Genomic DNA, 57671 nt, shown 5'->3' with positions numbered 1-57671 from the left:
TGCTCGTCCGGGCAGTCGGTGACGAGCAGCGGGGTGGCGATCGTTCCGGCGACCGCGGTCAGGTCGAACCGCCGTACCTGATCGAGAGTGGCTGCGAAACCGGAGGTCCCGTACGGGCGGGCCCGGAAGTTCCAGGTCCGTAGCCCGGCGGCGCCTCCCGCCGCGGCGAGCCCTGCCGCCATCTGCCGCTCGAAGGTCGCGATGTCGCCGGCCAGGTACATGTCCACCAGTGGTGCGGGGATGTTCGCCAGCCAGGTCCGCCCGACGTCCACCACCCCGCCGTCGACCACCGCCGCGACGAACCGGTGCTCGGTGGCCAACGCCTGCGGCAGCCAGTAGCCGCCTTGGCTGATCGCGGAGGCGCACAATCGATCCGGATCGACATCCGTTCGCTCCACGAGGACGTCGATCACCGACGTCAGGACCGGGCCCCAGTCCGGGTCGAACGGGATGCCCCGCTCGAACAGCATGGACTGCTGGCCGGGACCGTCGAAGAGCAGCACGTTGTACCCGCGCTCGAGCGCTCCCTCCGCACCCTCGGCCCACAGCCCGCTCAGTGATCCGTCGCTGCCGTTCACCATGACCAGTGTCCGGCGGCGCTCCCTGGTCGCGTCCGGGCGGAAGAACCAACCGGGCATGGTCGTTGTCCCGTAGGGGATGTCGATCCGCTCGACCGGCCACCGGGTGGTCGCGACGAACCCGTCCCAGGCGGCGCGGTGCTCCCGGAAGGTCGGCAGCAGCAGGGAGTCGTCACCGCCGAGCCCGTCGATCGCGGACACGGCCGTCGCGAAGTAGGTGGCGGCGCGCAGGTTCGCCCTGGCCGCGGACACCCGGTGCCCGCCGGCCTCGCTCGTCAGTGCGACCTCGCGGATGCGACGACCCAGAGCCACCCAGGCGTCGAACCAGGCGCGGTGGTCGTCCTCCGTTACCGCGGCAATGGTGGCGAGCACCTCGCCGGCGTCGGCGCAGCCGCGGGAAGCCTTGCCGAGCAGCGAGCGGACGGTGTAGTCGCGGTCGTCGGCGAAGAAGCCGGTGTCGTAGACGCGGTGGGCATCGCTGCAGGACGGTGCGATGGTGGGCATGACTCACTCTCTTGTCGTGACAGGGCATCCGGAGGCACGTCGCCGGCCGGGACCGACGGCCTGCCCGATCAACCGGGCCACCGGGCCGCCGTGGTGTCACCACCGTAGGAACCGGCACCATGGGCAACATCCGCCAACTGACGTAGATCCGTCCACCGACCCACACCGGGCCGCCGTTGCCGCCCGGCGGACGGAATCTACGTACTTCGGCGGATGTTGTGGCGCGCGGTCGCCGGCAGAGTTCTCCCTGTCAGCAACCCCCACTCCCCGAAGGAAGCTCCTCCCATGACCACCACCGTCGCCCCGATCCAGTCCGGCCCGAAGTCGAAGGTCCACGCCCTGATCGGTGGCCTGCTGCCCTTCATCGGGCTCATCCTGTTCGTCGGTGCCACCGTCAAGCAGCTGGCCGGCGGCCTGGGCCAGGGATGGCAGCAGGAGATGCTGGGCAACGGCGTCACCTACCTGATCGGCACCGCGATGCTCGGCGCCGGCATCGCCCACCTGCTGTTCGGCAAGCACATCTCGAAGACGATCGGGTTCAAGTCCGACCGGTACGAGTTCGAGGTCGGCGCCGCCGATTTCGCGATGGGTCTGGTCGCGTTGTTGGTCGCGGGTTCCGCGCCGGAGATGTGGTGGCCGGTCATCCTGATCAGCTCGATCTTCCGCGTCCTGTGCGGCGTCGGTCACATCCGGTCCATGATCCAGGACCGCAACTTCGCCCCGAACAACACCCTCATCCTGTTCGTCAACTTCGCGGTGCCGGTCTTCCTGGTCGCTGCGTACCTCGCCTGGTTCTGATCAACGGCCTGCGAGCGCTCCCCCTCACACACCGGCGACGGGCCGCCTCCGCGGCCCGTCGTCGTGTCGTCACCCGGCCCGGATCTGCCCGCGCGGGCGCGTCAAGCGGAAAAAGACCCGCGCCCCGTCCTCGTGCTACGGGGTCAAGGCAGCCGATCGTTCGCGGCCAGGTCCACATCCCTGGTCTCCGGTCCGAGGGCGGCACCGACCAGCACCAGGATCCCGGCGAGCGCGACCAGGACGGGCGGCGCGAACCCGTCCGGGAGCACCCGGCCGAGCCCGGAGAGGTAGAAGGCGTAGAACGCCGGTATCACCAGCGCCAGGCTGTATCCGACGCCGAACCCGGTCGCCCGCAGCTGCGACGGGAACCGCTCGGTCAGGTACGCCGCGATCGGACCCAGCGTGCCCAGCGTGAGCACCCCGAGGACGGCGACCAGCACGAGCGCGCCGGCAGGACCGGGGCGTGCAGTCATCAGCAACAGGTACAGACCGCTGCCGAGCACGGCCATGACGACGCCGTACCCCAGGTAGAACGGCCGCCGCCCCCACCGCTGGGAGAGCGCTCCCCACAACGGGAGTGACAGGGCGAGCGCGATCGCCTCGACCGCCATCGTCAGCGAGACCTGCGGCCCCGTCAGGCCCAACCGGCTCCCGAGCAGCCCGGGCAGGACGGCACTCACCATGTTGTTGGCCAACCACACCCCGGACATCAGCACCAGCACCTGCAGCAGGGCACGCCGGTGCGGGCCGGTCAGCAGTTGGGCCAGCGGACTCCGCTCACGGGCCGAGCTGCGCCGGGTCTCCGGCTCCCGGACGCGCCGGCCGTAGTGCACGACGAGGGCGAACGCGAGGAGGCCGACCACCACGAACGGGATCCGCCACCCCCATCGGGCATAGGCCGAGTCCGACCCGTCCGACGGGATCAGCTGCTGCAGCAGCAGGGTCACCAGGGCGAGGGTGGCGTAGGCCGTCGGTGCGGCGGCAAGGACGAGCCCGGCGACCACACCCCGGCGCCGCGGCGCCGACCACTCCATCGCCAGCGGCACCGCCGCCGTGTACGCACCACCGAGGAACACGCCGTTGACCGCCCGTAGCGCGATCAGCGCGCCGATCGAGAAGTACCCCGCCGTACCGGCTCCCGGTAGCGCGGCGATCAGCAGCGTGACCACACCGAACCCCGCCGTGGCGATCTGCGTGGTCCGGACCCGGCCCCGGATGTCGGCGCGGTGCCCGAAGACCATGGCCCCGAGCGGGCGGGTGACCAGGGTGGCGGCGAACACCAACGCGGTCAGCACCGCGCTTGTCGACGCGCTGACATCAGCCGGCACGAAGTAGCCGCCGATCGAGGCGAGAACCAGCACCGGGAGATAGATGTCGAGCTGGTCGACGAAGAAGGCAAGGATCCCGGCCCGGAGCGCAGCGGTACGGCTCCGGCGGTCGGTGCGGTCGGGTCCGGCGCCCACGGTCCCGGCGGGGAGAGGGTCAGTCAAGGCCGGCGTCCGCCCGGCGGGCGAAGAGCGCTGCCAACTCGACCCGGGACCGCAGGTCCAGCTTGCGCAGGATGTTCGAGACGTGGGTCTGCACGGTGCGCGGCGACACGTAGAGCTGATCGGCGATCTGCGGGCTGGTCAGGCCCTGCGACACGCGCTGCGCCACGAGCGATTCCGTCGGCGTCAGGCTCGCCAGGCCGGTCGCCGGTCTGCCCCGGGCACCGGTCGCCCCCAACCGGACCCCGTGGTCGCGCAACCGGGACGCGAGCCGCCGGTCCACCGTCACCGCACCGAGTGCGGAGCTGTGGTGGCGGCACCGGTCGGCATACGTCCGAGCGGCATCCCGGTCCCCGGCCGCGGCGGCCGCGACCGCGGCTTCCTCCCAACCCTGCATCTCACCGATCGCCGAACCGGAGGCACCCAGTGCCCCCGCCGCGATGCGTGCGGCCTCCGGATCCGCCTCGGAGATGGCGGTCACCAGACCGGGAACCGCTGCGAGCACCGGAACCTCGTCGAGCGGGACGCTGCCGATCTCCCGGCGGATCCGTTGCAGCAGGCCGTCGTCACCACTGCGCAGGGCGAGCCTGGCCAGATCCGGCCCCGCCAGCAGGGCCCACAGCAGCCGGCCGGAGTCGAGTGGCCCGGACCAGACCCGCGGCGTCAGCCGCCGGACCTCCGCCAGGTCACCGCGGGCCTCGGCGAGCAGCACCTCCGCCAGCGGCACCCAGGGCAATCCGAACTGATCGGGGTGCCCGGTGGAATACCAGTGCCGTACCCCTGCCGCCACCTCGTCGAGCGCGCCGCGGAACACCTGGATCTGCAACTGCAGTCCGAGACCGCGGCTGCGCCAACCGGATCCGGACTCGGTGGCGATGTCCCACTGCGCCTGCAGCACCGTCAGCGCGTCGTCCCACCGGCCGGCGAAATGGTCGATGGTCCCGGCCACCAGCAGGTGCTGCGGGAACAGCCAGCCACGGCCGGTGCGCTGAGCGTTCCGCCGGGCCTGCACCGACAGCTGCCCGGCAGCCTCCGGTCCTTCCGCGTAGAGCGCGTACCAGGCCGGCCAGGTCGGTGCCGTCGCCCCGTCGCTCCAGCCGTGGGTGCCCGCGGTCTCCCGGGCCTTCTGCGCCCGCCGCACGGTCTCCAGCGCGGACCGACACCGGGCCTGCAGGAAGAGCTCCATCGAGCTGGGCACCAGCGCCGCACCGCTGGTGCCGTCGCCAGAAGTACGGCCGCCGGACAGTTCCCCGCGGCCGGCCAGCACGAGCGACCACCGGCGCAGGTGGACCAGCGGGTGCCGGTCCTGCTCCCCGACCAGGTGCGCGAGCTCCTCGTCGATGATCACCAGCGTCTCGTCCGTTCGTGCCGCATCGACCATGCTGTGCAACAGGAGTCGGGTCAGCAACGTGTGCGCTCCCGCGTCGCGGGTCACCGCGAGCGCGGCCCGGACGACCGTGATCACCTCGGCCATCCGGCCTGCCGCGGCCAGCGCACCGGCCCGCGCGATCGCGACCTCGTCCGCCTCCGGACTGCCGCTGCGGGTGTGCACCTGGGCGAGCAGGTCCGCGGCCTGCAGCGGTGCGTGCTGGAGATCGGTCCGGGCAGTCCGCAACGCCTCCGCGATCAACACCCCGTCGGCCAGCGAATCACCGACGTGTTGGACGATCTCGGTGGCGATGCCGCCGCTCGAGCGCAGCTCGGCCGCGCAGGCGGCGTGCAGCATCCGGCGCAGCCCGGGCAACAGGTCGGCATAGAGCACGTCCCGGTAGAGGTCGTGGGTGAAGGTCAGTTCCTCGTCGGGCGTGACCTGGAGGATCTCCAGATCGATCGCGGGGCGGACGAGCGCACGCAGCTCCTGCGCGCCGAGATCGGACAGCGTGCCCAGCACGGCGAGCGGCGCCGGCCGCCCCCAGACCGCGAGGATCTCCAGCAGCGAACGGGTCTCGGCCGACAGCTCCACGAGCTGGGCCCGCACGCTCTCCTGCACGGAGGGCAACGCGGCAGTGGTGGGCCCGGACACGATCAGGTCCGCGCGCCCGCCGCGCGCCTCGATCCGGTCGTGCCGCATCAGGTCGGACAGCAGGGATTGCAAGTGGAACGGGTTGCCGCCGGCCGCACGCAGTGCGTGCAGCAGTTCCGGTGACGGCTCGGCGTCGCAGCGTTCCCGGACGGCAGCAGCCACGCCTGCAGCATCCAGTCCGGTCACCTCGACGGTGATCACCTCCGGGTCGGCGGCCAGGGCGTCCAGGCCCTCCCGGACCGGGAAGTGCCGCCGGGTGAGCAGCAGCACCAGCGGGAGGTCCCGCGCACTGCCGACCAGCTGACCGAGCACCCGCAGCGAGTCGGCGTCGGCCTGGTGCACATCGTCGGCACACAGGGCGACCGGGCCTGCAGCGCAGAGGTTCTCGATCGTCTCCAGGATACGGTCGGCCGCACCCGGGCGGGGCGGGTACTCGGCCTTCAGCCCGACCAGCGACGAGATGACCCCGAACGGCTGGCGCCGACTGGTCTCGTCCGCCGACACCCTGGAGACGAACGCCATCTCGGTCGCCAGGTCGCGGACCAGCCGGTCCATCGTGGTCGACTTCCCGATCCCCGGCGCCCCACCGATCAGTACGACCGCGCCGCGCCGGCCGCGAATCCGCTCCCTGACCGCCGGCAGCACCTCACCCACGTCGCCGGATCGGACATGAGGAATCGTAACGGTCATACGATGATCGTATGGGCAGGTCGGAGCACCGTGCCGAGCAGGTCGACGCGATGACCGGCCGCGTCCGTGGTCGGCGGCCCGATCAGCGGAAGTCGGTACTCCGCGTCACCGCTTCCCAGGCCGCGGTTTCCGCCCGGAGCGCGTCGGCGCTCGCCGCGAACGCATCTGCGGCGTCGTTGCCCAGCAGCAGCAGCGAGGGCAGACCACCCTTGTCCACCGCATCGGCGATCACCGCGGCCGCGCGGCGGGGATCCCCGGCCTGGGTGCCGTCGGAGGTGTCGTTGACCTTCCGCCGCTTCCCCGCCGTGCCGTCGTAGTCGGCGATCCGGATCGGCGACTCCACCAGCGACCGGCCCGCGAAGTCGGTGCGGAAGGCACCGGGTTCGATCACCATCGCCTCGATCCCCAGCGGTGCGACCTCCTTGCGGAGTGACGAGGTCAGCGCCTCCAGTGCCGCCTTCACCGCGGAGTAGTAGCCGGAACCCTCCAGGCAGATCCGCGCCCCGATGGACGACAGGTTCACGATGGTGCCGCTGCGGCGTTCCCGCATCCCCGGCAACACGGCCTTGATCGTCCGGACCGCGCCGAACACATGGGTCTCGAACAGGTCCGCGACCTGCGTCTCGTCGCCCTCCTCCAGCGCCGCCCGGTACCCGTAGCCGGCGTTGTTCACCAGCACGTCGACGCCGCCGAACTCCTCCTCGGCCTGCCGCACTCCCGCGGTCACCTGGTCCGGGTCGGTGACGTCCATCCGGACCGGCAGCACCCGGCCCGGGCCGTTCCCCGCGAGGTCGGCCAGGAGATCCGGATTCCGGGCTGCGGCGACGACGTCGTGGCCGCGGCGCAGCACCTCGGCGGCCAGCGCCCGGCCCAGGCCGGACGAACTCCCGGTGATCAACCACGTCGCCATCGACACGTCCTTCTGCAGGGGATCCGGCCGCCAGGCTACGACCGGGCTGCCCCGAGCCGGCCGGGGGCACCTCTCGACGGGGATCCCCGTCCGGTCCTGTGCGGATCTGTGGGATCGTCGCCCGCGCTGCCGGCGAAAGCCCGGGAATTGTGGGCCGCGTCATGCCCGGGCGCGTGGACGTGACCGAATCTGCGTTCGTACGATGCCCGTTCGCCGTTTCCCCGGGATCCCCGGTGCCGGCGCAGAGCATGCCCGACGAAGAGCAGTGCCCGATGAGAGTGTGAGGACACCGATGTCCGTGTCGAAGAGGATCGGCGTACCGGTCGAGGGCCGGGTCGGCGAGACGCTGGTCGCCGCGACCCCACGCACCGTGAAGCAGCTGCTCGAGCTGGGCTACCAGGTGGTGGTCGAGGCCGGCGCCGGCGAGGGTGCCCAGTTCTCGGACGAGGCCTACCAGGCCGCCGGCGCCACGATCGGCACACGGCCGCAGGCGTGGGCCGCCGACCTGGTGCTTCGGGTGAACGAGCCCACCGCCGAGGAGATCGGGCTGCTGTCCGACGGGGCCGTGCTGGTCACCCGGATGGATCCGCGACCGGACCTGATCGAAGCGCTGCAGGCGCGGCGGACCACCGCGTTCTGTCTGGAGGCGATCCCGCGCATCTCCCGCGCGCAGGCGATGGACGTGCTGTCCACCATGTCCAACATCTCCGGCTACCGCGGGGTGATCGAGGGCGCCGAGGCCTACGGCGGGATGTTCGGCGGCCAGGTGACGGCGGCCGGCAAGACCGCCCCGGCGACGGTGTTCGTCATCGGCGCGGGAGTGGCCGGGCTGGCCGCGATCGGTACGGCCGGATCGCTGGGCGCGCAGGTGCGCGCCTATGACGTGCGCCCGGAGGCGCGCGAGCAGGTGCACTCGATGGGCGCCATCTTCGTGACCGGTGAGGAGACTCCCGCAGCCGCAGCCGCGGGTGCCGGTGACGGGTACGCGAAGGAGCTCAGCGACGACGAGGCGGCGCGCACCGCCCGGATCTACGCCGCCGAGTGCGCGAAGGCCGACGTCGTGCTCACCACCGCGCTGGTCCGTGGCAAGGCACCCCGCACCATCACCAAGGAGATGGTCGCCGGGATGCGGCCGGGCAGTGTCATCGTCGATCTCGCGGCTGTCGGCGGCGGGAACTGCGAGCTCACCGTGCCCGACCAGACCATCGTCACCGACAACGGCGTCACGATCGTCGGTTCCACCGACCAGCCGAGCCGGATGCCGGCGCACACCTCGCAGCTCTACGGCACCAACATCGTCAACCTGCTCAAGCTGATGACGCCCGCCAAGGACGGCGTGCTCGTGCTGGACCACGACGACGTCATCCAGCGGGCGGTGACGGTGACGCACGAGGGCACCGTGTTCTGGCCACCGCCACCGGTGCAGGTGTCGGCCGCACCCGCCGCGGCGCCCTCCGCAGCTGCGAAGACGCCGGTCCCGGCCCGCACCCCGGAGGAGACCGCCGCGGCGGAGGCGCTGCGACAGCGCCGCCGCTACGCACTCTTCGGGCTGGGAGCGGTCGCGGTCGGCGCGGCGGTGACCTTCTCGCCGGCCAGCTTCCTCGGTGCCTTCACCGTGTTCGTGCTGGCCGTCTTCGTCGGCTTCTACGTCATCACCAACGTGACGGCGTCCCTGCACACCCCGCTGATGGCGCAGACCAACGCGATCTCCGGGATCATCCTGGTCGGCGCGATGCTGCAGCTCGGCTCGGACAACGTGGCGGTGGTGGTGCTGGCGTTCCTCGCGGCGACCGTCGCGGCCGTCAACATCTTCGGCGGGTTCGGCGTGGCCGGACGCATGATCGCCATGTTCCGGAAGGACGGCTGAGGTGGACGAGCAGACCCTCGATTCCCTCGTGCAGGCGGGCTATCTCATCGCCGGTGTGCTCTTCGTGCTGTCCCTGGCCGGGCTCTCGCACCAGCGGTCGGCACGCGCCGGCAACCTGGCCGGCAAGATCGGCATGGCGCTCGCGTTGGTCGCCACCATCGCCCTGTCCCTGCGCTACTCGCAGATCGACCCGCTGATCACCGCCGGGCTGATCGTGGCGGTGCTGCTGATCGGCGCGATCGTCGGCACCGTGCTGTCCCGGCGGGTCGAGATGACCCAGATGCCCGAGATGATCGCCATCCTGCACAGTTTCGTCGGGCTGGCCGCCGTACTGGTCGGGTTCAACTCCTACCTGACCGTGCACGATGCCGACGCCGTGCACCTGGTCGAGGTCTTCCTCGGGGTGTTCATCGGCGCGGTCACCTTCACCGGTTCGATCATCGCCTACCTCAAGCTGTCGGCGAAGATGCCCTCCGCGCCGCTGACCGTTCCCGGCCGCAACACGGTGAACCTGGTGCTGGTGCTCGCGTGCCTGGTGCTGCTCGGCTGGTTCCTGGCCGCACCCTCGCTGCTGCCGCTGCTGCTGATGACGGTCCTGGCCCTGGCCCTCGGGCTGCACCTCATCGCCGCGATCGGCGGCGGTGACATGCCGGTGGTCGTCTCGATGCTCAACTCCTACTCCGGATGGGCCGCTGCCGCAGCAGGTTTCATGCTCGGCAACAACCTGCTGATCATCACCGGCGCCCTCGTCGGGTCCTCCGGCGCGATCCTCTCGTACATCATGTGCACCGCGATGAACCGATCGTTCGTGTCGGTCATCCTGGGTGGTTTCGGTGCCGAGGCGCCGTCCGGGACGAGCGCGGCCGCAGCGGATCTCGGCGAGCACCGGGAGATCACCGCGACCGGACTGGCCGAGCTGCTGGCCGACGCGCAGGACATCGTGATCGCACCGGGCTACGGCATGGCCGTCGCCAAGGCCCAGGGCCAGGTCGCCGAGCTCACCGCGGCACTGCGCGCCCAGGGCAAGACCGTCCGGTTCGCCGTGCACCCGGTCGCCGGCCGGCTGCCCGGGCACATGAACGTGCTGCTCGCCGAAGCGAAGGTGCCCTACGACATCGTGCTGGAGATGGACGAGATCCAGGACGAGCTGCCGGATGCCGACGTCGTGCTGGTCATCGGCGCCAACGACACCGTCAACCCCTCGGCCGACGACGACCCCACCTCCCCCATCGCCGGTATGCCGGTGCTGCAGGTCTGGAAGGCGGAGAACGTCGTGGTGTTCAAGCGGTCCATGGCCAGCGGGTACGCCGGCGTGCCGAACCCGCTCTTCCACCGTCCCAACACCGCCATGCTCTTCGGCGACGCCAAGGACCAGGTGGAGAAGGTCGCGGCTGCGGTCAAGGCGGCCGCCCCCGCCCGTACCTGACGGGATCGGTCCACCGGACCCCGGTCTACGCTCCGAGCATGGACTACCGTCAGCTGGGCCGGTCGGGCCTGCGCATCTCCACCGTCACGCTGGGCACCATGGGTTTCGGCGGCACCGGCTGGGCCACCCCGGTCGGTCAGATCGACGTGGCCGGCGCCCGCCGCCAGATCGACCTGGCCCGGGACGCCGGGGTCAACCTCATCGACACCGCCGACGTCTACTCGGCGGGCCTGTCCGAGGAGATCATCGGCGAGGCGCTGGGCGGGGACCGGGACGAGGTCCTGCTGGCCACCAAGGCCCGCATGCCGATGGGCGACGGCCCGAACGACGCCGGGCTGTCCCGGCACCACCTGCTCCGCGCCGCCGAGGCGAGCCTGCGCCGGTTGCGCACCGATCACATCGACCTCTACCAGGTCCACGAGTGGGACGGGCAGACCCCGCTCGAGGAGACGCTGTCCGCCCTGGACACCCTGGTGCAGTCCGGCAAGGTGCGCTACATCGGCGCGTCGAACTACGCCGCCTGGCAGCTGATGAAGGCGCTGGGCGTGTCCGAGCGGCTCGGCCTGCAGCGCTTCGTCAGTCAGCAGATCTACTACTCGCTGCAGGCCCGGGAGGCCGAGAACGAGCTGGTGCCGGTGTCTCTCGACCAGGGCCTCGGCATCCTGGTCTGGAGCCCGATCGCCGGCGGCCTGCTGTCCGGCAAGTACCGGCGCGGGCAGCAGGCCCCCGAGGGGAGCCGTCATCTGAGCGAGTGGAGCGAGCCTCCGGTGCACGACCAGGACAAGCTCTACGACACGATCGAGACCCTGGTCGGCATCGCCGACGGACACGGTGTGTCGGCCGCGCAGGTGGCGCTCGCGTACACTATGGCCAAGCCCGGGGTGACGTCGGTCATCGTCGGCGCCCGCACCGAGGAGCAGCTCACCGACAACCTCGCCGCCGCCGACCTGGCGCTCACCGCCGAGGAGATCGACGCTCTGGACCAGGTCAGCGCGCAGCCGCTGCCCTACCCCTACTGGCACCAGGCCAACACCTCGTCGGACCGGCTCTCACCCGCCGATCTCAGCCTGCTGGCCCGGCACCTGCGCTGAGCGGCGCCGCCCCCGCAGTACGACATCGCTCAGCGGGGCGGCGGTCCGGCCGGTGCGGCTCAGCGGGCACCGAGGAACTGCGGCATGTTGGAGCGGTGCCCCACGGCCTCCGGCAGGTCGTCGAGCTCGGCCAGGTCGTCGGCGGAGAGCACCAGGTCGGCGGCCGCCAGGTTCTCCTCCAGGTACTTCAGTCGTTTGGTACCCGGGATCGGGATCACCTGGGCGCCCTGGGCCAGCGTCCAGGCGATGGCCACCTGGGCCGGCGAGGCACCGAGCCGCTCCGCGACCGTCCTGATCCGGGCCACGATCAGGTCGTTGGCGTCCCGCGCCTCCGGCTGGAAACGCGGGTGCCGGGAGCGCATGTCGCGGGCATCGAACGTGGTCGCCACGGTGCCGGTGAGGAAGCCGCGGCCGAGCGGGGAGAACGGCACGAAGGCGGCGTCGTTCGCCTCGCACCACGGCAGCACCCCGGCCAGCGCATCCCTGGTCCACAGCGACATCTCGGACTGCACCGCGACGATCGGGTGCACCGCGACGGCCTGCTCGAGCTGCTGCACCGAGTACTCGCTGACACCAATGTGCCGGACCTTGCCGGCCTGCACCAGTTCCGCCATCGCGCCGACGGACTCGGCGATCGGCACGGTCGGGTCCGGCCGGTGCAGGTAGTAGAGGTCGATGACGTCCACCCCGAGCCGGTACAGGGACGCGTCCACCGCCAGCTTGATGTGCATCGGACGGCAGTCGACGTGGTTCAGGCCCAGTTCGGGATCCACCGAGACCAGTCCGGTCTTGGTCGCGATGGTCACCTCGTCACGGCGACCGGCGATCGCCTTGCCGACCAGCTTCTCGTTGACCCAGGGCCCGTAGAGCTCGGCGGTGTCGATCATGGTGACGCCGAGGTCCATCGCCCGGCGGATCACCTCGATCGAGGCCGCCTCGTCCCAGTCGGCGGGCGATCCGTAGGCACCGGTCATGCCCATGCAGCCCAGACCCAGTTCCCCGACCATGATGTCGCTCGCACCGAGTCGGCGTTGTTCCAGCACTTGTGTTCTCCTTCGGTGGTCCGGCTCAGTGGTGGTCCGGATCAGTGGTGGTCCGGATCAGACCCGGGCTGCCGCTGCGGCGGCGATCTCGTGGGGGTTGGGGATGGCGTCGAGCAGGGCCTTGGTGTAAGGCTCGCGCGGATGGGCGACCAAGTCCACCGCGTTGTCCAGCTCGACCAGGCGCCCCTTCTCCAGAACGGCGATGCGGTCGCAGATCTCGCTGGCCAGCAGCAGGTCGTGGGTGACGAAGACCAGGCTGATCCCGGTGGCGGCCAGGCCCTGCAGCACCTTCACCACCCCGGCCTGGGTGGTGACGTCCAGCGCCGACGTGGCCTCGTCGGCGATGATCAGCGCGGGCCGGTTGACCACGGCCAGGGCGATGGCGACCCGCTGGTTCATCCCGCCGGAGAGCTGGTGCGGATAGCTGCGCATGACGCGCTGCACGTCGGCGAAACCCATGTCCGCCAACGTCGTCCGGACCAACTCGTCGGCGGCCCGCTTCTTCAGCGCCGGCTGGACCACCCGGACGACCTCCAGCAGCTGCGTGCCGATCCGCATGAGCGGGTCGAGCGAGCCGGTGGCGTTCTGGAACACCATGCCGATGGACCGGCCGCGCAGCCCGTGCGTGTGGTTCTCGTCGGCGTTCCGGATGGTCGTGCCGTTCAGCCCGATGGACCCGCCGCTGACCGAGACGTTCTTGTCCAGCAGTCCGATGATGCTCCGCGCGATCGTGGTCTTCCCGCTGCCGGACTCGCCGATCAGGCCGACGATCTCGCCGGGGGCGACGGACAGGGTGAAGCCCTCGACCAGGGTGGTCGTGCCGCTGCCGGTGGCCGCGGTGATCTCCAGGTCCTGGATCTGCAACGTCGGGACGGCCGCCGGGCCGACTGCGGCCGGCGCGGTGGCGGACAGGGTCTTCATGCTCAGTACCTCCGGCTGCGGGGGTCGAAGCGGCGGCGCAGCGCGTCGCCGAGCAGATTGGTCAGCAGCACCACGATCGAGATCGCGACGCCCGGGAACACCGCGACCCACCAGGCCTTGGTGAGCTCGTCCCGCCCCTCGGCGAGCATGGCGCCCCAACTGATCTGGGGGGAGACGACGCCGATGCCCAGGAAGCTCAGTCCGCTCTCGATGAGCACCGAGCCACCGGTCTGCAGGGCGCCGATCACCAGCACCGTCGAGGCGACGTTCGGCAGCATGTGGCTGACCATCAGGCGCCAGGTCGGCACGCCGGCGGTGCGGAGGGCGGCGATGAACGGCCGGTGCTTCAGTGCGATCGCATCGGCCCGCACCACCCGCGCGTACAGCGGCCAGGTGAGCAGCCCGAGCACCCCGACCAACACCGCCAGGCTGCGGCCGGTGCCGATCAGGATGACGATCGCGAAGAGCAGTCCGGGGATGGCCATCCAGGCCTCGACGAACCTGGACACCACGGCATCCAGCCAGCCGCCGCGGTAGCCGGCGACCATGCCCAGCAGCACGCCCGGGATCAAGCCGGCCAGCGTGCCGCACACCGCCAGCAGCAGCACGATGCGGCCGCCCTCGACCAACCGCGACAGCAGGTCCCGGCCGAGCTTGTCGGTGCCGAGCACGTGTCCCCAGTCACCGGTGATCCACACCGGTTCCAGCAGGGAGTCGCTCAGCCGCTGGCGGTTCGGGTCGGGCAGGCCGAGCCACGGGGCCAGCAGGAACACGACCGCCATCAGCAGCAGCGGGGTGGCGATGGCCCAGACCGCGATCCGGTCGCGGTTGCGGCTGCGGCCGGCGTGCGGTGCCGGTACCTCGCCGACCTCCTCGGGAACGATCGTCGTCATGCCTTGCCCCTCCGCAGTCGCGGGTCCAGCGCCGGGTAGGACAGGTCCACCAACAGGTTCACCACCACGAACACCAGGGCGCCGACGATGACCACCGCCTGCACCAGCGGGAAGTCGTTCTGCTGCACGGCATCGGTGACCAGCCGGCCCAGGCCCGGCCAGGAGAACACCACCTCCGCGGTCACCGTGCCGGACAGCAGCAGACCGGTCTGCAGACCGATCACCGTCAGCACCGGCAGTGCGGTGTGCCGCAACGCATGTCGCCAGATCAGCCGGGGACGGGACAGGCCACGGGCCAGGCCGGCGGAGAAGAAGTCCTGCTGCAGGGCCTCGATCATGCTGGACCGGGTGAGCCGGGTGATCGCCGCCAGCGGCACGAAGGCCACCGCGACCGCGGGCAGGATGTAGGCGCTGAACGAGGCGTTGCCACCGGCCGGCAGCAGACCCCAGGTCACCGCGAACACGGTGATGCCCATCAGGCCGATCCAGTAGGTCGGCACGGACTGGCCGACCAGCGACAGCACCGAGACCACCCGGTCGACCACGCTGCCCTCCCGGGCGGCGGCCAGCACCCCCAGCGGGACGCCGATCACCACCGCGATGACCATCGCCGAGATCGCCAGGGTCAGCGAGGCGGGCAACCTGCTGGCGATCAGGCTCACGTTGCTGACGTGGTAGCTGAAGGAGTCGCCGAGGTCGCCCCGCACCAGTTCGCCGAGGAACCGTACGTACTGCGCAAGCAGCGAATCCGCCAGTCCCAGTTGTTCGCGGATCCGTTGCAGGGTGGCCGGTGTCGCGAACTCACCGGCCAGCCGCGCTGCCGGGTCACCGGCGATGCGGGCCAGGAAGAAGGCGATGGTGACCGCGATCCACAGGGTGATGACGGCCTTGGCGAGGGCCCGCAGGACGCTGCTCATCCCGTCCCTCCGGCCTTCGCGGGCACCGGGCGCTCCGGCGACGGCGGGTCCACCACCGCGGCCCGGCTGCTGCCGGGCACGGCGGCGACCAGTCGCCGCGTGTACTCGTGCTCGGGTGAGTGGAACACGGCGGCCGTGACCCCTTCCTCGACGATCTCCCCCTGGAACATCACGTGCACCCGGTCGCAGAGCTCGGTGACCACACCGAAGTCGTGGCTGACGAACAGGATCGCCAGCCCCTCGTCCCGCAGACCCTTCAGCAGGTCCATCACCTGGGCCTGCACCCGCACGTCCAGCGCGGACGTCGGCTCGTCCGCGATGAGCAACCGCGGCCGCAGCAGCAGTGCCCTGGCGACCATGACCCGCTGGGCCTGCCCGCCGGAGATCTGGTGCGGGAACCGGTTCAGGATGTCCGGGACCAGTCCGACCCGCGCCATCAGGTCCTCGTCGGTGATCCAGGACGTCCGGTCCGGGTGCACCTTGCGCAGTTCCTTCAGGCCCTTGCCGATCCGCTGCCGGGGGTCGAGCGCGGCGACCGCGTCCTGGAAGATCACCTGCACCTCGGCCCGCTGGTCGCGGGTCCACTTCCCGGACAGCTCCCGGCCGAGCACCTTCACCCCGCCGCCGGTCCGCGGGACCAGGCCCGCGATGGTCATGCCGAGAGTGGTCTTGCCCGAACCGGACTCGCCGACCACCCCGACGATCTCACCAGCCCCCACCGTCAGCGACACGTCCTTGACCGCGTGGACGGCGCCGACCTGCCGTGACGAGTACGTCACGGACAGGTCGGCGACCTCCAGCACGGACGTGTCCTGCTCCGGGGCGCGCCGGACCGGCGCACCCGTCCCGGCTCCACCGGCCACGTCCGTCATGGTCACGTCAGCTCATCGCGAGGGTGTCGTAGACCGGCCAGCCGGCGGTGGTCACCGTGACGCCGGTCAGCGACGGGGACGCGAGCCAGGTGGTGTTGTACTCGTAGAGCGGCAGCGCACATGCGTCGTCCTGCACGTACATCTGCTCGAGCGCCTGGTAGGCCAGCGCGGTGTCCTCGGGATCGGTGCTCTCCAGCACGGTCTCGTAGGACGCGTCGAGCTCGGGGCTCGGGCAGACCGGCCAGCCGCCGAAGCTGAGCACCCGGGCGTTGACCATCGAGTACGGCGTCGGGGTCTGCTGGTTGCTGCCGATCAGGAAGATCGCGGTGGCGTCGTCGGTGATCAGGTCGAGCACCTCGGTGAAGGGCAGGGGGTTCCGCTTGACCGTGAACCCGACCTCCTCGAACATGCCGGAGATGGCCTCACCGACCTGGTCGTCGTTCGGGGTGCGCCCCACCGGGAAGGTGAACTCGATGTTCGTGTCCGCCCCGGTCGAGGCGAGCAGGGCCCGGGCCGCCTCCGGGTCGTAGGTCACGGTGTCGTCGAACATCGGGATGTCGGAACCGATGTCGGAGAACAGGTAGTGGTCCACGGCGGCACCCTCGCCGAACAGGGCGCCCGCCAGACCCTCGCGGTCGATGGCCATCTGCGCGGCCTTGCGGACATCGGGGTTGTCGAACGGCGCGTTGTCGGTGATGAAGACGTTCATCTGGGCACCGGCCGGCTCCGAGTAGACCGCGACGGAGGCGTTGCCGGCGAACTCCTGCGCCGCGGACGGCAGCAGATCGGTGGCCAGGTCGGCCTGGCCGCTCTGCACCAGCGCCGCACGGCTCGAGGTCTCCGGGCTGAAGGAGAACTCCAGCGTGGCGGCCGCGGCCTTCGTGCCCCAGTAGTCGTCGTTGCGGTTGTAGACGATGGACTGGCCCGGCGAGTAGCTGCCCAGGGTCCAGGCGCCGGTACCGATCGGCGCCTGCGCGAAGCCCTCGTCGCCGACCTCGGCGTAGTAGGCCGGCGGCAGGGCGGGGATCTGCGAGAGCATCGTCGGCAGCGCCGGGAAGGGCTGACTGGTCACGATTCTCACCTGGTCGCCCTCCGGGGTGACGGTCTCGATGCTGGAGACCACGCCGCTGCGGCTGGGCGAGACCGTCGACTGCTCCAGCGCGAATGCGACGGCGTCGGCGTCGAACGGCTCGCCGTTGGTGAAGCTGACGTCCGGTCGCACGTCGAAGAGCCAGGTGGTGAGATCCACACGCTCCCAACCGGTCAGCAGTCCGTCCTCGGTGACCTGTCCGTCCGGGCTGATCTCGGTCAGGAAGTCGTAGAGCACCCCGTAGGCCTTGGTGTCGCTGGCCGGGCTGAGCATGGGGTTGAGGCTGACCGGTTCGGTCGGGATGACCACGCGGACCGTGCTGTCGCCGGTCACCGGCGCGGCCGCGGACCCGGTGTCGGTGCCGGACGACGACGGGGCCGCGGACGACCCGGCGGTACCGGTGGACGTGCCGGCGGAGGTCGGCGGCGTCGAGGTCGTCGACCCCGCATCGCTGCTGCTGGAACAGGCGTTCAGCACGAGAACGGCAGCAGTGGCGATCGCCACTGCTGCAGACACTCTCGTGCGTCGCTGACGACTGGCACGGCTCATCGGTTCAGGACCTCTCTGGCAGGCGGGGGTGCAGAAGGGGTACGCGTGGAGCGGCAGGACGAGGGACCGGCGGACATGACCGGGCGGGGCGACCGGTCACGCCGGAACGGCCGCGGTCGAAGTAATGCGATTAATGTACTGCCGCCTGATCGGGTGTCGGCAAGCCCCGGCAGCGACGGTAACGAGGTGTTTACCTTTGCCGTGACCCGCGGCACGCCCTGCACCGCAGCGACACTCGGACCTGGTCGGTGACACCCGCCCGCTTCCGTGTACGAAACTTTCATCAAAGCGGACGATCTGCGGCGATGCCGAAAGTCCGGTCCGGGCCCCGGCCCGGCGTCACCGGCGCCTGTTCCACCCGCCGAAACCTGCAGTTCATCGGCGTTGATCTGATCGAAAGCCGGACTGCTCCGATCGGTTCCGTCAAGCGCACAACCCGGCCGGCCACACTTCCCGCCGTGCCTGGGTTGTGCCAGAGTGAGGACACCGCACCGGCGCGCGTTGCGCTCGCCGCCGACCGATCAGGTCCCCGCGACGGGACGATTCTCTCTGCCCTGCACCATCTTCCGCGGCGACTTCGAGCACGGCCCGCTCCGACCGGGCGGCCGGTGCACCGCAGTCGACGCCATGCGAAACACCACTTCGTCGAACCGGGGGAACGGATGACCGGAGCGCGCAGCTCCCGGGTGAAGGCGGCCGACGTGGCCGCCATGGCCAACGTGTCGGTGGCGACGGTCTCCCTGGTCACGAACGGCAAGGCCCACGGCCGCGTCTCCGAGTCCACGCGGGTGCGGGTGGAGACCGTCATCCGCGATCTCGGCTACGTCGTCAATCCGGCGGCCCGGTCCCTGGTGACCGGTCGGCACGGCCGGATCGCGCTGCTGGCGCACGATCTCACGAATCCGTTCATCGCAGCACTGGCATCCGGGGTGTCCGAGGCGCTCGGTCACGACCTGCAGCTGATCCTCGCCGTGGGCGGGGCGGGCGACCGCGCCCCCGACGTCGCGATGGTCTCCTCGTTCGGTGTCGACGGCCTGCTGATCAGCCTCGACGACACGGAGTACGAACCGGTCCCGGACGATCTGCCCGTGGTGTACGTCGACGAACCCGACGCGCACACCCGCTCGTCCCGGGTCTTCTTCGACCTCGCCGGGGGCGCCGGCGCCCTGGCCGCCCACCTGGTCGAGGAGCTGGGCCACCGCACGATCGTCTACCTGGACGCGATCCGGCCCCGACTCACCTTCAGCGCGCGCCGTCGGCACTTCCAGGAACACCTCCGGCGCATTGAGCCCGCCACCCGGCTCATCCGGTCGAGGAGCGAGATCGACCTGGAGGCAGCAGGAATCGCCGCCGGCAAGGCCCTGCCGGGGTGGCTCGGGTCCGGCGTCACCGCCGTGGTGACGGCCACCGACGTCCAGGCCTACGGGGTGCTGACCGCCGCCGCCGACGCCGGGATCCCGGTACCGGGCGTGTTGTCCGTCGCCTCGTTCGACAACAACGCGATGTCCGCGGTCACCTGGCCGCCGCTCACCGCCGTCGACCTGTCGGCACGCGACATCGGCCGCGAGGCAGGTGGTCTGCTGCTGCAGGAGATCATGACCGGGACGCTGCCGGGCCGGGAGATCCGCCTGCCCACCCGGCTGGTGGTGCGGTCCTCCACCGCGCCGGCCCGCGACGGCCCCTGACCGTACGGACCCGGACGTCGACGGCCGGAGAGCCTTGTCAGACCGCCGACCTGGTCCTACACTCGAGTTATGCGGATAACCTGCTGATCTGCAGGCAGTCCCGGCATCCACGACCCCGTGCGGCTCCCCGGCACGAGCAGGTCCGCACCATTCGCAGTGCACGAAGGCGACATCCCGGCACCACCCGCAGACCGTCATGACGACGAGGAAAGTGAGCACCCAGATGACATCCGGAGAACTCGAGCCCGACGGCGTGATCGTCGCGACACCGCTGATCCCGGTGATCGACGTCAGCACCTTCCTCGACGGCACCGACCTGCAGACGGCGCCGGAGCAGGTGAACCTGGCGGCCACGACGTCCGGCTTCTTCCAGATCGTCGGCCACGGGATCCCGCTGCCGCTGATCGACCGGGTGTACGCGATGGCCGAGGCGCTGTCGCAGATGGATCCGGGCTACCTGAAGACGATCGTGTCGCCGGTGGGTCATCCGTACCGCGGCCTGACCACCAACTACGACAAGGAGGGTCAGGTCCGCTCGCTGCGCATGCACGCGAGCAGCTTCGACTCCCCCGAGGCGGCCGAGGCCGGCGGCGTGCCGAGCGAGTACTCGGACTTCTTCTCCCCCAACGTCTGGCCCTGGGAGGTGGAGGGGTTCCGCGACGCGGTGACCGATCTCTTCTCCGCCACACAGGATCTCGGCGCCAGCCTGATGAGCCTGTTCGCGGTCGCGCTGAACCTGCCGCTGGACTACTTCGACACCCTGGTCGAGCCCAACGCCTCCTCCTGCTCGATCAACTACTACCCGCCGCGCAACGCGCCGCTGGTGGAGCACCCGACGGTGATCTTCGACGAGCACTCCGACGGCGGCACGCTGACGATCCTGCACCAGCGGGGCACCTACGACGGCCTGCAGATCCGCGACAGCGACAACAACTGGTTCAACGTCCCGGTCATCGACGAGGCCCTGGTGATCAACATGGGCGAGCTGATGACCCGCTGGACCAACGGGATGTGGCCGGCCACCCGGCACCGCGTGGTGGCCGACGAGAACCCGCTGGGCCACCGCACCACGCTGACCACGTTCCACCTGCCCGCGGTGGACGCGGTCATCGAACCGCTCAAGACCACGTTCGGCTCCGAGGGCCCGCAGTTCGACCCGGTGATGGTCTACGACTGGGACCGCGTGCGGTACCAGCTACGGCAGAAGGAGAAGGAGCGGCTGAACAAGGTCAGCCACATGCGTCCGAGTGCCGAGGCCCAGGCCTACATCGAGAAGCACTTCGGGGCGTAGCGGCGGCTCCGGCCCTTCGGCCGGCAGTGGGCGTTGTCCCGTGGATGGTGCGCACCGGGTGGTGATGACTTTCCGGAGCACCTACCGTCACACCTGTCATGGATGCCACCGCTGACGACCTGCGCCCCCTCGACGAGCAGGCGTTCGACGCCCGGGTCGAACTGCACCGCCGGGAACTGCACCTGCACTGCTACCGGATGCTCGGCTCCTTCGAGGAGGCCGAGGACCTGGTGCAGGAGGCGTTCCTGCGGGCCTGGCGCGGCCGGGACACCTACGCCGGCCGGTCGACCGTGCGGGCCTGGCTGTACCGGATCGCCACCAACGCCTGCCTCGACGCCCTGGACAAGCGTCCGCGCCGGCCCGGGCCGGACGGCGAGATCACCTGGCTGCAGCCCTATCCCGACGAACTGCTGGAGCAACTGCCGGACCGGCGCGAAGGTCCGGAGGACGTGGCGCTGGCACGGGAGACCGTCGAGCTGGCGTTCATCGCGGCGATCCAGCACCTGCCGCCGCTGCCCCGCGCCGTCCTGGTGCTGCGGGATGTCCTGGACTGCTCGGTCAGGGAGACGGCCCGGCTGCTGGAGACGACCGAGGCGTCGGTGAACTCCGCCCTCCAACGTGCCCGGGCCGGCCTGCGGACGGCCCTGCCCGTGGACCGGCGGGAGTGGCAGGCCGGTGCTCTGACGGCCGCGGAGCAGGAGCTGCTCGCGAGGTACGTCGAGTGCAACGAGCGGGTGGACGCCGCCGGCGTGGCCGCCCTGCTGCACGAGGACGTGCGGTTCTCCATGCCTCCGCACCCCGGAGTCTGGTCCGGCCGGGACACCGTGGTGCGGGCCTGGGCGGAGGGCGGCTTCGGCGTCGACGCCTTCGGCAGCATGCGGTGCGTCCTGACCCGGGCAAACAGGCAGCCTGCCGTGGCCGCCTACGTGCGCCGGCCGGGCGAGGACTCCTTCGCCGCGCTGGCCGTCGACGTGCTGGACGTGCGGGACTGCCTGATCACCGAGATCGTCACCTTCGACGCCGAGCTGTTCGGGTTGTTCGGCCTGCCTGCGCGGCTGGACGACCGGGCGGTGACCCGGTGAGCATCACCGTCACCCCGGTGCTCGTCGCCGACCTCGGTGTCGAGGGTGAGCGGATGCCGGTGTACGTGCACGTGGTGGAGCACCCGCACGGGCGGATCCTGGTCGACACCGGGATCAAGGAGCTGCACCCGGCAGCGGCGGACCTCGATCCGCGGCTGCACCCATGGGCCGAGGACGTCCTCGCCGCCGGCGTCGACCTGGTGGTCAACACACATCTGCACTTCGACCACTGCGGCGGCAACCACCTGTTCGCCGGCACGCCGATCCACGTCCAACGGCAGGAGCTGGACGACGTGCGCAGCGGCGCCGTGCAGACCATCCCGGAGTGGGTCGACCCGCCGGGTGTGCTCTACGTCCCGGTCGACGGCGAGCTCGAGCTGCTGCCCGGCGTCCGCCTCGTCCCGGCCCCCGGCCACACACCGGGATCGCAGATCGTGGTGATCGACACCGCCGACCCGCCGGTCGTCATCGCCGGCGACACCGCCGTCTGGTCCGGCGAACTCGACGAACCGGCGACCGAGGGCCAGCGGTTGATCGTCGCGATGCGCCCCGAGCGGGTGTGGCTGTCGCACACGCACGAGCCATGGCAACCGTAGGCACCCCACCGCGGGGCGACCGCAGTCAGCCGGTCGCCCCGCGGTTCGCCAGTTCGTCCAACCGGACCATCAGCCGGATCTGGGCCGGGTTGTAGAGATCGACCAGCGCCTGCCCGATCACCCGCGCGCTGCTCCCTGCCGACCCTACGAGATCATCGTTCCACGAGGGCAACTCGCGAGCGCTGATGACCCCGGGCAGCAATCGGTGGGCCAGCTCGTCGATCGTCTCCTCGTCGGCGTCGGCCGGCAACGCCTCGAAGTCGTCGTCCGCGGAGGTCCGGTCCAGCATCGCCCGGCGGACCACCTCGGTGGCGCCGGCATCGAACACGTGCGACCAGATCGTCACCAGTGCCTTCTCGTTCGCCGTCAGCCGGTCCGCGACCGGGGCGAAATCCGGCGGGACGTCCAGCGCCGCACCGTGTCCGGACATCGCCGCCAGCTCCAGCCGGATCCGCTGCAGCCGGTCGATCGTCGCGGCCAGCTCGGCGTCGATCATCCGGATCGCCTCGTCCGGATCCTCCGCCGAGGCCCCCATCGCCGGCACCCGGGACAGCGGCACGCCGAGTGCCTGCAGTCGGCGGATCCGCAGCAGCTGGACGAGATGTGCGGTGGTGTACTGCTTGTAGCCGTTGGACCGGCGTTCCGGTTCGTCGAGCAGGCCGATCGCATGGTAGTGCCGGATCGCCTTGACCGTCGTCCCGGCGATGTCGGCCAGTTCGCGGGTGCTCCAGCTCATCGCACTCCCCTTCCCGATCCCGTCAGGTGCTGCGGCGCCACCTCCCCGACCGCCGCCGCCCGCTGCGGGCGCAGGCGCTCGCCCTCGACGTCGATCCTGGGCAGCAGCCGGTCCAGCCATCGTGGCATCCACCAGGCGCGGTCGCCCAGCATCGCCATCACCGCCGGGACCACGATCATCCGGATCACGAAGGCGTCGAAGACGATGGCCGCGGCCATCGAGAAGCCCATCAGCTTCAGGAAGGTCTCGGTGGACAGGGTGAAGCCGGCGAACACCGAGATCATGATGACGGCAGCCGCGGTGACCACCCGGGCACCCGCCCGGTACCCGGTCCGGATCGCGTCCTTCGGTGACGCGCCGTGGTGGTACTCCTCCCGCATCCGGCTGGTGAGGAACACCTGGTAGTCCATCGCGAGGCCGAAGACGATGCCGATGAGGAAGATCGGCATGAACACCATGATCGGTCCGCGGTCGTCCGGCTCGATCCACCCGAGCCAGCCGTCCTGGAAAAACCCGACGGTGGCCCCGAAGGTCGCCGCGATCGACAGCAGGAACCCCAGCGAGGCGACCAACGGCACGATCACCGACCGGAAGACGATCATCAGCAGCAGGAAGGCCAGGCCGACCACCACGACGAGGTAGAGCGGGAGCTTGCCGGTGAGCGTGTCGGAGAAGTCGGCCTGGATGGCCGCCACCCCACCGACGCCCACGAAAGTGCCGGTGGCTGCGCCGATGTCATCGGCGACTTGGCGGACCTGCTCCAGCAGGGCGGTGGTCTCCGGGGTCGACGGACCGTTCGCCGGGATCACCAGGAACTGTGCGGCGGTGCCGTCCGGGTTCGGCACCGGGCCGATCACCCCGTTCGACGCGATGTGCGGGAGACCTGCTGCGGCGGAGGTGAACTGCTCCGACGCGGCCGCCGTCCCCGCGACGTCCGCGGCGTCGACGACGACCACCAGCGGCGAGGACTTGCCCTCGCCGAAGGCCTCGTGCTCGATCGCCAGGGCCGCCTTGTCCGACTGCGCCGCGACGTCCAGGCCAAGCTGCAGCTTGCCGATCGGCAGCGCGGCCAGCACCAGCACGGCCACACCCACCAGCACGAACGGCAGCGGCCGCGCGGTCAGTGCCGCGCCCACCCGGGTGCCGACGGTGGATCGCCGGTTCTTCTCCGGGGTCCAGAGCAGCGGGATGCGCGGCTTGAACACCCAGGACTTGAACATGCCGAGCAGCGCCGGCAGCACGGTGAGCGCGACCAGGACGGCGAGGATCACGGTCACCGCGGCGCCGGAGCCCATCTGCGCCAGGAACGACATGCCGGTGACATTGAGCGCGACGAGCGCGATGACCACCGTCGCACCGGCGAACACCACCGCCGAGCCGGCGGTGCCGACCGCGACGCCGGCGGCGTGCGCCCGGTCCTTCGTCAGCGCCAGCTCGGACCGGTACCGGGAGATCACGAACAGCGAGTAGTCGATGCCGACGGCCAACCCGATCATGGTGGCCAGCCCGGTGGTGGAGGTGCCGAGGGTGAGGAACGCGGTCCCGACGGAGATGAGCGAGGTGGACACCGCGATGCCGATGATCGCCGCCCCCAGCGGCATCGCTGCCGCCAGCAGCGCGGCGAAGGTGATCACCATGACCACGATCGCCACCGCGATGCCGATCAGCTCGGCCGGCGGCTCCACCACCACTTCATTGGCAGTACCCGCACTCTCGACCACCAGACCGGCGGCACGGCCGATGTCCTTGGCCTGCGAGACCACCGCGATGGTCTCGTCGGTGACCCCGGTGTCGGCGCCGTCCCGCTGCGCGTCGAAGGTCAGCTCGATCATCGCGACAGTGCCGTCGGCGCTGAGGTTCCCACCCGCCGCCGGGGCCTGCGTGGGATCGGACACGGCCGCCCGCTGCTCGGCCGTGAACTGCGGGATCTCCTGGAGCTTCGCCACCACCTGCTCGACGGCCGCATGATTGGCCCCCTCGGCCAGCGGCCGTCCGTCGCCGGACTGCAGGAGGATCGTCGCGGTCGGCGCATCGGCGTCACCGGCCGACGGGAACTCCCGCAGGATCACCTCCTGCGCCTGGACGGCCCGGCTGCCGGGCAGGTCGAAGTCGTCCTCGAAGGGCTTCGACACCACCGACGCCAGGCTGCCGAGCCCGATGGTGGCGATGATCCACAGCAGCAGGACCAACCACCACCGGCGGTAGGAGAACCGTCCGATCCGGTACAGGAACGAGGCCATCGTCTACTCCCGTGAACGTCGTGAGGTGCGCGGCACACCCCGTGACGTCGGACCGGGGCCGTCCGGACGGGTGCCCGGTACCGCTCGACGACAGTGGAAACCGTGCCCTTGGGGCACGGTCAAGCCCTCGTTCCCTCGTACCCTCCTTCGATCGGTGTCGGGGTTCCGTGACCCGGTCAGCGGCAGGTGTAGCCGCCGTCGACGGGCAGGGTGACGCCGGAGATCATCGCGGACGCGTCGGAGAGCAGGAAGGCGATGGGCCCGGCGATGTCCTGCTCGGTGGCCCACCGGCCGAGCGGCATCGCTGCCAGGAAGGGCTTCTCGATCTCCGGACGGCCCCAGTAGGAGGCGGACATCGGCGTCATCACCACGGTCGGGGCGACGCTGTTGACCCGGATCCCGTGTTCACCCAGCTCCAGCGCGGTGACCCGGGTGATGCCGTCCAGCGCCGCCTTCGAGGCGGCGTAGGAGACGTGGCCCTGCAGCGCGACCAGAGACGCCTGGCTCGAGACGTTGACGATCGAACCGCCGTTGCCGAGCCGGATCAGGCTGCGCGCAGCATATTTCGTGACCAGCAGGGCGCCGCGGGTGTTGATCGCGATCACCCGGTCGAACATGTCCATGCCGGCGTCGACGGCCGGCGCGACCAGTCCGCCGAACCCGGCGCAGTTGACCAGCCCCCACAGGTCGAGGCCGTCCACGGCGCGGGCGACGTCCGCCTCGTCGGTCAGGTCGAAGGCCAGCGGCCGGGCCCCGGTCTCCGCCACGATCCGTTCCAGCGACTCCGCGCTCCGGTCGGCGGCGATCACGTCGGCGCCGCGCGCGGCCAGGGTGCGGACGGTGGCCCCGCCGATGCCGCCGGCGGCGCCGGTGACCAGGACGGTGCGGCCGTGGAACTCGTTCATGGGGAGGTGCCTTCCGGGGGATGCGCTGCTGACACAGGTGTGGCGGCGGAGCCACGTGGGCTCCGCCGCCACCGGGGAACGCTACTGCTTGCGGGACCCGCTCGGACCCGGGGCTACTTGTACTCGTCCCCGACCTTCTGCGCTGCCTCCTGCGCCGCGGCGAGTGCGTCCTCGACGGTGCCGCTGCCGGCCAGGACCTGCGACAGCGAGGCCGTCACCTCGTCACCGAGGCTGGTGAACTCCGGGATGCCGACGAACTGGATCCCGATGGTCGGCCGCGGCTGCACGCCCGGGTTCGCCGGGTCGACGCTCTGCAGCGCGGTCAGCGTGGGCTCGGAGAAGGCTCCGGCCTCGGCGATGTAGTCCGGGTTGCTGTAGGTCGACGCCCGCTTGCCGGACGGCACCCGCGGCCAGCCCAGCTCCTCGCCGACCAGCTCCTCGTACTGCTGCGAGGACGCCCACGAGACGAACTGCCACGCCGCATCCTTCTCCTTCGCCGCCTCCTGGATGGCCCAGGCCCAGGTGTACAGCCAGCCCGAGGCCTTGGTCTCCTTGACCGGGGCCTGCACGTAGCCGACCTTGCCCTTGACCGGCGAATCGGCCGACTCCACCGATCCTGCAGCGGATGTCGCGTCGTACCACATGGCGACCTTGCCCTGGACGAAGTTGTTCAGGCACTCGGTGAAGCCGGCCTGCGAGGGGCTGACCTCGCCGTGCTCCTTCACCAGGTCGGTGTAGAACTGCACGGCCTCGACCGTCTTCGGGTCGTCCAGCAGCGCGTTCCAGTCCGCGTCGAACCAGGCGCCGCCGAAGGTGTTGATGACGGTGGTCAGCGGTCCGCCCAGCTGGCCCCAGCCCGGCAGTCCGCGCAGGCAGATGCCCTTCATCCCCGGCTCGACCCCGTCGACCTTCTCCGCCGCGGCGGCGACCTCGTCCCAGGTCGGGTTGTCCGGCAGTGTGACGCCGGCCTTCTCGAAGACGTCGGTGCGGTACATCAGGAACGAGGACTCACCGTAGAACGGCTCGCCGTAGATCTTGCCGTCCGTCGACAGGGACTGGGTGAACGCCGGGAAGATGTCCGCCTGGTTGAAAGACGTGTCGGCGGCGGAGTACTCGGTCAGATCGGCCAGCCAGCCGTTCTGCGACCAGATCGGGATCTCGAAGTTCGACAGGGTGGCCACGTCGTACTGGCCGGCCTGGTTCTTGAACTCGATGTCGGCCTTGGCGCGCATGTCGTTCTCCGGCAGGACCGTGTAGTTCACGGTGATGCCGGTCTCGGCGGTGAAGTGCTCAGCGGTCAGGCTCTGCAGATCCGTCATCTGCGGGTTCGCCACCATCAGCACGTTGATCGTCTTGCCGTCGGTCTCCGGGTTGCGGGTGAGGCCGCCGCCGGCCGGCGCCGTGGCGGACGAACTGCCGGCCGACCCGCTGGAGGACGGGCTCGTGGTGACGTCGAAACCGCCTCCGGCGGAGGTGGTCCCGGCGCCGGCCGCGGCCGAGCTGCTGGTCGAGGAGTCCTCTGCGGAGCTGCCGCAGGCCGACAGCCCGAGCAGCACCACGGCGGCGGCGGCTCCGGCCGCCAGCGATCTGTGCGACAAACGCTTCACTGCGTTCCTTTCGTCGTTCCGACCGGAAGATGGTCCGCTCGGAGGTGGCGCACCCGGGCCGTTGCCGGGCGTCGGATCAATGGCCTGGCAGCACATCCCGAGGTGTGAGCTCGCCGGAACCACGGGCGATCATCTTCAGCGGCAGCGCGAGGTCGACCGCGGGGCGGGCACGGTCGGCCATCCGGGCGAAAAGTGTTGACATCGCGGCCTCTCCGAGTTCGTGCGGGCTGTGGTCGACCACGGTGACCGCCGGCACCAGTGATCCGGCCAGTTCGAAGTCGCCGAAGCTGACCAGCGCCACGTCGGTCCGGCCGAGGGCGTGCAGGGCCGAGACGGCGCCCATGGCCGCACGCGGACTGGACGCGAAGATCGCCGTCGGCGGCCGGCGGCCGGCCAGCATCCGGCGTACCTCGACGTCCGCAGCCCCGACGTCGGGACACCGTTCGTTGACCCACCCCGTGTCGAATCTGATCCCGTTGTCCTGCAGCGCCTGTCGGTAGCCGGAGCGGCGGGCGGCCACCGTCTCGACCTCGATCGACTCGCCGAGGAAGGCGATCCTGCGATGGCCGTGCTCGACCAGGTGCGCGGTGGCGGCACGGGCCGCTTCGTGGTCCTGCACCCGCACCGTGTCGTAGCCCGGCAGTTCCCAGCCGCGGTCGATCAGCACCACTGGCACCCCCGCCGCGACCTGCTCGACGTAGGAGTGGTCGCCGGCCGAGGACGCGATGATCAGGCCGCTCACGTTCTGCTGGACCAGCCGCTCGATCTGCGCGCGCTCCCGCTCCGGCGAGCGCCCGGTCGAGCCGATGGACACCGCGACACCCGTTGCGATGGCGCGTTCCTCGACGGTCAGCACCAGCGAGGAGAAGAAGTGGTCGGCGATGGAGTCGATGACCACACCGATGGTAGGACCGGATCCGGAGGCCAGCGCCCGGGCCGCGGGATTGCGCACGTACGACAGGTGCTCCATGGCGTCCTGCACCTTGCGGCGGGTGCTCGGGCTGACCTGCGACTCGCCGTTCGCGACCCGGGACACCGTCTTGATCGACACACCGGCCAGTGCGGCCACGTCGTAGACGGTGGCCCTACCGGCGGCACGGGGCCGCCCGCCGTCGCTGTCGACCTCCACGTCGCCTCCTGGCCCGGCCCGATCTCCGTCGATCCGCCGTTCGGCGCGATCCTGACCCATTCCCGACAGCGCTGTCAAGAATGGCGGACGATCGTGGCGGAACGGCCGGCACACCGCCGGGTGATCTGTCCGTTTTGTGCAAGATGAACGGCACCAGGCAAAGACACCTTGAACTCCGGGGGCCGCCGCCCGCGGGACCCTGCTCCCCGACCCGACGGTCCGACCCGCCCGGGCGGACGCGAGAACATTGCCCCGCAGGGACTTCTCGACCGGAGTGGTCGGTCGCTGCGGTCAGATCGTTGCTGTCCGGTCGTTGCCGCCGGGCACCTCGGGGCGGTGGCCGGTCGGGGTCCGTGACGATCCCACGCACGGTGGGCAGATCGATGCCGGACCGGGCCGGACCTCGTCGATCAGGAGCGGCCGAACAACGCCCGGATCACGTCACCCAGCGGTTCCACCAGATCGGCAGGCGTCGCCGACGCCGACGGTTCCACCTTCGCCGAGGTCCGCAGCATGACCAGCCCGAGCATCGTGGCGATGGCGATCTGTGCCCGCTGCAGCAGCCCGTCGTCGCCGTTGTCCGGATCCCAACCCGCGGCCCGCGCCAGCTGGCGGGTGAAGTACTCGAGTGTGTCCCGACGGATGCGATCGGCGACCTCGTCGCCGGACGAGCGCAGCAGCAGCAGGAACTGCAGGGGTTCGTCGGGATCCGGTGATCCGGCCACCCGCGCCGCCATCCGGGAGATCAGACCGTCGATCCCGCCGGCGACGATCTCCTGCGGGTCGATCTCCTCGTAGGACCGGCGCATGCAGGCCTCGAAAAGTCCGTCCTTCGAACCGAAGTAGCGGTTGATCAGGGCGACGTTCACGCCGGCATCGGCGGCGATCCGCCGGACCGTGGTGGCGCGGTAGCCGTCGGTCGCGAACCTGCGGCGGGCCGCCCGGACCAGTGCCCGCTTCGTCGCCAATGCGTCCCGCCCGGCCCGGACCTCGCCGCCGGCCGCACACCCTTCGTCGACCGCCGCGAGCCGGTCGGGTCGCGGGCCCGTGTCCTGCAGCGGTGCCGTACCGGTCATCGTCGACCGACCTCCTGATGTTGTGCTCTGTGGTCGTCCCGGGCACGCACTGTTGCCATCGCCACACCGCAAACAGTTGTTGACGTCAACCAACCGTGGTTACAGTCGCTAAGTCATCACTTGTTTACATCACGAGGAGTCACGTGTCCACCATCGCGGAACCCGCACCGGGATCGTCTCCGGAACCTGTGGTCCACGGGTCCCGGAGCTCGGCGATCATCCTGTATCTGTCGTTGGGCGGCCTGTCCTTCGCCGTCCTGCAGTCGCTGGTGGCACCGGCCCTCGGCACCATCGGCCAGGACCTCGGCGTCTCCACCGGCAGCGCCAGCTGGGTGCTGACCGCCTACCTGCTGTCCGCCGCCGTGCTCACCCCGATCCTCGGCCGGCTGGGCGACATGATCGGCAAGCGCAAGGTGATGATCGTCGTCCTCGCACTGCTCCTGGCCGGCGCCGTGATCGCCGCGCTGGCACCGAATCTCACCGTGCTGATCATCGGCCGGGTGCTGCAGGGCGCCGCCGGCGCGGTGCTGCCGCTGTCCATCGGCATCGTCCGTGACGAGCTGCCGAAGGAGAAGGTCAGCGTCACCATCGGTCTGCTGTCGGCGATCTTCGGCATCGGTGCCGGCGTCGGCATCGTCGCCGCCGGACCGATCGTGCAGGGACTGTCCTGGCACTGGCTGTTCTGGCTGCCGGCGATCCTGGTGCTGGTGGCGCTGCTCGGCACGATCTTCGGCATGCCGGAGTCGCCGGTGCGCACCCCCGGATCCCTCGACCTCGTCGGCACCGGCGTGCTGTCGGTCGGCCTGGTCGCCACCCTGCTCGCGGTCAGCGAGGGCAGCACCTGGGGTTGGGGTGACTTCCGGACGATCGGACTGCTGGCTCTGGGCATCGTGGCGTTGGTAGCGTTCGTGTTCGTCGAACTGCAGGTCGACTCGCCGCTGGTGGATGTCCGACTGTTCCGCAACCCGGGCGTCTGGACCTCCCACGTGGTCGCGCTGGCCTTCGGTTTCGCGATGTTCGGCACCTTCATCCTGGTCCCGACCCTGCTCCAGCTGCCGCCGGCGCTCGGCTACGGGTTCGGCAAGTCGGTGAGCCAGTCCGGTCTGTTCCTGCTGCCCACCGTCATCGCGATGGTGATCACCGGCGTGGTGGCGGGCGCGCTGATCCGCAAGATCGGCCCGAAGGTCCCGATGATCATCGGCTCGGTGGCGGTGATCCTGGCCTTCCTGGTGCCCGCGATCAGCCACGCCCAGCTCTGGCAGATCGTGGTCTCCGGCATCCTCACCGGCATCGCGATCGGCATGGCGCTGGCCTCCACCTCGAACGCCATCGTCGAGAGCGTCCCGGCGGCCCAGACCGGCGAGGCGATCAGCGCCAACACCGTGGTCCGCACCGTCGGCAGCAGCATCGGCACCGCCGTGATCGCCGCGTTGATCTCGTCGAACACCACCGCTCAGGGGGCGCCGACCGATCACGCCTTCACCCTTGGCTTCTGGGCGTGCGCGGTGGTCGGCGGGCTCGCCCTGCTGGTGGCGCTCGCCGCACCCTCCTACCGCAAGCGCCGGCAGAACGCCGAGGCCGCCCACATCGACGACTTCGCCGAAGGTCAGCCGGTGCACTGAGACACCAGCACCGGCGGCGGGGTCCGCCATCACCCACACCCTCGGGGGTGGTCGCCACGGGCGACCACCCCCGAGGTCTGTCCGGACCGGCCGCAACTCCACTTGTTTTTTACAACCGAAACCCTTGACTTCGGCTCTTGCTATTTGCAAGTGTGAACAGGTCCACGAAGGACCCCACCACCGAAGGAGCAGCTCATGTCCCCGATGTTCGTCAACCTGCCGGTCACCGATCTCGAGCGGGCGAAGGGCTTCTACACCTCGCTCGGATTCAGCATCAACCCGATGTTCTCCGACCACAACGCTGCCTGCGTGGTGGTCGAGGAGGACCACAACTACTTCATGATCCTGGTGCGCGAGTACTTCCAGACCTTCACCGATCTGCCGATCGGCGACCCGGCGGTGAACCCGTCGGTGTCGGTCGCGATCTTCCGGGACAGCAAGGAGGCGGTCGACAAGGCGGTCGCCGACGGGATCGCCGGCGGCGGTACCGAGGCCCGGCCGGTCGCCGACTACGGCTTCATGTACCAGCGCCAGCTCAGCGATCCGGACGGGAACATCATCGAATTCGGTTGGATGGACCCGGTCGCCGCCCAGAACGGCCCGGATGCCGTTGCGGGCCAGCAGGTCTGAGCGGATCGACCGATGGTCGCCCGCGACTACGGGCAGTACGACGGCATCACCCGGGGGCTCGAGCTGGTCGGCGAACGATGGGCGCTGCTCATCGTCCGCGACCTGCTCGTCGGGCCGAGACGCTACGGCGAGCTCGCCGCGGGACTCCCCCGCATCCCGAGCAACATCCTGGCGACCCGGCTCAAGGAACTGCAGGAGGCCGGCGTCATCCGCAGGCTGCCGCGGTCCCGGGTGATCGTCTACGAGCTCACCGAGTACGGCCGCGAGCTCGAGCCGGTCGTACTGGCCCTCGGCGCCTGGGGGTTCAAGGCGATGGCGGACCCCCGCGAGGAGCAGATCGTCACCCCCGACGCGATGACCATCTCGCTGCGGACGGCCTTCCGTCCGCTGGTGGCGGCCGACCTGCCGCCGACCGTCTACGCCGCCCGCGTGGGGCTGGCGGAGTTGCTCATCCGGGTCGACGCCGCCGGCCTGGACGTCCAGCGGGACCCCGGTCCGGACAGCGGCACGGAGAGCGGCGTCGCGGATCTGGCCTTCGTCGCCGGTCCGGACATCCACCGCATCATCTCCGGAGCACTCGCCCCCGATCGCGCGATCGCGTCCGGTGCCGTCGAGGTGCTGCACGGGCCGGCCGATCTGCTCGAGAGATTCGCCCGCACCTTCCATCTCGCCGCGTGACACCGGCGCGGCCAGCCCGCACCAGGTGAAGCACCGCCTTGACACGTTCGACCACGGCGCCTACCGTCGCTGGAATTGAACAACGTTAAGGAGCTGCGATGACCTCGCCGGCACACGCATCCGGCATCCCGGTGCACCGGCTGATCGGGTTCAGCGACGCGGTCGTGGCCATCGCGATCACCCTGCTGGTGTTGCCGTTGATCGAGGTGATCCCGGAGGACGGCGGCGAGGACGGCGCCTTGGCCGTGGTTGTGGACCACCTGCCGACGATCGGCTGCTTCCTGCTGAGCTTCGCCGTGATCTGGCGGATCTGGACCGTGCACCACCAGGTGTTCGCCCGGGTCGAGAGGGTGAGCGGGTTCGTCGCTGCGGTCAACACGGCCTGGCTGGCCTGCATCGTCTTCCTGCCCGTCCCTGTTGCGCTGGTCGGCAGCTACGGCGCCGACCCGTTCGTGCTCGCCCTCTACGTCGGGGTGCTCTGCTTCTCCGGCGCAGCCCTGACGGTGATGGCGGTGACGCTGAGACGGGCGGCCCGGCAACGTGACTCGGGGCCGGACCGGTCCGACATCGAGCGGATCGCCGGCAACGCCGTCGGTCTGCTGCTCGCTCTGGTCGTGGTGCTCGCCGTGCCCGACGCCGGGTTCTGGCCGCTGCTCCTGCTGCTGCTGGACGGGCCGGTGCTCGCGCTGCTGCACCGTTACCGCCGGCGTCGGGCAGACCCTCACTGAACGACGTCAGGGGTGCGTCCTCGCATCCCCGAGGTCGTTCATGACCCCAGTCGCCGGGCCATCTCGCTGGTGACGGACCGCAGGACGTCGACGGCAGCGGGCAGGCCCTCGTGGCCGGAGCGGGCCTTGAGCATGGTGATGCCGACGGCCCACTGTGCACCGCGAGCGGCAGGGACGGCCATCCCGACACAGAGCAGCCCGGGGGTGGTCTCCTCGTCATCGACACCGAACCCGTTGTCCCGCACGATCTTCAGGTGGCGACGCAGCTCGTCCGGTGCGGTGATGGAGTTCTCGGTGACGGCGGGCAGGCGGTCGACGGCGCCGAGCCGGGCGTCGAGCTCGGACTCCGACAGTTGGGCCAGCAGCGACTTCCCGGTGGCGGAGCAGGAGGCGGGCAGCGACCGGCCGATCGGCGAGACCACCGGCATCGTGCTGCCGTCCCGGCGGGCCAGGTAGGTGATGTCCAGCGGGCCGGCGAACGAGGCCAGGTGGATGGTGTCGGCGGGATCGGGGACCAGCGCCCGGCAGACCGAGTAGAACTCGTGCACCTCGTCCAGGCTCTGTAGGTAGGAACTGGACAGCTCCACGACCCGGTGCCCGAGGCTGTATCCGCCCTCGGTGCGGCGCACCAGCCGGGCGTCGACCAGCGAGTTGCAGATCGACAGCAGCGACGACTTGGGCACCCCGAGGCGGGCGGCCAGCGCCGCGAGCGACAGCGGGTGCCGGGCGGATGCGCCCTCCAACTGCTCGAGCACGGCCATCGCCCGGAGCACCGCGGGCGCTCGCACCGGTCCGGACATGACGGAATTCTCGCTCACCTTCACACCCCTGTCAGCAGACCGCCGTCGACCGGCAGCGTCGCTCCGCTGACGTACGACGATTCCGGCCCCAGCAGCCAGGCCACCGCGGCGGCGAACTCACCCGGTTCGCCGTACCGACCGAGCGGTATCGCTTGGTGCGAATCGGCGGCCACCTCCTCGGCGGTGCGCCCGCTGCGCTCGGCCCGCACCCGGTCCAGGGTCAGCACCCGGTCGGTCTCGATCCGGCCGGGCACCACGTGGTTCACCCGCACCTGCGGCGCCCACTCCCGGGACAGCACCTTGGCCAGCGTGGCGACCGCCGAACGCAGGCAGGCCGAGATCACCAGATCCGGCGACAGCGCCGGTTCCCGCACCACGGTCGAGGTCGAGAACACCACGGAGGCAGCGGGTTCCAACAACGGTCGACTCTCCCGCGCGAGGGTCACGGCAGGGGTCAGCACCGCGGCGATGCCGTCCGCCCAGTCCTGTGCCGTGCACGCGTCGAACGGCCGCGGCGCCGGGCCGCCGGTGTTGACCAGCACCCCGGACAGCGGGCCGTCGAGCAGACCGGCCGCCCGGGCCGGCCAGCCGGCGGCCGCGTCCGGATCGGTCAGATCGACCACCTCGCCGACCGCTCGCCCACCGCCGGGGATCTCGCCCAGCAGCGCCAGAGCCCCGGCCAGCTTGTAGGCGGACCGGCCGCAGATCGCCACCTCGTCACCGCGGGTCACCAGGGCGCGGGCGACGGCGAGGCCCAGACCGGCGGTGGAGGCACCGAGCAGGTACCGCCGCGGGCTCACGGGCGGACCCCGGCGGGGAGCGCCGGTCGCACCAGGAACTGTCCGCGCCCCTGCGTCAGCCGGTGCCCACCGTCGTCGACGATCACCTCTCCGGCCGACACCACGGTGCGCACCGCACCTTTCATCGCGGTGCCTTCGTAGGCGCTGTGGTCCATGGCGTCGTGCAATCCGTCGGCCGACACCACCCAGCTCGCGGACGGGTCCCAGACCGCCAGGTCCGCATCGGCACCGACCCCCAGGTGCCCCTTGCGCGGCCAGAGCCCCATCGCCTGCGCCGGCGCCGCGCAACACAACCGCACCACGTCGGGCAGCGAGACCCGGCCGCCGCTGAGCGCCTCCGAGACCATCAGCGGCAGCCGGAGTTCCACCCCGGCGATGCCGTTCGCGCACTCCGGGAAGGTGGTGTCGCTGCCCCGCGGCAGCTTCGCGTCCATCCGGTACGGGGCGTGGTCGGAGGCGATCAGATCGATGTCGCCGGCCTGCACCGCCGCCCACAGCGTCGCCCGGTCGGCGGCCCCGCGCAGCGGCGGGCTGCACATCGACCGGACTGCCTCCACCAGGCCGGCGTCCAGCCGGGTCTCGTCCAGGAACAGGTAGTGCGGACAGGTCTCCGCGGTGATCGCCACCCCCCGGTCCCGGGCCTGTCGCAGCGCCCGCAGACCCTCCGGCGACGACAGGTGCACGATGTAGATCGGCATGTCCAGGTATTCGGCGATGGCGGCGATCTCGGCCACGGCGGCGCCTTCGGCGTTCCGGCTGTGCGCCAGCAGGTGGCCGGCCGGAGCGGTGACCCCGTCCGCCACCAGGGTGCCGGTCCGGTATCCGATCATCCCGTGGTGCTCGGCGTGCACCATCACCCGCACCCCGAGATCGCGGGCAGCGGCCAACGCACGCAGCAGGGCGGCATCCGCCAACCGCAACTTCTCGTAGGTCATGAAGACCTTCATCGAAGTGACACCGGCGGTGGCCGCCTCGGCGAGATCGCCTGCGGCATCCGGACGGTCGATGTCGGTGACGATGAGGTGCAGTCCCACGTCGACGGTCGACCGGGACGCCGCAGCCAGCCCGCGGGCCAGCACATCGGCGATCCGCTCACCACGGGCCTGCGCGGCGAACGCCATCACCGTGGTCGTCCCGCCGTGCGCCGCCGACACCGAACCGCTGAGGAAGTCGTCGGCCGTACGGGCCCCCTTCGCCGACACCTGGTCCAGGTGGGTGTGCACGTCCACCCCGCCCGGCAGCACATACGTTCCGGTGGCGTCGATCTCGGTGGCAGCGGCGGGCAGCCCCTCGCCCAGGGCGACGACCGTGCCCCCGCGGATCCCGACGTCCAGACGCTGCTCGCGGTCGGCGTCCACCACCGTCCCGCCGCGCACGACCAGGTCCAGCGGCCCGGTCACGCGGCGCCCACCGGCACCGGTGCGGCTGTCAGCCGTTCCAGCAGCACGTCGAGGTCCTGCTGGTCGGCCGCGGACAGCGGGCGGAGCGGATACCGGCAGGTCGCGCTCGCCAGCGCACCCCGGCGGCGCAGGATCTCCTTGCGCACGGCAAGACCGCCGGCCCACTCGTGCAGGTTCAGCGGCAGGTGCCGGTCGAACAGATCACGCGCCCGGTCCCGTTCGCCGGTCCGCCACCGTTCGTCGACGGTCACCAGCGCGTCCGGGTAGGAGAACCCGGTCATCGCGCCGTCGGCACCGCGGTCCAGCTCCTGCAGCAGGGCCAGCCCGTTGTTGCCGCCGAGGACGGTGACCCGACGCAAACCCTCGGCCTCCGCCTGCCGGACCGCGGTGAGCGCCGCCAGTGAGGGTTCCGGCTCGTGCTTGAGCATCTGCACGGACGGGCAGCTCTCGACAATCCCGCGCCAGGCGGCGAGCGACAGACCGACGCCGCTGGAGCGCGGGAAGTCCTGGACGCAGACCGGGATGCCCGGGCCGAGCGCCTCGCAGACCGCCCGGAAGTAGCCGACGACCGCCGCGTCCCCGCGCAGCCCGGCCAGCGGTTGGACCAGCACCCCGGCAGCGCCCAGGCCGGACGCCGCGCGGGCCAGCGCGACCAGCCGCTGCAGCGAGGCGTCGGAGACCCCGACGATCGCCGGCACCCGGCCGTCCAGCGCCTCCAGGGCAGCCCGGGTCACGGTGACCGACTCGTCGTCGGTCATCCGGTTCGCCTCGCCCATCACGCCGAGCAGGGTGACACCGCTGACACCGCAGCGCAGGTAGAACTCCATCAGCTCACCGATGCCGGGCACGTCGACGGCCCCATCGCGGTCCAGCGGCGTCACCGCCACCACCGTGAGCCCGGCCGTGGGCAGCGCCGTCACTGTTCGTTCCGATCGGCCAGCGACGCCAGGGCCGAGGCCACCGCGGCCCGGCACGGGTCGATCACCGGCACCGACCAGCGGCGCTGCAGCCGGGTGCGCAGGTGACTGAGTCCGGCGCAACCCAGCACGATGACGTCCGCCTCGTGCTCGGACACCAACCGGTCGCCGACCTGTTCCACGTCGAGTGCGGCGGCTTCGTCGGACAGATCGAGCACTCCTCTGCCGACCGCGATGTCGGCGACGATCCGGCGATCCAGGCCGATCCGGCCGAAGTAGCGGCTGTGCCGGCCCACCGACGCCTCCACGCTCGAGATGACACCGACCCGGCGGCCACGAGCGAGGGCGGTCAGCACCGCACTCTCGGCGATGCCGAACACCGGCACCCCGGAGGCGGACCGCAGGGTGTCGATACCCGGGTCGGAGAAGCAGGCGATGACGTACGCGTCGGCCGGATGGGCCAGGGCGGTGGCCAGCAGTGCCGGGACGCAGCCGATCGAGTCCTCGTCGGACTCGATCGCCGCCGGTCCGTCGGGCGAGGTGACCACCTCCACCCGGGTGCCCTTCGGCACTGCGAGATCACTGCTGCCCGCCCGGATCTGGTCGGTGATGGCCGGGGTGCTGTTCGGGTTGATCACCACGATCCGGGTGCCGGGCGCGGCGGTCGTGAGCGCGCCGGCGCCACGCGAGACCTGACCGACGGTGGCGCGCAGCGACATGCCCGTCACGAGGTGGTCCCGGCGAGCACCGGACCGATGGCGGACAGCGTGCCGATCGAATCGGCCAGCCACTCCTGCGAGTGCGGGTCCAGCGCCAGCACGCAGAGTCGGTCGAAGCCCGCTGCGGCAAGACCCTCGACCTTGGCCAGTACGTCGTCCGGGCCGTCGCCGAGGGCCATCGGGTCGTCGGCCGCGACCGGCCGGCCCAGCGTCAGCGTGACCCTTGCGGAGAACGCCAGCTCCCGGCCGTGCGCCGCGGCGACGGTGCGCGCGGTGTCCATGTACTTCTCGATCGTCGCACTGTCCAGCGGTGATCCGGGGTCGTCGAAGATCGGTCCCGGGGGCAGGATCTCGAGCCGGTCGGCGAGCGCCGCGGACCTGCGCAGCAGACCGGGCCGGGCCACCCCGACCACGATCGGGACGGGGTGCGGCGTGGGCTTCCACGGGATGGTGACCTTCGCCAGGTAGTGCTCGCCCTCGAAGTCCACCACGCCGCCGTCGTCGAGCATCCGCCGGCAGATGGTCAGTCCCTCGATGAACCGGTCGACCCGCTCCTTGCCGGTGCCGAGCCGGATCCCGACGGCCTCGTGCTCGGGTTCGTACCATCCGGTCCCGTAGCCGAGCTCCGCGCGGCCGGCGGACAGCCGGTCCAGCGACGAGATCGCCTGCGCCACCTCGACCGGGTGCCGACGGCTGACGTCCAGCACGGTCTGGGTGAGGATCACCCGCTCGGTGACCGCCGCAGCCACACCGAGGGCGACGAAGGGGTGGTCGAAGGTGTTGTCCGGTCCGCCGTCGATCGAGCAGTAGAGGTGGTCGAGCACCCGGACGCCGGCGAACCCGGTGGCCTCGGCCCGCCGGGCGTCTCCGGCGGCGTCGTCGCCCAGGGCTGGCCCGAAGATCTGCATGTGCGAAGTTCCTTTCGAGTGCCGGCACGGCGGCCGCCGGTCCGCACCGTCGAGGCGACGGCACGGACCGGACAGTGGCCGTCGCCGGGGAGTGCAGGCAGTGCCGGAAGTACCGGAGGTCAGTCGATCTGCGAGTCGTGCCAGCGCAGGAAGCGCTTCTCGCTCCAGGTGGCGATCGCGAAGGTGGCCACGCCGAGCAGGGCCGATCCGATGATCGCCACGAACAGGGCCCCGGTGCGCAGGCTGGCCTGCGAGGTCATGATCACGTAGCCGAGACCCCTGGTGGACGAGACGAACTCGCCGACCATCGCGCCGATCACCGCCGCCGGGGCGGCGATCTTCAGCGAACCGAGGAAATGCGGCAGTGCGAACGGGATCCGGGCGCGGAAGAAGACGAACCGGCCCGGCGCGGCAATCACCTTGAGCATGTCCAGCGCGTCCCGGTCGGTGGACCGCAGGCCGATGGCGGTGCTGACGATGATCGGAAAGAACGAGGACAGGAACGCCACCACGACCTTCGGCGTGAACCCGAAGCCGAACCAGATCGACATCAGCGGCGCGATCGCGATGGTCGGAGTCACCTGCAGCAGCACCAGGTACGGCATGGCGATCCGGTCCAGGATCCGGGAGGCGGAGACGGCCAGCGCCACCGCCACCCCGAACACCACGGCGGCGATCAGCCCGAGCACCGCCTCCAACCCGGTCCACAGCGTCGCGTCGATGTAGTACCCCGGGCGGACCAGGAACGTCTCGACGATGTCGCTCGGTGCCGGCGCCACATAGATCGGGATGCCGAAGAGCTGCACCGAGGCCTCCCAGAGGCCGATGATCACGATCAGCACGCCGACCGAGATCGCGCCCTGGACCAGCGCCGGGTTGCGCCGGCGGGCGGAGCCCGACGCCGGGGTGAAGACGGTGGTGGTCGGGTCCGGCAGCACGTCGGTGGTGGTCATGACGCCACCGCCACCGGGTGCTCGTCGTGTGCCTCGCCGCCGTGGTAGAGCAACCGCCGCACCTCGTTCTCCAGCGCCAGGAACTGCTGCGTGCCACGGAGTTCCGGCCGCCGCGGGCGGTCCAGGTCGACCTCGACGATCCCGGTGATCCGGGCCGGCCGGGCCGACATCACCACCACCCGGTCGGCGAGGTAGACCGCCTCCTCCAGGGAGTGGGTCACGAAGAGCACCGCGCTGCCGCTGCTGGACCAGATGTCCAGCAGTTGCGCGTTGAGGTGCTCGCGGGTGATCTCGTCGACGGCGGCGAACGGTTCGTCCATCAGCACCACGTCCGGGGTGAGCATCAGCGACCGGGCCAGGGCCGCACGCTGTTGCATGCCGCCGGAACACTGCCGGGGCAGCGCCCGCTCGAAGCCCTGGAGGCCGACCCGGGCCAACATCTCGTCCGGGGTGACCGCCGGCTCCCGCACCCCGGCGACGGTCAGCGGCAGCTGGACGTTGTCGCGGAGCGAGAGCCAGGGCAGCAGCGCGGGTTTCTGGAACATGAAGGCGACCTGCCGGGCCAGTCTGGCCTTCTCCGGCGAGGTGCCGGCGACGGTCAGATCGCCGGTGGTGTCCTCGGACCGGTGCAGATCGGCGACCGCGCGCAGGAAGGTCGACTTCCCGCACCCGGACGGCCCGATGATCGCGACGAACTCCCCGCGGCGGACGGTCAGGTCCATCCGGTCCACCGCCGGCAGCACGCCCTCCCGGGTGCGGTAGCAGGCGCCGAACCCGTTGGCGCGCACCGCCGATCCGGCCGCAGCGGGGTGCTGCGCCGCGGTCACGGCATGACCGCCGTCGACGGCAGGTACTGGTTCGTGTAGATCTTCGACATCTCCGGGGCGACGTCCATCTGGCCGCTGGCCAGCAAGAGGTCGACGCTGGGCTGCCAGGACGAGTCGTCCATGTAGAGCAGGCCGTTCGTGTCCTGCAGCGTCGAGTGCCAGAAGGCGGTGAGCGCCGGGATCTCCGACTCGGCGGTCTTGCGCTCGTACTCCGGGTAGGTCTCCAGCAGCAGATCCGCGGCCTCGTCCGGGTTCTGGATCGCCCACTGCATGCCCTTGGCGTAGGCGTCGACGAAGCCGGACACCGCCTCCGGGTTCGCCGCGGCGAACTCGGTGTTGGCCATCAGCACCTGGCCGATGGAGTTCACGTCGGCGTTGACCTCGTAGGCCACCGGCTCCTCGCCGTAGTGCTCGGCGACCACCGCGGGCAGCTGGGTGAGGAAGGCCGGGAAGCAGTCCACCTGGCCGGTGTAGAGCGGGGTGATGTCGTCGCCGATGGTGATCTCTTCGATCTCGCCGTCCAGTCCGTACTTGTCCTTCCAGGTGTCCCACACCGCGACGTCCACCACGTTCATCGCGGTCACGCCGATGGGATGACCCTTCAGTGTGGTCGGGTCGTTCGGGTCCAGCCCCTTGCCCGGGGCGCACAGCAGACCTGAGACGTTGCCCGGCTGCACCACGCCGATCGAGACGATGGGCAGGTCCTGCGAGACGCTCTGGATGAGGTCGACGCCCGGGCCGACGGTGATGTCGTGCTGCCCGATGCCGACGTCCTGCAGCTGGTTGACCTCGCCACCGGCGGTGATGTCGACGGAGATGCCGGCCTCGGTGAACCAGCCCTCCTTCTGCGCGGCCAGGATCGGCAGGTCGGCGGCGGTCGGGAAGTAGTCGAAGATCCAGCGGACCTCGGTCAGCTCGGCCGGGGCGGTCGAGCTGTCGGCGGCGGAACTGCTCGCCGCGGAGCCGGCCGTGGAGCTACCGGCCGCGGACGTGGCGGCGGTCGAGGTCGTCGCGGCGGGCTCCTCGCTGCCGCAGGCGGTCAGCAGCAGGCCGGCGGCGAGCACCGGGACCAGGCCGCGGTACGGGCGCAGGGATCTGCGCCGGCCGAAGGCCTTCGGGGTGGTCGGGACGGTCGTCATGGGCGCGTCTCCTCGGCGGAGTAGATCGGGAGACCGACGGCGCGGGGCGCGTGGTCGAGGACGGAGTGCAACGAGCGCAGTGCTTCCCGGGCCGGGCCCTCGATGTCGGGGTACCGGACCAGCGGGAGGTCGAGGAAGGCATTCGGCGGGTAGATGCGGCGACCCGCGTAGGTCGGTGCGACGGTCTCCATCCGCAGCCGGAGCAGCGGGTTGGCCATGCTGATGTCGGCCCGCAGGTCACGCACGGCCTGCACGTCGATCGGGGCGGAGACGTAGCCGGTCTCGTGTGTGTCGAGCAGGTCGACGGTGTTCCCTCGCGGGTCGACGATCCGGCTGCCGCTGCCCACCGGCGCACCGCTCGGCCGGTCGTCGACCGCACCGGCGGACATCGAGGCGGCGGCGTTCACCGACACGATGTACATGCCGTTGGCGGCGGCACCGGCGATCTTGGACGCGTCCTGCGGGGCCGAGCGGACCTCCCAGGTCGGGTGCAGCAGCACCTCGGTGCCGCGCAGCGCCATGGTGCGCAGCACCTCCGGCACCGCGATCTCACCGCACGGGATCATGCCGATGCGGCCCAGTTCGGTGTCGACCACCGGCCACAGCGACTCCCAGCCGCCGTAGCGGGAGAGGTAGTCGTCGTAGATGTCGTGCGGGGAGCACCACATCGCGGTGTGCACGCGCCGGTAGCGCAGGATGATCGAGCCGTCCGGGGCGATCAGGTACGAGGTGTTGAAGAAGCGCTCCGGCCACTCCGGGTCCACCTCGAACTGGTTACCGCCCAGGTAGATCCGGTGCCTGCGGGCGGCTTCCTGCAGCGGCGTGGTGAACCGGCCGGGCACCGGCTCGCAGGCGGCCTCGATCCACTCCGCGACGGTGCCCCCGTTGGGCTGTCCGGTGAACGCGTACTCCGGCAGCAGGATCAGCCGGGTCGACGGGTCGTCCGCCATCGCCCGGTCGATCATCTCCAGGGCGCAGGCCATGTTGGCCGACTTGCGGGCCTCCAGGTCGGCGGCGTCACCGGCATGTGCGGCCGGCCAGAGGATCTCGGTCGGCATCTGCACGCCGACGGCGCGCCAGAGGGCGATACCGGCGGCCGGGGTGCTGGGGGGCAGAGCGCTGGGGGGCAGAGCGCTGGGGGGCGGGGTCAACGGGCACCTCTCAGGTCGGGGGTCTCGCCGATCGCGAGGCTGTTGCGGATCAGCGGCACCAGGTGGTGCAGAGGCCGCCGCGGGGTCGGGGGTTCGTGGCCGCCGTCGAGCAGGTCCAGGGTCATCCGGACGCGGAGCTCGTCGAGCAGGTCCATGGCGACGGTCAGGCGTTCGTGGGCGATCTCGCAGCCGAGCAGTTCCGGGTAGCCCACCCGGAACTGCCAGGTCCCGGTGTGGTCGGCGAACGGTTCCACGGTGAACAGCAGCGGGACGGCGAGATACTCTGCGGCCTCGGTCATCTGCGGCCTGCTCCTTTCTGCCCGGCGCCGGCCGGGACCTGCCCGTCCCGGTACCGCTCGGCCAGCCCGTCACGGAAGTCGGCCGTCCTGTCGTGCTCGAAGAACACCGACGGCACGTCGAACCCGAGACCGGCGGTGCCCACCGTCGGCAGCCCGGCGGCGTGGTCACGGGCCATCCCGAGCAGTGCGGCCCGGACGGCGATCACCGCGTCGTCGGTGCCGACGAGGTTCTCCCTGGTCCGGTCGTAGGCCGTGCCCATGGACGAGGTGATGGCGTCGTCCTGCTCCTGGTTGCCGACCACCCCGGACCACGGTGCACCGAGCGCCTGCCCGGCCCGGTCGATGAGGAAGTCGTTACCGGGATGGCGGCGGGCGCGATAGCTGCCGTCCGGCAGCAGTTCCGGGAAGATCCCGGTGCGGCCCTGCATCATCGCGGCCCGCTCCCCCGCCGTCAGGTCCCGGGTGGGGTGCCACATGAGACCGAAGATCAGGCTGTGGTGGTCGTCCACCGGGACCCAGGCGTGCAGCCCGATGAGGCCGGCCGGGTTGCTGGCCGGGACGACCGTGTACCAGGGCGCCAGCCAGTGGTTGATCCGGACGTACTCGGCGTCCGCACCGGACGGGCGCAGCGCCGCCAGCATCAGCCCGTACTCCGTGGTGTCGGCGACCAACTCCGGGTCGGTCTGCTCCAGCATGATGCCGGTGAGCCGGTCGGCGGCACCGGCGAGCAGGTCCTCCCGGTGCAGGTACGCCACGTGCGCGGAGTCGGTGTCCGCCTCCAGCGCCTGCAGCCAGTGGCACGGTTGCACCCGCTTGGCCGCGTACCGCGCCCCGTCCGGGACGCAGAGGAATCCGAGATCCGGTGGCGGCGGGGCGTTGTCCGGATCACCGAGGAAGACCATCACCAGGCCGCCGGCCTCGTGCACCGCACACGCCCGCTGCCGCAGCGATTCGGTCCCGGCCAGCGCGGGGCAGGTGGGAGCCTGGACGCACCGGCCGTCGACGTCGAAGGTCCACCCGTGGTACACGCACTGCACGACGCCGTCCGCGACCCGGCCCAGGTACAGCGATGCGCCCCGGTGGTTGCAGTGCTCCGCGAGCACACCGACCCGGCCGGAACTGTCACGGAAGGCGACGAAGTCCTCGCCCAGCAGCCTCACCCGGACCGGCGGGGCGTCCGGCCCCGGGATCTCCTCGCTCAGCAGGGCCGGGACCCAGTAGTTCCGCAGCGCCTCGCCCAGCGGTGTGCCGGGACCGACGGCTGCCAGCACCTCGTGCTGTTGCACCGAGAACCGCCGTACACCAGGTGCTCCCGGCACCGGTGCGGGCAGCAGCGGGTCCGTCGACCCGGCGGTGACCGCCGGGTCGATGACCGCTGTCACGGACTCGCCACCGGATCGGCGACCCCGGCCTGCTCACGACTCACCTGGACCTGGACCTCGCGGGAGATCTCCAGCCAGGGCTTCTCGCGGGGGAAGACGGTGTTCGGGATCGCGGTGACGGTGGGGAACGTCGACTGCTGCGGTGGCGCCTCGCCGGTCTCGGCCAGGGCGCGAGCGGTGCGCAGCAGCACCCGGCGGACCATCGCCACCGGCGCGTCGCTGGAGACGAGGCGCTCCTCGCTGCGGTCCAGGATGGATCCCATGCCCTCGGTGCACGCCCGGTCCTGCGCCCAGACACCGACGATGCCGGCGAAGTAGTCGTGGTCGGGATCGGCGTGGTCCAGCCCGTACTCGTTGCTGCGGTTGAGCTTCGGGTACCAGCGGGACTGCGGCTCCTCGGTCCGCTCCAGGTACCCGTCGGGGGCGACGTGGGCGTCCTCGCCGGACAGCAGGTTGGCCATCGTCTGCTCGTCGATCGGCCGGTCCGGGAAGAACCCGACCCGCCAGACGATCGAGGTGTGGTCGTCCATCGGCACCCAGATGTTGCACTGGGCCGGCCGTTCGCAGTCACCGGGCGGACCGGCATAGAACGGCAGGATGAACTGGTTGAAGCGGTAGTACCAGGTGGTCGGCCCGGCCTCGCGGCGCGCCCCGGAGAACATGCCGTACTCGGTGGGCAGCACGGTGATCGTCGGGCGCGGCTCCCGCCGCCAGTAGAAGCGCTCCAGTTCGGAGGTGAGCACACCGTCGACCGCGTCCGGGGCCGGCGGCGGGGACTCGCCCGGCTCGCGGCCGATGAACTCCTTGTACGCGGTCACCGTGCCGTGCAGGAACGAGATGTGCGAAGGGTCGAAATCGCCCTCCAGCACCTGCGTCCAGTTGGCCTCGATCTTCTGCTTGGTGATCAGCCGGTTCTCCGGCGGCAGGCCGACCCAGTCCAGGGGCGGCAGTTCCTCGGGCATGGTGTCGATCGGCCCCATGTAGGTCCACACGATGCCGTTGAACTCCTTGGCGGGGTAGGACTTCGCCTTCACCCGGGACGCGAAGTCCGCCTCCGGTGGCACGTTCGGCATCGCCAGGCACTGGCCGTCGGTGTCGAACTTCCAGCCGTGGTAGATGCAGGTGAGGCCGTCGTCCTCGTTGCGCGCGTAGTAGAGCGGCGCACGGCGGTGCGGACACAGCGCCTCGAGGATGCCGACGACCCCGGAGGTGTTCCGGAAGGCGACGAGATCCTCGCCCAGCAAACGGATCCGGACCGGGCGACCGTCCGGCTCCGGCAGTTCCTCGGACAGCAGCGCGGGGATCCAGTACCTCCGCAGCAGCTCGCCCATGGGTGTCCCCTGGCCCACCCGGGTCAGCATCTCGTTGCGTTCCTTGCTCAACACCGGCGCATCACCTCCACGATCACGGATCTCATGACTGACTCAGATCTCGGTGCTGTCACTGCTCACTCCCGGAGCTGGAACCACCCTGCTGCGAACACTTCTCGCGCAGGGGCGCGCCGGAACGACCACGTCCACGGCATTCCCGGACAGACACGTGCGACGTCGCAGAACCACGTGCGAAGAGTGGCGAACTCTCCGGCGGCGGTTCGGAGAAACAACCCTCGTCGTTCAGCAGGCTGAACGACGTTCTACTGGCTGCACAACAAGTATGTGGACGCCATCCGGCGACTGACAAGGGTGCGCGCTGTTACTGATCGGTTAATCCGAGTGGAACGCGACAGACAGGGCGACTCCGCCGGCCGGGGTCGCAACCGGATGGCTCCACGACCACCCCGAGCAGGGTCCTTCCCGTCGTCACCGATCTCGGTCGTCAGGCGTCTCCGTCGGCGATCACGCCGCCCAGCCGCGCGGTGACGCGATCCGCCGCCGCACGCACCCGTGCGCCGTACGCGGCCCACACCTCCTGCGGCATCCTGGAGGAAGGGGCGGAGATCGACAGCGCAGCGATCGGTTGGCCCGCCGCGTTCCGGATGGCGGCACCGATCGCGGTGACCTCGGCGTGGCGAGTGCCCGCGCCGACGGCGTAGCCGAGTTGCTCCGCTTGGCGGGCGCTCTCGAGTACGGCAGCGAGTTCGGTCGGCGTCTCGGGAGTGACCCCTACGAACGGGCCGTCACCGAGGATGGAACGGACCGCTTCCGGGGGCGTGGCGGACAGGATCGCCAGGCCCGCGGAGGTCGCGTGGATCGGGTAGCGCGTGCCGACGGCGCTGTAGGTCCGCACCGGATTGCCGGACTCCACCTTCTCGACCAGCACCACCCACGGCCCCTCCGCGACCGACAGATGAATGGTCTCGCCGACCGCGTCGCGCAACTCGGCCATGATCGGCGGCGCGATCACCCTGACGTCGGCGCCGGCGGAGAACCGCGCCCCGAGCTCGAGCACCTTGGACGTCAATCGCCACGACGAGGACGAGTCCTGCTCGATCCAGCCGAGCCGGCCCAACTGCAGCAGGGCGCGCTGCACCGTCGACTTGGTGCTGCCCAGTTCCCGGGCCAGGGCACTGACGCCGATCGGCTGGTGGACACCCACGCCCTCCAGAACGGTGAACGCAACCTCGACAGCACTCACGGTCTTGACATCCCCTTCCGCCGTTGGCAAGGTGACTGGCGCCACTTCGTGCCAACATAGCACACATTGTGCCGTATTTCGGCACACGATGACGAGGGAGTCAACATGGAGGTGGATCAACAAGCCAGGGCCCTGTCCGGCATCAGGGTCCTCGACCTGACCCAGGTGATGGCGGGCGCGTACTGCTCCGCGCTGCTGGCGGACATGGGTGCCGATGTCGTGAAGATCGAGCGGCCGGGCGCGGGCGACGACACCCGACGCATGGGCGGGGTCACCGATCCGGAGGCCGCACCCGGATTCATCGCTCTGAACCGCAACAAGCGAGGCCTGGCAGTGGATCTCAAGACGCCGGCCGGGGTGGAGCTGGTACGCAGGCTGGCTGCGGACGCCGACGTCCTGGTGGAGAACTACCGGCCGGGTGCTCTGCAGCGCCTCGGCCTCGGGTTCGACGACCTGGCCTCCATCAACCCGCGGCTCGTGTACTGCTCGATCTCCGGGTTCGGCACGACCGGGCCGTACTCCGACCGTGGCGGGTTCGACCTGGTCGCCCAGGGGATGAGCGGGCTGATGAGCATGACCGGGGAGCCGGACGGCGCTCCGGTCAAGGCCGGCGTTCCGGTGTGCGACCTGAACGCCGGGATCTTCGGTGCCGTCGGTGTTCTCAACGCGCTCATGTACCGGGAGCGGTTCGGGCGTGGCCAGCACGTCGACGTCTCACTGCTCGAGGCGGGTATCGCCACCACGGTCTGGGAGACCGCGAACTGGTTCGCCGCCGGCGACGTCGCGACACCGCTGGGCTCGGCGCACCGGATGTCTGCGCCGTACCAGGCTTTTCCGACAGCTGACGGCTGGCTCACCATCGGTGCCGCGAACCAGCGGACCTGGGAGAAGCTCTGCTCCGCCATCGGCCGGACCGACCTGACCGAAGATCCGCGGTTCGTCGACAACCCCACCCGGTTGCGGAACCGGGAGGCTCTGGCCAAGGAGATCGCCACGACCCTGGCCACGGACACCCGGGCCGGTTGGTCGCAGAAGCTGCACGCCGCGGGCGTGCCCTGCGGACCGATCAACTCCATCGACGAGGTCTACCGCGACGAGCATGTCCTGAGCAGGGAGATGGCGGTCCGGGTCGACCACCCCGGTCTCGGCCCGGTCACCCACATCGGGCAGCCCTACAAGCTGTCCCACTCCCCCTCCCGCATCACCCGCACCGCACCGCTGCTCGGCGAGCACTCGACCGAGGTGCTGGCCGAAAGCGGTTGGAGCGACGAGGAGATCGAGCACCTCCTGGACGCAGGAGTCATCACCGTGCCCCATCGAGCCCCGGAAGGCAGCGCAGCGACATGAGTCATCTCGTCCTGGACCGGATCGTCAAGAAGTACGGTGCGGTGACCGTCGTCGACGGCATCGACCTGTCCGTTCCCGAGGGCGAGTCCCTCGTCCTGCTCGGCCCCAGCGGGTGTGGCAAGACCACCTGCCTGCGGATGATCGCCGGCTTCGAGCGCCCGGACGCCGGGTCGATCACCCTCGGCGACCGGACCCTGGTGTCCGACCGGACCTACGTCCCGGCCGAGAAACGCGGTATGGCCGTGGTGTTCCAGAACTACGCGCTGTGGCCGCACATGACTGTCTTCGACAACGTGGCCTACGGCCCGCGGACGGCCAAGGCCGACAAGAAGGATGTCCGGCGGCGGGTCGGCCAGGCGCTGGACCTGGTCCAGCTCGGCGCCCTGTCCGACCGCTACATCCACCAGCTCTCCGGCGGCCAGCAGCAGCGCATCGCGTTGGCCCGGGCGATGGTCAACGACCCGGCGTTGTTGCTGCTCGACGAGCCGCTGTCCAACCTGGACACCCGGCTCCGCGAGGAGATGCGAATCGAGATCAAGCGCATCCAGCGCAGTCTCGGCGTGACGATGGTCTACGTCACGCACGACCAGGCCGAGGCGCTCTCGCTCGCCGACCGGCTCGTGGTGATGAACGCGGGCACCGTCGGCCAGACCGGCAGCCCGGAGGACATCTACCGGCATCCGCGGACCAGCTACGTCGCCCGGGCGCTCGGCACCACGAACATCGTCCGCGCCGTGCTCGGCGACACCAGGGACACCGGGATCGCGGACGTCGTGCTGGAGGGTGGCGGGACGTACGCCGCCGCAGTACCCACCGGCGCTCCGAACACCGGTAGCCCTGTGGCACTCTCACTGCGGCCCAATGATGTCCGCCTGTCCGTTGCGACCCACGAGCAGGCCGGGAAGGCCGAGGGCAAGGTCGTCGAGGCCATGTTCTTCGGCGACAGCATCATCTACCTGGTCGACCTACCCGGCCAGGAAGAGCTGATCAAAGCCACCACCGCACCAACCGTCCGGTTCGGCATCGGCGACACCGTCGCCCTCGACATCGCACCGTCATCGATCACCGTGCTGGTCGACGAGCAGCTCTGAGCACACCACGCGGGCCCGGCGACAGCTGCCGGACCGCACCACTTCCGATCGTACCGCCATTGACTCAAGGGAGATTCGATGCGACGCAACATGATCCACCAGTCCCTGTTGGGAACCGCCCTCACCGTGGGTGCTCTGATGCTGACCGCCTGTGGTGGCGGATCAGCGGCGCAGACCCCGGCGGCCGACCTGGCACCCATCGCCGGGATCTCCGACGAACTGGTCACCGCCGCCCGCCAGGAAGGGTCCGTGACCATCTACGCCGGCGGCCACAGCCGTGACCAGATCGAGCTTTTGAAGTCGATGTTCGAGGCCCGCTACGGCATCACCGTCACCTACCGCCGCGACGACACCTCCGCCACGGTCAACGCCATCGAGGCGGAGAAGGCGAGCGGGACCATCAACGCCGACGTCGTCAGTCTGGCCGATCCGATCCGGATGCAGCAGTGGGCGGACGAGAAGCTGATCACCGCTGCCGATCCGATCAACCAGGACCGGCTGATCGACGGGATCCACCAGGACGGCACCCCGCAGGTACCGTTCGTCCAGGTCCCGCTGGGCATCATGTACAACACGGCGAACACCCAGGAGTCGGAGCTCCCGGCCACCTGGGCCGACGTCACCGCCCTGGCCCCGAAGTCGGTGATCACCGCCGATCCGAACGCCTCCGGCACCGCGTTGTCCTTCTACGTCACCGTCAGTGCGGCGCTCGGCAGCGACTGGATCGGGCAGCTGCAGTCCGCACAGCCGATCGTCACCGAGAGCACCCTGGGCCTGTCGCAGATGGTGCTCACCGGCGAGACCACCTTCGGCATTCCCGCCAACGAGACCACCGTCCTCGCAGCTGCGAAGGGCGGGGAGCCGCTGGCCATCCACTACCCCTCCGACGGGGTGCCGATCGCGTTCTGGGAGGTGGCTTCGATCGCGGATGCTCCGCACCCGAATGCCGGACGACTCCTGGTGGACTACCAGCTCAGCGACGAGTTCCAGCAGGCCCTCGTCGATGCCAGCAACCGCAGTGTCCTGCAGGGCATGCCCGCACCGGAGGGTGCTCCCGACCTCTCCGGCGTCGAGCAACTGCCTGTCTCCGTCGAGGATCTCGCCGCCGATGGTGCCGACGTCCGCGCCGAGTTCGCCGCGAAGATCGGGGCCTGACGATGTCGACCGGCACGGTGACCGGACCGGGCGCGCCACCCGACCGGAACCTGGCGCACAGTGGTCTGCGGCGGCGGAACCATGTCAGCAGGTTCGAGCGGACGATCCGCCTCGTGTGGATCGCGGTCGTGCTGCTGCTCGTGGGCTACCCGCTGTACCAGATCGTGGCGCGCAGTCTCGTCGAGCCGGGCGGCTCGGTGGGTCTCGGCAACTACGGCCTGCTGGGTTCGGAGCCGCAACTCCTGCAGGCGACCCTCAACTCCCTGTGGATCGCCGGCGGTACCGCGGCCGGTGCCCTGCTGATCGCCCTGCCGATGGCGTGGATCCTGTCCCGCACCGACATGCCGCTCCGCGGGATGTTCAGAGGAGCAGCGGTGCTGACGTTCTCGGCGCCGAGCTTCATCGCCGCCCTCGGCTGGGTGCTGCTGTTGGGGCCCAACAACGGCGCACTGAACAACCTGCTGATGTCGGTGTTCGGCCTGGAGACGGCACCGTTCGACATCTTCAGCCCCTGGGGCATCATCTTCGTCCTGTCGCTGTTCACCTACCCGCTCATCCTGTTGCCGGTGACCGCCGCGCTGGACGGCATCGAGCCCTCGCTCGAGCAGGCCGCCGCCGGCTTGGGGGCTTCCCGCTTCCGGGTGCTGCGCACCGTGACGTTCCCGGTGATCGCGCCGTCGGTCATCGCCGGCACCATCCTGGTGTTCGTCACTTCGGTCGTGATCTTCGGCCCCGCCGCCATCCTCGGTGCGCCGACCAATTTTCAGACCATCCCCACGGTGCTGTTCTCACTGTTGAAGTTCCCGCCGCGGATCGAAGCCGCCGCCGTGGTGGCCGTCCCGATCATGGTGATGATCGCCGCACTGCTCTACGTCCGGTCGAAGTTCCTGCGCGGCCGCCGGTTCACCGTGATCGGCGGCAAACCCGGCCGCCGCGGCCAGATCCGGCTCGGATGGTTCCGCCCTGTCGCCCTGCTGTTCTGCACCGGGGTACTGCTGCTCTCGCTCGTGCTCCCGTTCGGGATGCTCGCCCTGACCTCCTTCCGCAAGTCCATCGGCCGGCCGATCGGCGGCGACAACTGGGTGCTGTGGGACAACTACGACAAGGTCCTGGCCCAACCGCAGTTCCTCTCCGCCATGGGGAACAGCTTCCTGCTCGCCGCCACTGCGACGATCGCCGCGCTGGCCATCGCGGTCATGGCCTCCTGGCTCCGGCAACGCACGACCTCCAAGGCCAACTCGATCATCCCGGCGTTCATGTCGGCGCCGCTCGCACTGCCCGGGGCCATCCTCGGCATCGGCATGATCATCAGCTTCGCCGGGCAGCCGTTCGGCCTCGGCGGGACCGTCTTCATCCTGTTCATCGCCTACACCGCGCACGCACTGCCCACCTGCTTCCAGTACGTCAACGCCGGAATGGGACAAGTGGGCGGCGAGGTCGAGGAAGCCTCCCGGAGTCTCGGCGGATCCTGGCTCCGCACCTGGCGGCGCATCACCATCCCGCTGCTCACCCCGTCGCTGATCGCGGCCGGCATGCTCAACTTCGTCATCCTGCTCCGCGAACTCGAGATGTCGGTCTTCCTCTACACCGGTGCAAATCCGACGCTGGCCACCGTCCTGTTCGACCTGGCCAACGACTCGCTCTACCAGCAGGTCGGCGCCCTGTCCGTCCTCGTCCTGCTCGTCAACGTCGTCGTCACCCTGGCCATGCTCCGGCTGAGCCGCCCGAAAGCCACCGGCTGATCCTCCGACACCTACTCCTCCACATTCGAATTCACCGACCGAAAGGGATCAACTGCATGTCCATCGACACCGCTGCGACCACCGACGAACTCGACACCGGCCGGGTGGTCACCCTGCGCCGCGAGGAGCCGGGGATCGCCGTCATCACCATCGACGCGCCGCCCGCCAACGTCCTGACCATCCAGGCACGTCGCGAGATCGGCGAGATCTTCGACCTGCTCGACGCTGACGACTCCGTGCGGGCGGTGCTGATCACCAGCGCCATCAAGGTCTTCACCGCCGGCGGTGACCTCCGCGAGGACCAGAACCTCGATGCCGCCGACGCGCGCGCCTACATCGACGGCTGGTTGGGCCTCTGCGAGCGCATCGCCGAGTACCGGGCACCGGTGATCGCTGCGATCAACGGAGGTGCCCTCGGCGGCGGCCTCGAGTTCGTCCTCTCCTGCGACATCCGGATCGCCTCCACCGACGCCTTTTTCGTCGCGGCCGGGGTGAACGTCGGTCTCATCGTGAACTTCTGGCGGCTGCCCCGCCTGATCGGGCTCGGGCCCGCCAAGGAGATCCTGCTGACCGGATCGAGGATCAGCGCCGAGCAGGCCTACAACTGGGGGCTGGTCACCGAACTGCACGCGCCGGAGGACCTGTACGAGGCCGGTCTGGCCAAGGCTCGCCGCATCGCCACCCGGGCACCGCTGTCGGTCGAGGCGACCAAGTACTCCGCCAACCGCACCATGGACCTGTCCGCCGAGCAGAGTGACGAGTTCCAGCGGCAGCAGTTCGTCAAGATGTTCCTCACCGAGGACCACCAGGAGGCACTGCGCGCCTTCTTCGGCAAGCGGGACGGTGACTACCACCGCCGCTGAGATCCGAACAGCCCTCGTCTCGACCGGACGCCCGCCACGACCGCCGTAGGGGGCGTCCGTCGTCCCCACCCCCACCATGGCCGTCCTGCCGAGTTGTCGGTAACGTGTTACCTACAACCGGCCGTGGCGACACAGCGCGGCCCTCGCGACCGCCCGGAGGACTGCACAGTGAAGATCACCGCCGTCGATTGCTTCGGATACCGACTCGGCTACGCCCACGGCGAGTACGTGATGTCCGGCGGGCGGGCCGCGGTGGAGCAGACCGGCACCATCGTGCGGCTACGGACCGACGAGGGCCTGGAGGGCTGGGGCGAGGTGACACCGCTCGGCGCCACCTACCTGCCGGCCTTCACCGACGGGATCCGGGCGGCGATCGGCCTGCTGGCCCCGCACCTGATCGGCGCCGACCCGACCAACATCTCCGGCATCAATCGGATGATGGACGCGGTGCTGCTCGGCCAGGGCTTCGCCAAGAGCCCGATCGACATCGCCTGCTGGGACCTGCTCGGCCGGTCCGTCGGCCGCCCGGTCGCAGATCTGCTGGGAGGCGTGCTGCAGCCGGACTTCCCGCTGTACGAGGCGGTCCCGCTCGGCACCCCGGACTCCATGGCCGACTTCGTTGCCAGGCGACAAGCGGCCGGCATCAACAGGTTCCAGCTGAAGGTCGGCAACGACCCGCTGGAGGACGCCGCCCGCACCCGGGCCGCCGTCGAAGCAGCCGATCCACGGACGATCGTCATCGCCGACTCCAACGGCGGCTGGAACCTGCTGGACGCCCGCCGGGCCTACCGGGCGATGGCCGACCTGCCGGTGTACGTCGAGCAGCCGTGCCGGACGACCGAGGACTGCGCGCTCGCAGCCGCCGGGTCGTCCCTGCCCCTGGTGCTGGACGAGTCGGTCTGCGTCCCGGAGGACATCTTCCGCGCCAAGCAGGCCGGTGCGTCGTCCGTCAACCTGAAGATCAGCCGGGTCGGCGGGTTGACCGCCGCGGCCCGGGCCCGCGACCTCATGCAGTCGCTGAACTTGATGGTCTCGATCGAGGACACCTGGGGCGGCGACATCGTCTCGGCGGCGGTCAGTCACATCGCCGCCAGCACCCGGCCGGAGAGCCTGCTCATGACCTCCTTCTTCAACGACTGGACCGACGGGCACGTCGCCGGGTACCTGCCGCGGTCCGTGGACGGCCGCGGATCGGCGCCGACCGGTCCCGGGTTGGGCATCGACGTCGACACCACCGCTTTCCCGCCGGCCCTGTTCACGATCGCCTGATCCGTCACCCGCCCGCGACACAGGAGACCACCGTGGACCCGCAGCCCGGCCATCTCCGGACGATCGGCCTGCGCGAGCAGGCGATCGCCCGGCTCCGGCACGACCTCGTCACCGGCCGGCTCGAGCCGGACCGCATCTACTCGGCCTCGGCGATCGCCGTCGAGATGGGCGTGTCGAACAGCCCCGTGCGGGAGGCGCTGCTGGCACTGGTCAGCGAGGGCCTGCTGGAGCCGGTCCGCAACCGCGGTTACCGCATCGCACCGCAGACACAGAAGGACCAGCACGACATCTACGAGCTGCGACTGGATCTCGAGGTCCCAGCCATGCACCGGGTGGCGGTCGGCGGGCTGATCGCCGGCCGGGAGCAGGAGTTCCGGGCGCTGGCCGCCGACATCGTCGCCTTCGAGGCGCAGGGCGACCTGGTGACCTACCTGGAGGTGGACCGCCGGTTCCACCTCGGGCTGCTCGAGCTGCTCGGCAACAAACACCTGGTCAACCTGGTGGCGAACCTGCGGGACCGCACCCGGCAGTACGGGATCCGGTCGCTGTCCGCCCGCGGCATGCTCAGCGCTTCCGCGGCCGAGCACCTCCCGCTCTGCGAGGCCGTCGTCGCGGGCGACGGTCCGCTCGCCGAACTCCTGATGCACCAGCACCTGCAGCACATCATCGGGGACTGGCACGGGACCTGAGCCGCCCACCCCTTCACAGCCGGGCACGACGTTCCCGCGGAGTGTACGGTCGTACACATGACGCAGGACTTCTTCGCCGGCGACACCAGGACCAACCGCGAGCGGATGCTGGCCGGGGACCTCTACCTCGGCGGGGAGGATCCGGAGAGCGCCCGTCTCGCGCAGCGGGCGGTGCAGCTCGCCGACGCCTACCACCGGGCGGCCGTGGCCGACGAGGCCGTGGCCAGACCGCTGCTCGAAGCCCTGGTCGGCACGCTCGGCGCCGGCGCGTTCGTCAAGCCACCGCTGTTCGTGGACTACGGCGAGAACATCCACATCGGCCCCGGCACGTTCATCAACTACAACCTCACCGCCCTGGACGTCGCCACCATCACCATCGGCGCCCACTGCCAGATCGGGCCGTCGGTGCAGCTGCTGACCCCGACGCACCCGATCGACCCGGCACCGCGGCGCGCCCACCTGGAAGCAGCCCTGCCGATCGTGATCGGCGACAACGTCTGGCTGGGCGGCGGTGTCATCGTCTGCCCGGGCGTCACCATCGGCGACAACAGCGTCATCGGGGCCGGATCGGTCGTCACCCGGGACATCCCCGCCGACGTGGTGGCGATGGGCAGCCCGGCGCGGGTCATCCGGTCCGTCAACGGATGACTGCCCAGCCGGCCACCGGTGCGCGGCGCGTCGACCCGGACCGTCGGGACCGCATCGTGCAGGCCTGCCTGGAAGTGATCGCAGCGGACGGCGTGGCCGGGACCTCGCACCGCAAGGTCGCGGCGCTGGCCGGGGTACCGCTGGGATCGATGACCTATCACTTCTTCGGCATGGAAGACCTGCTGCGCCAGGCGTTCTCCCGGTTCGCCGACGAGCAGGCGGACCGCTTCGAGCAGCGGATGACCGGTGCCGGCACCCGGGCGGAAGCCGCCACGGCGGTGATCGGGATGTTGAACGACCCGGTCGGATCCGACGAACTGGTACTCACCCAGGAGCTGTACACCCTTGCGGCGCGACAACCGGTGTTCCGCGCGATCACCCACGCCTGGATGGGCCGGAGCCGCGCGGCGCTGGAGAGACATGTCGATGCGCGGACGGCCAGGCTGCTCGACGCACTGATCGAGGGCCTGACCCTGCACCGGGCGCTCGACACCGAGCCCGCCGATCCGACCGTCGCCGCCGACGCCGTACGGCGCATCATCTCCGGGGAACAGGAGGGTCGGTGATGGCCTCGAACTGGACCGCCGATCAACTGACCCGCATCGCCGACGACGACGAGCTGCGGATCCGACCGCTCCGCGCCGATGGCACCCCGGGACGGCAGGTGATCATCTGGGCGGTGGTCGCCGGTGGCGAGGTGTACGTCCGGACCTGGCAGCGACGCGACACCGGTTGGTACGGCCGGGTCGTCGCATCCGGACGTGCGACGGTCGACCTGCCTGACGGTGAGATCGACGTGACTGTCGAGGATGTCGGCGGGGCCGGGCGCGGGCTGGTGGACGACGCCTACCGCAGCAAGTACCACCGCTACGGGACCGGCACTGTCGATCGGATGGTCGGCGACGACGCCGCGGACTCCACCCTGCGACTCCTACCGACGCCGCCACGGGAGGCAGGTGCTTGAGAACGGCGGTACGGTCCGTCCATGCTGATCATCGCCGGGCACTAACGGGTCGAGCCGTCCGCACGCGACGCCTACGTCGCCGCCTTCCAGGACCTGGTCCGTCGCGCAAGGGCCGCGCCAGGCTGCCTGGATGTTGCCATCACGGCCGACCCGCTGGACCCCGCCAGGGTCAACAACTACGAGCGCTGGGAAGGCGAGGACTCGCTGGCGGCGTTCCGGGCCGTGGCCGATCCGCCGGAGACCGGGGTCGAGATGCAGGACCTGCAGATGTCGAAGTTCCACATCGACCGGGAGTCCGACCCCTTCGACTGATATGTGAGCAACTTTGTCAACTGGGCGCGGTGAAGCGGGGCCCTTCCTGGCCGGGGAG

53 protein-coding genes and 1 pseudogene (1 of these 54 running past the window's edge) are annotated in these 57671 nt (G+C 70.5%); 24 read left to right on the top strand and 30 right to left on the bottom strand.

The genetic code is table 11. From position 1 onward, the window contains the following. Positions 1-1082: the 5' portion of an alpha/beta hydrolase family protein gene (locus tag GIS00_RS00275; RefSeq protein WP_154766453.1), read on the bottom strand. The gene continues 163 nt to the left of window position 1, outside the view; 1082 of the gene's 1245 nt are visible here — the first part of the coding sequence; its start codon is at positions 1080-1082; its stop codon lies beyond the left edge, outside the window. Between the two features lie 285 nt (positions 1083-1367). On the opposite strand from GIS00_RS00275, the gene GIS00_RS00270 reads away from it, so the two are divergent. Then, entirely contained in the window at positions 1368-1880 is a 513-nt protein-coding gene (locus tag GIS00_RS00270) for a DUF6790 family protein (RefSeq protein WP_154766452.1), read from the top strand. Between the two features lie 143 nt (positions 1881-2023). Here GIS00_RS00270 and GIS00_RS00265 read toward each other — a convergent pair whose 3' ends face one another. From GIS00_RS00265 to GIS00_RS00255, 3 genes are all read right to left on the bottom strand, one after another. After that, positions 2024-3370, bottom strand: a complete 1347-nt coding sequence (locus tag GIS00_RS00265) for an MFS transporter (RefSeq protein WP_154766451.1) — start codon at positions 3368-3370, stop codon at positions 2024-2026. Next, the gene (locus tag GIS00_RS28720) at positions 3363-6044 is read right to left on the bottom strand and encodes a LuxR C-terminal-related transcriptional regulator (RefSeq protein WP_322097289.1); all 2682 of its coding nucleotides are present in this window, start codon (positions 6042-6044) and stop codon (positions 3363-3365) included. Before GIS00_RS28720 ends, GIS00_RS00265 begins: the two co-directional genes overlap by 8 nt. Before the next feature lie 118 nt (positions 6045-6162). After that, on the bottom strand, positions 6163-6990 hold the full coding sequence (locus tag GIS00_RS00255) for an oxidoreductase (RefSeq protein WP_154766449.1): 828 nt from the start codon (positions 6988-6990) through the stop codon (positions 6163-6165). A gap of 292 nt (positions 6991-7282) precedes the next feature. Between GIS00_RS00255 and GIS00_RS00250 the strand changes: the two genes are divergently transcribed. Genes GIS00_RS00250 through GIS00_RS00240 form a run of 3 tightly spaced genes read left to right on the top strand, consistent with a single transcriptional unit; the run spans position 7283 to position 11374 of the window. Beyond that, positions 7283-8857 carry a Re/Si-specific NAD(P)(+) transhydrogenase subunit alpha gene (locus GIS00_RS00250; protein ID WP_154766448.1) on the top strand — a complete coding sequence of 525 codons (1575 nt, stop codon included), beginning with the start codon at positions 7283-7285 and terminating at the stop codon, positions 8855-8857. Position 8858: 1 nt separating this feature from the next. Further along, complete coding sequence (locus GIS00_RS00245) at positions 8859-10283, top strand: NAD(P)(+) transhydrogenase (Re/Si-specific) subunit beta (RefSeq protein ID WP_322097288.1); 1425 nt, start codon at positions 8859-8861, stop codon at positions 10281-10283. Between the two features lie 38 nt (positions 10284-10321). After that, on the top strand, positions 10322-11374 hold the full coding sequence (locus GIS00_RS00240) for an aldo/keto reductase (protein ID WP_154766447.1): 1053 nt from the start codon (positions 10322-10324) through the stop codon (positions 11372-11374). Positions 11375-11433: 59 nt separating this feature from the next. Here the strand turns inward: GIS00_RS00240 and GIS00_RS00235 are convergent, their stop codons facing one another. From GIS00_RS00235 to GIS00_RS00210, 6 genes are read right to left on the bottom strand one after another with little or no spacing between them, the layout of a single operon-like run. After that, on the bottom strand, positions 11434-12414 hold the full coding sequence (locus GIS00_RS00235) for an aldo/keto reductase (RefSeq protein WP_255454700.1): 981 nt from the start codon (positions 12412-12414) through the stop codon (positions 11434-11436). 60 nt (positions 12415-12474) lie between these two features. Then, the gene (locus GIS00_RS00230; protein ID WP_154766446.1) at positions 12475-13338 is read right to left on the bottom strand and encodes an ABC transporter ATP-binding protein; all 864 of its coding nucleotides are present in this window, start codon (positions 13336-13338) and stop codon (positions 12475-12477) included. Positions 13339-13340: 2 nt separating this feature from the next. Next, positions 13341-14231 (bottom strand): ABC transporter permease, encoded by an 891-nt coding sequence (locus GIS00_RS00225; RefSeq protein ID WP_154766445.1) that lies wholly within the window; start codon positions 14229-14231, stop codon positions 13341-13343. Next, entirely contained in the window at positions 14228-15148 is a 921-nt protein-coding gene (locus tag GIS00_RS00220; protein WP_154766444.1) for an ABC transporter permease, read from the bottom strand. The genes GIS00_RS00225 and GIS00_RS00220 overlap by 4 nt, the downstream gene beginning before the upstream one ends. Continuing rightward, complete coding sequence (locus GIS00_RS00215) at positions 15145-16020, bottom strand: ABC transporter ATP-binding protein (RefSeq protein WP_230312946.1); 876 nt, start codon at positions 16018-16020, stop codon at positions 15145-15147. Before GIS00_RS00215 ends, GIS00_RS00220 begins: the two co-directional genes overlap by 4 nt. A 7-nt stretch (positions 16021-16027) precedes the next feature. Beyond that, the gene (locus GIS00_RS00210; protein ID WP_154766442.1) at positions 16028-17383 is read right to left on the bottom strand and encodes an ABC transporter substrate-binding protein; all 1356 of its coding nucleotides are present in this window, start codon (positions 17381-17383) and stop codon (positions 16028-16030) included. Positions 17384-17411: 28 nt separating this feature from the next. Between GIS00_RS00210 and GIS00_RS00205 the strand changes: the two genes are divergently transcribed. From GIS00_RS00205 to GIS00_RS00185, 5 genes are all read left to right on the top strand, one after another. Continuing rightward, positions 17412-17642, top strand: coding sequence for a hypothetical protein (locus tag GIS00_RS00205; RefSeq protein WP_154766441.1), 231 nt, complete (start codon positions 17412-17414; stop codon positions 17640-17642). Between the two features lie 679 nt (positions 17643-18321). Next, positions 18322-19344, top strand: coding sequence for a LacI family DNA-binding transcriptional regulator (locus GIS00_RS00200; protein ID WP_196073041.1), 1023 nt, complete (start codon positions 18322-18324; stop codon positions 19342-19344). 223 nt (positions 19345-19567) lie between these two features. Beyond that, the gene (locus tag GIS00_RS00195) at positions 19568-20635 is read left to right on the top strand and encodes an isopenicillin N synthase family dioxygenase (protein WP_196073040.1); all 1068 of its coding nucleotides are present in this window, start codon (positions 19568-19570) and stop codon (positions 20633-20635) included. A gap of 98 nt (positions 20636-20733) precedes the next feature. Continuing rightward, positions 20734-21717 (top strand): RNA polymerase subunit sigma-70, encoded by a 984-nt coding sequence (locus GIS00_RS00190; protein WP_154766438.1) that lies wholly within the window; start codon positions 20734-20736, stop codon positions 21715-21717. A gap of 53 nt (positions 21718-21770) precedes the next feature. Continuing rightward, complete coding sequence (locus GIS00_RS00185; protein WP_154767736.1) at positions 21771-22313, top strand: MBL fold metallo-hydrolase; 543 nt, start codon at positions 21771-21773, stop codon at positions 22311-22313. A 25-nt stretch (positions 22314-22338) separates the two neighbouring features. On the opposite strand, the gene GIS00_RS00180 is transcribed toward GIS00_RS00185, so the two are convergent. From GIS00_RS00180 to GIS00_RS00155, 6 genes are all read right to left on the bottom strand, one after another. After that, positions 22339-23049: a MerR family transcriptional regulator gene (locus tag GIS00_RS00180; protein WP_154766437.1), complete on the bottom strand. Its 711-nt coding sequence runs from the start codon at positions 23047-23049 to the stop codon at positions 22339-22341. Then, a complete protein-coding gene (locus tag GIS00_RS00175) occupies positions 23046-25289 on the bottom strand; it encodes an MMPL family transporter (RefSeq protein ID WP_154766436.1) in 2244 nt (747 codons plus the stop codon). Before GIS00_RS00175 ends, GIS00_RS00180 begins: the two co-directional genes overlap by 4 nt. Positions 25290-25465: 176 nt before the next feature. Continuing rightward, positions 25466-26194, bottom strand: coding sequence for an SDR family oxidoreductase (locus tag GIS00_RS00170; RefSeq protein WP_154766435.1), 729 nt, complete (start codon positions 26192-26194; stop codon positions 25466-25468). A 113-nt stretch (positions 26195-26307) separates the two neighbouring features. Next, complete coding sequence (locus GIS00_RS00165) at positions 26308-27531, bottom strand: ABC transporter substrate-binding protein (RefSeq protein WP_407666775.1); 1224 nt, start codon at positions 27529-27531, stop codon at positions 26308-26310. A gap of 346 nt (positions 27532-27877) precedes the next feature. Next, a complete protein-coding gene (locus GIS00_RS00160; RefSeq protein WP_196073039.1) occupies positions 27878-28930 on the bottom strand; it encodes a LacI family DNA-binding transcriptional regulator in 1053 nt (350 codons plus the stop codon). Between the two features lie 410 nt (positions 28931-29340). Further along, on the bottom strand, positions 29341-30006 hold the full coding sequence (locus GIS00_RS00155; RefSeq protein ID WP_230312703.1) for a TetR/AcrR family transcriptional regulator: 666 nt from the start codon (positions 30004-30006) through the stop codon (positions 29341-29343). Positions 30007-30149: 143 nt separating this feature from the next. Here GIS00_RS00155 and GIS00_RS00150 point away from each other — a divergent pair, with 143 nt between their 5' ends. The 4 genes from GIS00_RS00150 (at position 30150) to GIS00_RS00135 (ending at position 33664) form a co-directional block, all read left to right on the top strand. After that, the gene (locus GIS00_RS00150) at positions 30150-31628 is read left to right on the top strand and encodes an MFS transporter (RefSeq protein WP_322097283.1); all 1479 of its coding nucleotides are present in this window, start codon (positions 30150-30152) and stop codon (positions 31626-31628) included. Positions 31629-31823: 195 nt separating this feature from the next. Then, positions 31824-32258, top strand: coding sequence for a VOC family protein (locus GIS00_RS00145; protein WP_154766433.1), 435 nt, complete (start codon positions 31824-31826; stop codon positions 32256-32258). Positions 32259-32270: 12 nt separating this feature from the next. Further along, positions 32271-32936, top strand: coding sequence for a winged helix-turn-helix transcriptional regulator (locus GIS00_RS00140; protein ID WP_154766432.1), 666 nt, complete (start codon positions 32271-32273; stop codon positions 32934-32936). Between the two features lie 98 nt (positions 32937-33034). Beyond that, entirely contained in the window at positions 33035-33664 is a 630-nt protein-coding gene (locus GIS00_RS00135; RefSeq protein ID WP_154766431.1) for a TMEM175 family protein, read from the top strand. A gap of 38 nt (positions 33665-33702) precedes the next feature. Here GIS00_RS00135 and GIS00_RS00130 read toward each other — a convergent pair whose 3' ends face one another. From GIS00_RS00130 to GIS00_RS00065, 14 genes are all read right to left on the bottom strand, one after another. Further along, the gene (locus tag GIS00_RS00130; protein WP_154766430.1) at positions 33703-34482 is read right to left on the bottom strand and encodes an IclR family transcriptional regulator; all 780 of its coding nucleotides are present in this window, start codon (positions 34480-34482) and stop codon (positions 33703-33705) included. 2 nt (positions 34483-34484) lie between these two features. Further along, positions 34485-35264 (bottom strand): SDR family oxidoreductase, encoded by a 780-nt coding sequence (locus GIS00_RS00125; RefSeq protein WP_154766429.1) that lies wholly within the window; start codon positions 35262-35264, stop codon positions 34485-34487. Next, positions 35261-36664: a dihydropyrimidinase gene (gene hydA / locus GIS00_RS00120; RefSeq protein WP_196073038.1), complete on the bottom strand. Its 1404-nt coding sequence runs from the start codon at positions 36662-36664 to the stop codon at positions 35261-35263. Before hydA ends, GIS00_RS00125 begins: the two co-directional genes overlap by 4 nt. After that, the gene (locus tag GIS00_RS00115; protein ID WP_196073037.1) at positions 36661-37584 is read right to left on the bottom strand and encodes a dihydrodipicolinate synthase family protein; all 924 of its coding nucleotides are present in this window, start codon (positions 37582-37584) and stop codon (positions 36661-36663) included. The genes hydA and GIS00_RS00115 overlap by 4 nt, the downstream gene beginning before the upstream one ends. Then, positions 37581-38300: an aspartate/glutamate racemase family protein gene (locus GIS00_RS00110; protein WP_230312939.1), complete on the bottom strand. Its 720-nt coding sequence runs from the start codon at positions 38298-38300 to the stop codon at positions 37581-37583. The genes GIS00_RS00115 and GIS00_RS00110 overlap by 4 nt, the downstream gene beginning before the upstream one ends. 5 nt (positions 38301-38305) lie before the next feature. Continuing rightward, complete coding sequence (locus GIS00_RS00105) at positions 38306-39208, bottom strand: LLM class flavin-dependent oxidoreductase (protein WP_154766425.1); 903 nt, start codon at positions 39206-39208, stop codon at positions 38306-38308. Between the two features lie 119 nt (positions 39209-39327). Next, entirely contained in the window at positions 39328-40161 is an 834-nt protein-coding gene (locus GIS00_RS00100) for an ABC transporter permease (RefSeq protein WP_154766424.1), read from the bottom strand. Further along, positions 40158-40988, bottom strand: a complete 831-nt coding sequence (locus tag GIS00_RS00095; RefSeq protein ID WP_322097282.1) for an ABC transporter ATP-binding protein — start codon at positions 40986-40988, stop codon at positions 40158-40160. The genes GIS00_RS00100 and GIS00_RS00095 overlap by 4 nt, the downstream gene beginning before the upstream one ends. Then, positions 40985-42127, bottom strand: a complete 1143-nt coding sequence (locus tag GIS00_RS00090) for an ABC transporter substrate-binding protein (protein ID WP_154766423.1) — start codon at positions 42125-42127, stop codon at positions 40985-40987. The genes GIS00_RS00095 and GIS00_RS00090 overlap by 4 nt, the downstream gene beginning before the upstream one ends. Beyond that, positions 42124-43278, bottom strand: a complete 1155-nt coding sequence (locus GIS00_RS00085) for a nitrilase-related carbon-nitrogen hydrolase (RefSeq protein ID WP_154766422.1) — start codon at positions 43276-43278, stop codon at positions 42124-42126. Before GIS00_RS00085 ends, GIS00_RS00090 begins: the two co-directional genes overlap by 4 nt. Then, the gene (locus tag GIS00_RS00080; RefSeq protein WP_154766421.1) at positions 43275-43577 is read right to left on the bottom strand and encodes a hypothetical protein; all 303 of its coding nucleotides are present in this window, start codon (positions 43575-43577) and stop codon (positions 43275-43277) included. Before GIS00_RS00080 ends, GIS00_RS00085 begins: the two co-directional genes overlap by 4 nt. After that, positions 43574-44959 carry a Rieske 2Fe-2S domain-containing protein gene (locus GIS00_RS00075; RefSeq protein ID WP_154766420.1) on the bottom strand — a complete coding sequence of 462 codons (1386 nt, stop codon included), beginning with the start codon at positions 44957-44959 and terminating at the stop codon, positions 43574-43576. The genes GIS00_RS00080 and GIS00_RS00075 overlap by 4 nt, the downstream gene beginning before the upstream one ends. Beyond that, the gene (locus tag GIS00_RS00070; protein ID WP_154766419.1) at positions 44956-46344 is read right to left on the bottom strand and encodes a Rieske 2Fe-2S domain-containing protein; all 1389 of its coding nucleotides are present in this window, start codon (positions 46342-46344) and stop codon (positions 44956-44958) included. Before GIS00_RS00070 ends, GIS00_RS00075 begins: the two co-directional genes overlap by 4 nt. Before the next feature lie 430 nt (positions 46345-46774). Next, entirely contained in the window at positions 46775-47533 is a 759-nt protein-coding gene (locus tag GIS00_RS00065; protein WP_196073036.1) for an IclR family transcriptional regulator, read from the bottom strand. Between the two features lie 105 nt (positions 47534-47638). Between GIS00_RS00065 and GIS00_RS00055 the strand changes: the two genes are divergently transcribed. From GIS00_RS00055 to GIS00_RS29230, 11 genes and pseudogenes are all read left to right on the top strand, one after another. Continuing rightward, positions 47639-48880 (top strand): CaiB/BaiF CoA transferase family protein, encoded by a 1242-nt coding sequence (locus GIS00_RS00055; protein ID WP_154766418.1) that lies wholly within the window; start codon positions 47639-47641, stop codon positions 48878-48880. Continuing rightward, positions 48877-49971 carry an ABC transporter ATP-binding protein gene (locus GIS00_RS00050; RefSeq protein WP_154766417.1) on the top strand — a complete coding sequence of 365 codons (1095 nt, stop codon included), beginning with the start codon at positions 48877-48879 and terminating at the stop codon, positions 49969-49971. The genes GIS00_RS00055 and GIS00_RS00050 overlap by 4 nt, the downstream gene beginning before the upstream one ends. A 78-nt stretch (positions 49972-50049) precedes the next feature. Beyond that, the gene (locus GIS00_RS00045; protein ID WP_154766416.1) at positions 50050-51126 is read left to right on the top strand and encodes an ABC transporter substrate-binding protein; all 1077 of its coding nucleotides are present in this window, start codon (positions 50050-50052) and stop codon (positions 51124-51126) included. A gap of 113 nt (positions 51127-51239) precedes the next feature. Beyond that, positions 51240-52868 (top strand): ABC transporter permease, encoded by a 1629-nt coding sequence (locus GIS00_RS00040; RefSeq protein ID WP_322097280.1) that lies wholly within the window; start codon positions 51240-51242, stop codon positions 52866-52868. A 56-nt stretch (positions 52869-52924) separates the two neighbouring features. Continuing rightward, complete coding sequence (locus tag GIS00_RS00035; RefSeq protein ID WP_154766415.1) at positions 52925-53731, top strand: enoyl-CoA hydratase/isomerase family protein; 807 nt, start codon at positions 52925-52927, stop codon at positions 53729-53731. 168 nt (positions 53732-53899) lie between these two features. Next, the gene (locus tag GIS00_RS00030) at positions 53900-55000 is read left to right on the top strand and encodes a mandelate racemase/muconate lactonizing enzyme family protein (protein ID WP_322097279.1); all 1101 of its coding nucleotides are present in this window, start codon (positions 53900-53902) and stop codon (positions 54998-55000) included. Between the two features lie 32 nt (positions 55001-55032). Next, positions 55033-55689 (top strand): GntR family transcriptional regulator, encoded by a 657-nt coding sequence (locus GIS00_RS00025; protein WP_322097278.1) that lies wholly within the window; start codon positions 55033-55035, stop codon positions 55687-55689. A gap of 57 nt (positions 55690-55746) precedes the next feature. Next, entirely contained in the window at positions 55747-56337 is a 591-nt protein-coding gene (locus GIS00_RS00020; RefSeq protein WP_154766414.1) for a sugar O-acetyltransferase, read from the top strand. Next, on the top strand, positions 56334-56903 hold the full coding sequence (locus GIS00_RS00015) for a TetR/AcrR family transcriptional regulator (RefSeq protein ID WP_154766413.1): 570 nt from the start codon (positions 56334-56336) through the stop codon (positions 56901-56903). The genes GIS00_RS00020 and GIS00_RS00015 overlap by 4 nt, the downstream gene beginning before the upstream one ends. Further along, positions 56903-57301 carry a DUF2255 family protein gene (locus tag GIS00_RS00010; protein WP_154766412.1) on the top strand — a complete coding sequence of 133 codons (399 nt, stop codon included), beginning with the start codon at positions 56903-56905 and terminating at the stop codon, positions 57299-57301. Before GIS00_RS00015 ends, GIS00_RS00010 begins: the two co-directional genes overlap by 1 nt. A gap of 57 nt (positions 57302-57358) precedes the next feature. Continuing rightward, a pseudogene (locus tag GIS00_RS29230) lies at positions 57359-57511 on the top strand (putative quinol monooxygenase); the annotation flags it as partial. Positions 57512-57671 lie beyond the last annotated feature (160 nt).

Origin of the sequence: Nakamurella alba, assembly GCF_009707545.1 — a bacterium.
In the GTDB taxonomy this organism is placed as follows: domain Bacteria; phylum Actinomycetota; class Actinomycetes; order Mycobacteriales; family Nakamurellaceae; genus Nakamurella; species Nakamurella alba.
The sequence above is the reverse complement of the archived record's forward strand: the minus strand, read 5'-3'. Positions and strand labels throughout refer to the sequence as shown.

Coding starts and splice junctions, on each gene's coding strand:
- GIS00_RS00055 (WP_154766418.1), top strand. CDS start 47,639: ATGGAGGTGGATCAACAAGCCAGGGCCCTGTCCGGCATCAGGGTCCTC.
- GIS00_RS00135 (WP_154766431.1), top strand. CDS start 33,035: ATGACCTCGCCGGCACACGCATCCGGCATCCCGGTGCACCGGCTGATC.
- GIS00_RS00200 (WP_196073041.1), top strand. CDS start 18,322: ATGACCGGAGCGCGCAGCTCCCGGGTGAAGGCGGCCGACGTGGCCGCC.
- GIS00_RS00155 (WP_230312703.1), bottom strand. CDS start 30,006: ATGACCGGTACGGCACCGCTGCAGGACACGGGCCCGCGACCCGACCGG.
- GIS00_RS00080 (WP_154766421.1), bottom strand. CDS start 43,577: ATGACCGAGGCCGCAGAGTATCTCGCCGTCCCGCTGCTGTTCACCGTG.
- GIS00_RS00185 (WP_154767736.1), top strand. CDS start 21,771: ATGCCGGTGTACGTGCACGTGGTGGAGCACCCGCACGGGCGGATCCTG.
- GIS00_RS00145 (WP_154766433.1), top strand. CDS start 31,824: ATGTCCCCGATGTTCGTCAACCTGCCGGTCACCGATCTCGAGCGGGCG.
- GIS00_RS00240 (WP_154766447.1), top strand. CDS start 10,322: ATGGACTACCGTCAGCTGGGCCGGTCGGGCCTGCGCATCTCCACCGTC.
- GIS00_RS00190 (WP_154766438.1), top strand. CDS start 20,734: ATGGATGCCACCGCTGACGACCTGCGCCCCCTCGACGAGCAGGCGTTC.
- GIS00_RS00180 (WP_154766437.1), bottom strand. CDS start 23,049: ATGAGCTGGAGCACCCGCGAACTGGCCGACATCGCCGGGACGACGGTC.
- GIS00_RS00195 (WP_196073040.1), top strand. CDS start 19,568: ATGACATCCGGAGAACTCGAGCCCGACGGCGTGATCGTCGCGACACCG.
- GIS00_RS00215 (WP_230312946.1), bottom strand. CDS start 16,020: ATGACGGACGTGGCCGGTGGAGCCGGGACGGGTGCGCCGGTCCGGCGC.
- GIS00_RS00255 (WP_154766449.1), bottom strand. CDS start 6,990: ATGGCGACGTGGTTGATCACCGGGAGTTCGTCCGGCCTGGGCCGGGCG.
- GIS00_RS00105 (WP_154766425.1), bottom strand. CDS start 39,208: ATGCAGATCTTCGGGCCAGCCCTGGGCGACGACGCCGCCGGAGACGCC.
- GIS00_RS00225 (WP_154766445.1), bottom strand. CDS start 14,231: ATGACGACGATCGTTCCCGAGGAGGTCGGCGAGGTACCGGCACCGCAC.
- GIS00_RS00100 (WP_154766424.1), bottom strand. CDS start 40,161: ATGACCACCACCGACGTGCTGCCGGACCCGACCACCACCGTCTTCACC.
- GIS00_RS00170 (WP_154766435.1), bottom strand. CDS start 26,194: ATGAACGAGTTCCACGGCCGCACCGTCCTGGTCACCGGCGCCGCCGGC.
- GIS00_RS00140 (WP_154766432.1), top strand. CDS start 32,271: ATGGTCGCCCGCGACTACGGGCAGTACGACGGCATCACCCGGGGGCTC.
- GIS00_RS00015 (WP_154766413.1), top strand. CDS start 56,334: ATGACTGCCCAGCCGGCCACCGGTGCGCGGCGCGTCGACCCGGACCGT.
- GIS00_RS00270 (WP_154766452.1), top strand. CDS start 1,368: ATGACCACCACCGTCGCCCCGATCCAGTCCGGCCCGAAGTCGAAGGTC.
- GIS00_RS00220 (WP_154766444.1), bottom strand. CDS start 15,148: ATGAGCAGCGTCCTGCGGGCCCTCGCCAAGGCCGTCATCACCCTGTGG.
- GIS00_RS00165 (WP_407666775.1), bottom strand. CDS start 27,531: ATGGTGGCGAACCCGCAGATGACGGATCTGCAGAGCCTGACCGCTGAG.
- GIS00_RS00010 (WP_154766412.1), top strand. CDS start 56,903: ATGGCCTCGAACTGGACCGCCGATCAACTGACCCGCATCGCCGACGAC.
- GIS00_RS00035 (WP_154766415.1), top strand. CDS start 52,925: ATGTCCATCGACACCGCTGCGACCACCGACGAACTCGACACCGGCCGG.
- GIS00_RS00020 (WP_154766414.1), top strand. CDS start 55,747: ATGACGCAGGACTTCTTCGCCGGCGACACCAGGACCAACCGCGAGCGG.
- GIS00_RS00230 (WP_154766446.1), bottom strand. CDS start 13,338: ATGAAGACCCTGTCCGCCACCGCGCCGGCCGCAGTCGGCCCGGCGGCC.
- GIS00_RS00210 (WP_154766442.1), bottom strand. CDS start 17,383: ATGCTCAGCCCGGCCAGCGACACCAAGGCCTACGGGGTGCTCTACGAC.
- GIS00_RS00090 (WP_154766423.1), bottom strand. CDS start 42,127: ATGACGACCGTCCCGACCACCCCGAAGGCCTTCGGCCGGCGCAGATCC.
- GIS00_RS00175 (WP_154766436.1), bottom strand. CDS start 25,289: ATGGCCTCGTTCCTGTACCGGATCGGACGGTTCTCCTACCGCCGGTGG.
- GIS00_RS00050 (WP_154766417.1), top strand. CDS start 48,877: ATGAGTCATCTCGTCCTGGACCGGATCGTCAAGAAGTACGGTGCGGTG.
- GIS00_RS00110 (WP_230312939.1), bottom strand. CDS start 38,300: ATGTCGCTGCGCGCCACCGTCGGTCAGGTCTCGCGTGGCGCCGGCGCG.
- GIS00_RS00250 (WP_154766448.1), top strand. CDS start 7,283: ATGTCCGTGTCGAAGAGGATCGGCGTACCGGTCGAGGGCCGGGTCGGC.
- GIS00_RS00205 (WP_154766441.1), top strand. CDS start 17,412: ATGACCACGCGGACCGTGCTGTCGCCGGTCACCGGCGCGGCCGCGGAC.
- GIS00_RS00045 (WP_154766416.1), top strand. CDS start 50,050: ATGCGACGCAACATGATCCACCAGTCCCTGTTGGGAACCGCCCTCACC.